This window comes from Enterobacter sp. Cy-643 (genome assembly GCF_011752815.1).
Lineage (GTDB): Bacteria > Pseudomonadota > Gammaproteobacteria > Enterobacterales > Enterobacteriaceae > Cedecea.
Genome location: NZ_VWWV01000001.1, coordinates 170,330 through 227,515, shown reverse-complemented (window position 1 = coordinate 227,515; position 57,186 = coordinate 170,330). Strand labels below are relative to the sequence as shown.

Here is a 57,186-nt window from a genome sequence, read left to right as displayed (position 1 = left end):
AGACGCTGGAAGTGAAAGGCGACGGCAGCAAAGTGACCGGCCTGCAGTATAAAGACCGCGTGACCGAAAGCGTGCATGACGTTGCCCTGGCCGGCATCTTCGTGCAAATCGGCCTGCTACCGAATACTACCTGGCTGGAAGGCAGCGTGGAACGCAACCGCATGGGTGAAATTATCATCGACGCGAAATGCGAAACCACCGTGAAAGGCGTATTCGCCGCGGGCGACTGCACCACCGTGCCTTACAAACAGATCATCATCGCCACCGGCGAAGGCGCGAAAGCCTCCCTGAGCGCGTTTGATTACCTGATTCGCACCTCAGCCCCGGAGTAAAGCACCTGCCAATCAGGCCGCGCCACAGCGGCCAGCCATAAAAAAAGCGGCCTGTCATAGGCCGCTTTTTCACGTTCTAAATCTTACTTACGACGCCAGGTCGTGCCACCCGCGCCGTCTTCCAGCACAATGCCCATCTCGTTCAGACGGTCACGCGCCTGGTCCGCCAGCGCCCAGTCTTTCGACTGACGCGCATCGTTACGCTGCTTGATCAGCGCTTCGATTTCCGCCACTTCGCCGTCGTCCGCCTGCGCACCGCCCTGCAGGAACTGCTCCGGATCCTGCTCCAGCAGGCCCAGAATCGCGGAGAGCTTACGCAGCGCCGCCGCCAGCCCGTTTGCCGCATCCAGATCTTCCGCTTTCAGGCGGTTCACTTCGCGAGCCATATCGAACAGCACAGAGTAGGCTTCCGGGGTGTTGAAGTCATCGTCCATCGCTTCGCGGAAGCGGGCTTCGAAGGCTTCGCCCCCGGCTGGTGCGATATTGCTGTCGGTGCCGCGCAGCGAGGTGTACAGGCGCTCCAGTGCCGAGCGAGCCTGTTTCAGGTTCTCTTCGCTGTAGTTGAGCTGGCTGCGGTAGTGGCCGGACATCAGGAAGTAACGCACGGTTTCCGCGTCGTAATACTTCAGCACGTCACGCACGGTAAAGAAGTTGCCCAGGGATTTGGACATCTTCTCGCGGTCAACCATCACCATTCCGGAGTGCATCCAAGTGTTGACGTACTCGCCGTCGTGGGCACAGGTAGACTGGGCGATTTCGTTCTCGTGGTGCGGGAACATCAGGTCAGAGCCGCCGCCGTGAATATCAAAGTGGTTGCCCAGCTCTTTGCAGTTCATCGCGGAACATTCGATGTGCCAGCCCGGGCGGCCTTCGCCCCACGGAGAAGTCCACGCGGGTTCACCCGGCTTGGACATTTTCCACAGCACGAAGTCCATCGGGTTGCGCTTCACGTCAACCACGTCCACGCGCGCACCGGCCTGAAGCTGCTCCAGATCCTGGCGAGACAGCAGGCCATAATTCGGGTCGGTCAGCACCGAGAACATCACATCGCCGTTTTCCGCCACATAGGCGTGATCGCGAGCCAGCAGCTGTTCAACAATTTCGATGATTTCCGGAATGTGTTTGGTCGCACGCGGCTCGCTGTTCGGGCGCAAAATGTTCAGCGCGTCGAAATCTTTGTGCATTTCGACGACCATGCGGTCGACAAGCGCCACAAAGTCTTCGCCATTTTCATGGGCGCGCTTAATGATTTTATCGTCGATGTCGGTGATGTTACGCACGTAGTTCAGCTCATAGCCCAGGGAACGCAGGTAGCGCGCCACCACGTCGAACGCAACAAAAGTACGGCCATGGCCAATGTGACAGAGATCGTAAACGGTGATACCACACACGTACATGCCTACCTTTCCGGCATGAATAGGTTTGAATTCCTCTTTTTGGCGAGTCAGTGTATTAAATATTTTTAACATCAGGGGATTCCATGTAAGCGTGTGGAAGAATACTCCCGGTTATCTTACCCGATTATTTTCCCCGACGGCAGTCTGCTTTGCATTACTGACTATGATGTAGCGTTATGCTATAACAGCGTGCTGGTACGACGGCACCGTTTGCCGCCGTACTCTCTGACACTCATAGGATGCAAGCATGGTTACTTTTCACACTAATCACGGCGATATCGTCATCAAAACTTTTGATGATAAAGCGCCTGTTACCGTTAAAAACTTCCTGGACTACTGCCGCGAAGGCTTCTACAACAACACCATTTTCCACCGTGTGATCAACGGCTTTATGATCCAGGGCGGCGGTTTCGAACCGGGTATGAAGCAGAAAGCGACCAAAGACACCATTCAGAACGAAGCGAATAACGGCCTGAAAAACACCCGCGGTACGCTGGCAATGGCTCGTACCCAGGCTCCGCACTCTGCCACCGCACAGTTCTTCATCAACGTGGCCGACAACGACTTCCTGAACTTCAGCGGCGAAAGCCTGCAGGGTTGGGGCTACTGCGTGTTCGCAGAAGTGGTTGAAGGGATGGACGTGGTTGAGAAAATCAAAGCCGTTTCCACCGGCCGCAGCGGTATGCACCAGGATGTACCGAAAGAAGACGTTATTATCGAAAGCGTGACCGTCAGCGAATAATGTCGACGCTGTTTATTGCAGATTTACACCTCTGCCCAGAAGAACCGGCGATCGCCGCCGGTTTTCTGCGTTTCTTAGCCGGTGAAGCCCGCCAGGCGGATGCGCTCTATATTCTTGGCGATCTGTTCGAAGCCTGGATTGGCGACGACGCGCCGGAGCCGCTCTACCAGCAAATCGCCGCGGCCATTAAAGCGGTGGTTGATACCGGCATTCCCTGCTATTTCATTCACGGCAACCGGGATTTTTTACTCGGCAAGCGCTACGCCAAAGCCAGCGGCATGACGCTGCTGCCGGAAGAAAAGCTCCTCGATGTTTATGGCCGAAAAATCCTGATCATGCACGGCGACACGCTGTGTACCGACGACGAAGGCTATCAGGCATTTCGCCGCAAGGTTCATCAGCCGTGGCTGCAGAAGTTCTATCTCGCCCTGCCGCTGTTTATCCGCCAGCGTATCGCCGACCGGATGCGCGCCGACAGCCAGGCGGCGAATAATATGAAGTCGCTGGAGATCATGGATGTGAACCCGCAGGCGGTGGTCGATACCCTCACCCGTCACAATGTCCAATGGCTGATTCACGGGCACACCCATCGCCCGGCTATTCACGAGCTTGAGGCTAACGGGAAGCCCGCTTTCCGCTGCGTGTTAGGCGCGTGGCATAAAGAAGGGTCGATGATCAAAGTCACGCCGGAAAACGTCGAGCTGATTCATTTTCCTTTCTGACCTGAAAGCCCGCTTTTTTGCCGATTCGTTAACCACGCAACCGTTTTCCTTGCCGGAAGTTCGTGCTATTCTCTGAGCCCTTCTGAACGGGCGCCCGTCGCCCGATGATGTCTGCACACCCACAGGAGTTTTGAGACGCATGTCTTCTGAGCACACCCCGGCGCGTATCGCCATTGTTATGGGTTCCAAAAGTGACTGGGCCACCATGCAGTTCGCCGCTGAAATCCTTACCGCCCTGAATGTCCCTCACCATGTCGAAGTCGTCTCCGCCCACCGCACGCCGGATAAGCTTTTCAGCTTTGCCGAGCAGGCCGAAGCCAATGGCTACCAGGTGATCATCGCCGGAGCCGGTGGCGCAGCGCACCTGCCGGGTATGCTGGCCGCGAAAACCCTGGTCCCGGTGCTGGGTGTGCCGGTTCAAAGCGCCGCTCTGAGCGGCGTGGACAGCCTGTATTCTATCGTCCAGATGCCGCGCGGCATTCCTGTCGGCACGCTGGCCATCGGTAAAGCTGGAGCCGCCAACGCCGCCCTGCTGGCCGCGCAGATCCTGGCCCTGCATGACGCAGGCCTGAGCCAGCGCCTGGCGACCTGGCGTCAAACCCAGACCGACGAAGTGCTGGATAATCCGGATCCACGGAGTGAAGCATGAAGCGCGTCTGTGTCTTAGGTAACGGCCAGCTGGGGCGCATGCTCCGCCAGGCCGGTGAGCCGCTGGGCATCGCCGTTTACCCTGTTGGCCTGGACGCCGAGCCGGAAGCCGTGCCGTTCGCCCAGAGCGTGATCACCGCCGAGATTGAGCGCTGGCCAGAAACCGCGCTCACCCGCGAACTGGCGCGCCATAGCGCCTTCGTTAACCGCGATATCTTCCCGATCATCGCCGACCGCCTGACGCAAAAGCAGCTGTTCGATAAGCTCGGGCTGGCCACCGCGCCGTGGCAGTTGCTCTCCGGCAGCCAGGAATGGCAGGACGTGTTCAGCCAGCTGGGCTCTGTGGCTATCGTGAAGCGCCGCGTGGGCGGCTACGATGGTCGCGGCCAGTGGCGCTTACGTGCCGATGAAACCGACCAGCTGCCGGAAGAGTGCTACGGCGAATGCATCGTCGAGCAGGGCATTAACTTCTCCGGCGAAGTTTCTCTGGTAGGCGCGCGCGGCCACGACGGCAGCACTGTGTTCTACCCGCTGACCCACAACCTGCACCAGGACGGCATTCTGCGCACCAGCGTTGCCTTCCCGCAGGCCAACGCCGAACAGCAGCGCCAGGCCGAAACCATGCTTACCGCCATTATGCACGAGCTGGGCTACGTCGGCGTGATGGCGATGGAGTGCTTCGTCACGCCAGCCGGCCTGCTGATCAACGAGCTGGCCCCGCGCGTGCACAACAGCGGGCACTGGACGCAAAACGGTGCTTCTATCAGCCAGTTCGAGCTGCACCTGCGCGCCATCGTGGATTTACCGCTGCCGCAGCCTGTCGTTAATGCCCCGTCGGTGATGGTGAACCTGATCGGCACCGACCTGAACTATGCCTGGCTGAAGCTGCCGCTGGTGCACCTGCACTGGTACGACAAAGACGTTCGTCCGGGCCGTAAAGTCGGGCACCTCAACCTGAACGACAGCGACACCGGCCGCCTGAGCGCCTCGCTGGAAGCCCTGGTTCCCCTGCTCCCGGCCGAATACGCCAGCGGCATTGCCTGGGCGCAGAGCAAGCTGGTGAAGTAAAACCGCACCTCGTCTGACCCTCTGTTTGACTTTAGAGGGTCAGACCATTTCCCCCTGCCCCTTTCCTTTGCCCGACCAGAAGCGCACAATCCCCCCGTTTCGCCGCTTCAGACTAAGGTTATGCCATGGAAAAACGCCCCAACACGCAGGACTACGACCGCCTGCTGCTCAACGACATCCCGCTGATAGACGTTCGCGCCCCGGTAGAGTTCGCCCAGGGTTCAATGCCCGCCGCGCATAATCTACCGCTGATGTTGGACGATGAACGCGCGCAGGTCGGGACGTGCTATAAGCAGCAGGGCCAGCAGGCCGCCGTCGAACTGGGGCACCGGCTGGTCAGCGGCGAGAGCAAAGCCAGCCGCATCGAACGCTGGCTGGAAAACTGCCGCCAGCAGCCGGAAGGCTATTTATGCTGTGCCAGAGGTGGAATGCGTAGCCACATCGTGCAGCAGTGGCTGCGGGAAAACGGCCTCGAGTACCCGCTGGTCACCGGCGGCTACAAAGCCCTGCGCCAGCATGCCATGCAGGTAATCGACACCCGTTCCCGGTGGCCGATGATCATCGTCAGCGGCAACACCGGCTGCGGCAAAACCATCCTGATCCGCTCCCTGCCAAGGGGCGTTGACCTTGAAGGGCTGGCGCACCATCGCGGCTCGTCGTTTGGCCGCACGATTGTCGCCCAACCTTCTCAGGCCAGCTTCGAAAATAACCTCGCCGTCACCCTGCTGAAAATCAGCCCGACCGAGCCCAAAACGCTGGTTGTGGAAGACGAAGGCCGGATGATTGGCTCCCGCCACATCCCCGAAGCCTTCAGGGAACAGATGCTGCGCTCGCCGATTGTGGCCATTGACGATCCGTTCGAGCTGCGGCTGGAGCGCCTCCAACACGAATACTTCCACCAGATGAGCGAGGCGTTTTTATCCGTCAGCGAGGAAGAAACCGCGTGGCGCGATTACGCCGAGTATCTGCACCACGGCCTGTTTGCCATCCGCCGTCGCCTGGGCATGGAACGCTTCCAGCAGTTCACCGCCAGGCTGGACGAGGCGCTGCTCATCCAGCGGAAAACCGGCTCCTGCGAAGGCCATCTGGCCTGGCTGTCGCCGCTGCTGAAAGAGTATTACGACCCGATGTATCGCTATCAGCTCAGCCAGAAGGCCGACCAGATCGTCTTCCGGGGAGATTACCAGCAGGTCGAAGCCTGGCTGCGCAGCGTTAACGAGTAGCCGATTTTTCCCCGGCGGCGAGCGTCAGCCCCAGTCCGGTCACCGCCAGCCCGACCAGCGGAATGCCCACCGCCCACGGCAAAGTAAACGCCAGCGCGAACAATGCCGTGCCGGTCGCTGGCCCCACCGAGCCCTGCAGATCGCTCACCACTGAAAGTGCCGCCATGTAGGTCGCGCGCAGCCGCGCCGGGGCTAACTTGTTCACCGCCGTCGGGATCAGCGGGCCGGTCATCATCTGGGACAGCGAATAGAGGCAGACCGCCATTATCAGCGTGACGACGTGTGGATGTGCCAATAGCAAAACAAAGGCAGCGATCAGCGCCAAACCCGCGCTAAGGGTGATAAACATCGGCGAGCGGCGGGCAAACAGCGTCGTTAAGGCCAGTTGGCCGACCGTGTTGATCCCTGCGCCGAACGCGAAAAGATAGCCGATGCTTGCGGCGCTCATTCCCATCTGATTGCTGGCATACAGCGGCATGACGGCCTCCACCCAGCTCCCGGCCACGCCCAGCAGCAACACCCAAATCAACAGCCCGGCCAGACGGCGGTCCCGGAACGCGGGCAGCAGCGCGCTGAGCCCCTCTTCATCTTCGGCCTCATCGTCCATTCCAGCTGCCAGTGGACGCGTTTCCGCCAGAGAGATCGCCAGCATCAGGCCACCTGCCACCATCACCGAACCTCCGGCCAGAAAGACGTAGCCCAGCCCCTCTTGCACCAGTACCGTGCCCAGCAGCGGCCCGGCAATGGCGCCCGCGCCGGAACACACGCGCATAACGCTGAACTGACGGCGGTGCTCCGAGGCTGGCGTGGCGTCCGCCACAACGGTGTAGATGGTCGGGTGCAGCACGGATTCAAACAGGCCAATAACGATCAGCACGGCGGCGGCGGCAAACACGCCGTGCGCAAAGAACAGCGCGATAAAGCCCGCCCCGACGCCGGTCGCCGAAATAATCAACACGGGTCTTCTGCCCACGCGATCGGCAATCCCGCCGATAAACGGCGCGGCCAGCAGCTCGCCCCCGGCATAGCAGCCGAACAGCAGGCCAATAAACTCCACCGGAATAGCGGCAGACTGCTGCGCCCACAGCGGGAAAAAGGGAACAATCGCGCCGTCGACCAGGCCAACGATGAAATAGAGGATAAAGCCCAGAACGTGGGGCTTGCGGTACGCAATAAAGGGAGATGTAAAAAGTGCCATGATGTTACCCAAGTACAATTACCCCGAATGCCGGGGAGAATATGTACGTTGGATAACGTTAACGTTTACGACTTGCGAGAAGCAGGAGCGATACTAGCCAATCGCAGGGGAAAGGGCAACTGTGAGTTTTGGGCAACTTGAATACAAGCTTTCAACAATGTCTCGCCCTCCCCCCACAATGTCACCAGGTCTCTGAATAACCAACTCTCCCCCTCACATCGAACCAACACCGTGGGCTCGGGATAAACATGGAATCTAAATTCCGCTAAAAGGTTGCAAAAAAATAAGCCCTACCTAATAAAGAAAAACAGGAAAGCCAATACTGTCATGACCACTGCTGCCCATCTCCATTTTTTCGATTGTTCAAAGTAAAAAAATAGCATTTGAGACATAAAAATTAAAAGCAGTATTAGTCCCCCAAAGACCGCACCATTATTGCTGTTGTGGCCTAATGAGTCCTGGGAAAGTGTCGGTTCCATATCATATATAACATCATATTTATCAACCATAGATAAATACATCGCTACCATACACAGTAGATAAAATAGAAAAAGTATAACTCTAATAAATATCCTCACCCCGCCTCCCTACTGCAAAACAAGTCTGTTAAAATGCTGCCAATGCTTGACAATAAAATCCCCATATCGCATATCTTTCTTTATATTTTCCAGGCTCGGATTCGTACCACGGTTATATCTCGCCCCAATAATTTTCACATCATTCATACTAAGCCGCGAGGGTAACCTGTCATAGTCGGCAAGTTGGCGTAAATGCATAGCAGCAAGATTGATATTATAGGTGTCTTTTTCAAGGCATTGGGACAGGGAGCGAAGCTCTGATGTGCTCATTGTGTCTGCATCCAGCCCCACAGTTTGGGCGGCAGTACGCAGTTGCATGCTGACAAATCCAAACGAGGTTTTCGCCGGAGGCGAGGTTATTGTGAAATGACGGTCGGTATACGCAGGTCCGCTCCAGTCTATGGCACGAACCTCAAAAGCCAAACGATCAATAATATTTGGGTCACCGCCGACCTCTATCCAACAGACACCTGCGAGCAATTCTGGCGGAAGTTTATAGCGTAATGCTGCGGCTCTGATAAGAGTACGATTTTTTTTGACCCACGCATCTTTAAAACCTCTGGCATAAGATCTGCCCCCACCGAATTTTTCAGGAAGTATTTTCCAGCGAAATACATCAAGAAAAGTCCATGATGGTGACTTTGTCATGCCTCTACATTGTCGGAAACTACGCATATCCATATAAAAATCTCCATTATTCGGGGGCGCTTCTTTTTCCGGCTTTGACCGGGTTTCTCTCTTGCTCATCCCTCCGATCATACTGGATGGCTGCACGGTGATATAGCTGAAAAATCAGGCAGAATGGCATACTTCGAGACGGCTCGCAGGAATGATGAAACGCTTTCGGGAATTGCAGTTTGGAGGCTGATAAGGAAGAAAACAGGCCGAACAAACGCCCGGCCAGGAAGAAGGTTAATGCCTGTCGCGCTTGTCCGCGCGTTTGGCGAGATAGTCGCCAAACATTTGCACGATTTGCACCAGCACAATCAGCGCCACAACCGTGACCACCATGACCTGGGTTTCATAGCGGTAATAGCCGAAGCGTATCGCGAGGTCGCCCACGCCGCCGCCGCCGACAATCCCCGCCATCGCCGAGTAACCGATCAGGCTGACCAGAGTTATGGTTAACCCGCGCAGCAAACCGGCGCTGGCTTCCGGCAGCAGCACGGTGCAGATGATGCGCATCGGGCTGGCGCCAAAGGCCTCCGCCGCTTCAATAATGCCTTTGTCCACTTCCCGCAGCGCGCCGTCCACCAGGCGGGCATAAAACGCGATCGCCGCCACCGATAACGGTACGGACGCCGCAATCGGCCCGATGGTGTTGCCGAGCAGGAACTGCGTCAGCGGCAACAGCAGCACCAGCAGAATGACGAACGGTACCGAACGCACGATGTTCACCAGCACCGAGCTGATGATGTTTAGCGCGCGGTTCTGCCAGAACAGGTTGCGGTCGGTCACGAAGATCAAAAAGCCCAGCGGCAGGCCGCCGATAATCGCCAGCAGCGTGGAAATACCCAGCATCTGGAAGGTTTCGCCAAAGGCAATCGTCAGGTCCGCGACTAAATCATCCATTCAGCACCTCCACACAGGCCGTATGTTTCCGAATATGGTCGATGGCATCCCCCACCGCCGCCGGGTTGCCGGGTGCGGTGATCGCCACCACCAGAATGCCCAGCGCGCGGTCGCTGATGTACTCAATTTTGCCGTGCAGAATGTTCACCGCCACGCCGTATTTCACCGCCGCGAAGGAGAGCACCGGCTGTTCGGCCGAGTCGCCAACGAACATGATTTTCAGCAGCGCGCCGCGCATGTTGTCGAGCAGGCGCACCGGCAGCGTCAGGTTCAGCGTGTGGGACACCAGCTGGCGGGTAAATTCATGCTGCGGATGCGCAAAAATGTCGAACACCTCGCCGGACTCCACCACTTCCCCGCCAGACATCACCGCCACGCGGTCGCAAATCGTTTTGATCACGTTCATCTCGTGGGTGATCAGTACGATGGTGATCCCAAGCTGCTGGTTGATCTTCTTCAGCAGCGCCAGAATGGTGGCCGACGTTTCCAGATCCAGCGCGGAGGTTGGTTCATCACAGAGCAAAACATCCGGGTGGTTAGCGATGGCGCGCGCAATACCCACGCGCTGTTTCTGCCCGCCGCTCAGCTGCACCGGGTAGCGGTTCGCTTTGTCGGCCAGGCTCACCAGCTCAAGAATTTCGGCCACGCGCGGGCCGATTTTACTGCGCTCCCAGCCTGCGGCTTTGAGGCTGAACGCCACGTTCTGCCTGACCGTCCGGGTGTGCATCAAATTGAAGTGCTGGAAAATCATGCCGATGCGCTGACGCGCTTTGCGCAGCTCGGCCCCCTGCAGCGCGGTTACCTCAGTCCCACCGATTTTTACGCGGCCTTCACTCGGGCGCTGGAGCGCGTTCAGGGTACGTAATAAGGTACTTTTCCCCGCTCCGCTGGTGCCGACAATGCCAAAAATCTCCCCCGCGCCAATGTGCAGCGAAACATCGTTCACCGCCCGGCTGGTCTGGCTCCGGCCCGTGGGGAAGTCCACGCAGACCTTTTCAATCTCAATCATGACAACCTCAAATCAGCGACAAAAGGCAGGCATCCCGCCTGCCCGCTTTGCTCTATTACTTTTTATCGGCGGCAACCATCCAGTCCGGTTTCTGGAAGGCGTTGAAAATATTCTGCGGATCGTCGATCGCTTTTTCGTAGGTCGGGGACTTCACGGTCTCCACGATGTCTTTGGCGAATGGTTTGTCCGCATCTTCGGCACGCACCGCGATGATGTTTTTGAGGTTCTCGTCCAGGTGTTCCTGTTTGAGCGCGGAAGAGAGTTTTAGCCCGGCCGCAATGGCAAAGTTACCGTTGACCAGCGCGGCGCTGGCGCTGTCCAGCGTGCGCGGCAGCTGTGCGGCTTCCAGCGATTTAAACACCAGGCCTTTCGGGTTGGTGGCGATGTCGCGCTCGGAGGCTTTGGTCGGGTCAATGTTCTCTTTGATGGTGATAAGCTCCATGGACTGCAGGAAACGCAGCCCACGGGCGAGGTTAGTCGGGTCGTTAGACAGGGTGACAATGTCGCCCTGCTTCAGCTCGTCCAGGCTTTTGACTTTGTGGGAATAAATGCCCATCCCGGCGGTCGGCACGGCGATCAGCTTCGCCAGCTTGAGGTTTTTGTCGGCGGTGAATTTGTCGAAGTACAGTGAGTGCTGGAACAGGTTGGCGTCGATGCTGCCGTTGGCCAGCGCCATGTTGGGCTGCACGTAGTCGCTGAACTCGCGCACCACGACTTTATAGCCTTTCTCTTTTAACGACGGGGCGATGGCCTGTTTGACCATATCGCCGTATGGCCCCGGCGCTACGCCGAAGACAATGGTGTGCGGGTCGCTGTTGGCCTGAGCAAACTGCAGGCCGCTGGCCAGAAGTAAAGCGCCGGTCGCCACGCGCCAGCCGAAACGATTTCCCATGGGTATTCTCCCTTACAGAATGATGTGTGGTGTCCTGAGGCGAGCCTCTTTCACGGGCCGCTTACTAAGTCGTTGATCCAACTGGACAGAATAAGATGGCACATTCCGTTAACAGGGTTAATTGAAAATATTTCATCTTGCTCGCGGGAGAAGGCGCGGCGGGCATGGGCTGAGCTTTTGCGAATAACGACAATGCAAAGCGGAAAACCCGCTTTGCATTGAGATGAGCTTAATCAGGGCAGGATGCCGCCCGTTTGCGCTTAACGTTTGTTTTGACATTGAACAGCAAATAACTCGCCAGCGACAAACAGCCCACGCCTACTGCGCCGTAGGTCAGCACGCCAGAAAAACCATTATTCAGCGCCTGAATAATCATGTCGCTGCTGAGCGTGGCTCTGGTGCCGCCGGCTATCTGTTCGGCCAGGGCATACCGTTCGCTCACGCTGTCGATATGGCTCTGTAAACTTTCGGCTATCCCCGCCACCAGCAGGCTCCCCATTAACGCAATATTGATGGCGAGGGTAATTAGGCGTGAACTGATATCAATCCCGGAAGCCATGCCCACGCGGCTAGCGGCCACGGCGCCCGTAGTAGTGTTGGTGACCGGGGTATTGATTAACCCCAGCGCCATGCCCGAGAGTATTGCGCCCGGCAGCAAACTGACGTGATAGATAACGCCCAATCTCATCAGCACAAATCCCAGGCCGATAGCAAGCAGACCCAGCGGGATGATGCGTGCGGCCCCAAAGCGCAGCACGAGCCTCTCACCGACCGGCGGCATTAATAGCGTGGGCAAGGTGTAGGCCAGCAGCGCCATGCCGGTCTCCATAATGCTGTAGCCCTTCCCAATCTGGTAATAAACCGGCAGATAAATCATCAGCGGCCAGAAGCTGAAATTCATCCCCACAGATCCCATTAGCGCGCCGGAGAACGGTCTGATCCGAAAAACGGAGAAATCAAACATAGGATGCGGGTGGCGGAGCTCAATAACGACGAACAACGCCAGGCTGATAAACGTGCCCAGCAAGATAAACTGGGCTTCCTGGCTGGCCCAGCCGATGCTCCCGCCCTGGGTGATGAGCCACGTCGCCCCCACCACGCCCACGCCCAACGTCATCAGGCCCGCAACATCCAGCGGCTTCGCGGTATTTTCCCGCGACTCGATAACATTTTTCAGCGTCAGGGCCAGAGTGAGCAAGGCAATCACGCCGTGGATCAGAAATACCCATTGCCAGCCAAACCACGCCTCCAGCACGCCGCCAATGACGGGGCCAAATCCCAGTCCAAAACCAAAGGTGATCCCCCAGGCGGAAAACGCCCGGCTGCGCGCTTTTCCTTCCGGAAACTGAACCGACAGGATGGCAATCAGGCTGGTTAACATCGCCCCGCCGCTCAGTCCCTGCAAAAAGCGCCCCACAATAAGCCATTCGGGCGTCCGGGACAGACCACAGAGGAGCGAGGTCAGGCCAAACCCAATAATGCTGATAATAAAAATACGCTTGCGGCCATATTTATCCGCCAGCGTCCCCGTGGCCATCAGCACCGCGGTGCAGGAGAGGGTGTAAGCATTCATGATCCATTGCAGTTCGCGGAAATTGGCCTGCATCTGCTTTTCCAGCACCGGCAGGATAACCGGGACGCTGGATATTTCCAGGCCCGACATCAACGCGGCTAAGCAAACCGCCATCAACGCTAAGAGATTTTTCATACTGATTTCCTGCCAAACGTTAAGAAGGTGCCAGCATGAAAGATTCGGGGTGGAGTAGAAATCGACGCTCAGGTCAGATATCGTCAAGATCGTGCCATTTTTAGAGACAGGACAACCATGCCAGGCATCTCTCCAGATCAAGACCGCGCTTTTAGACCGAAAAATCGACGGCTGGTTGTGCTGGCCTATCAGTGTCTCTGCACTTTTGAGTTCGGGATTGCCGTCGAAGCTTTTGGCCGCGTGGACGAAGTGCTCGGCCAGCCTCTCTATGATTTGCGCGTCGCGTCGTTAGAAAATGGCGTTTTTGACGCTCAGGGCGGCGTGCGTTTAGTGGTGGATGGCGGACTGGAACTGCTGGAAGACGCCGGAACCATTGTCATCCCCGGCTGGCGAAATGTTTTTGAACCGGCCCCGGCGCCGCTGATTGCCGCCTTACAGCGCGCCCACTACAACGGTTGCCGCATAGTGTCGATTTGCGCCGGCAGTTTTATTCTCTGCGAAACAGGATTACTGGACGGCAAGCGAGCCACCGCCCACTGGAACAGCACCGAGATCCTCGCGAGCAGGTTCCCTGCGGTGCAGGTAGAGCACAGCATGATCTACGTCGATGAGGGCAGCCTGATCACCTCCGCAGGCGGCGCCGCCGGGGTCGATCTCTGCCTGCATCTTATTCGTCGTGATTACGGGATTGAAATCGCCAACCGGACTGCGCAGCGCATGATTACGCCCCCGTTACGGGAAGGTAGCCAGGCACAGAGGGTTCAACAGCCCGTGCCTAAACGCCGCACCAAAAGTCTGGCGCCGTTGCTGGATGACTTGCGCCACCACCTCAATGCACCCCTGGTGATTGAGCAGTTAGCCAGGCAAGCGGGCATGAGCCGCCGCACCTTCATCCGCCGGTTCAAAGATGCCACCGGCACCACGCCGGGCGAGTGGATGCTCAGCCTCCGGTTGGAAAAGGCTTGTGCGCTGCTGGAAAGCGAGAAATTCAGCATTGACCAGGTGGCAGAGCAGTCTGGATTCGGCTCAGCGGAAACACTCCGGCATCACTTCAGGCTGCGTTTTAAAACCACGCCCACACAGTGGCGCAAAGCCTTCAGGGCCCGAACATGCTTACCCGTTTCTGAATAGATAAAAAATAAGGCAGGAAACGCTGGATGAGGCGGGCAGCAAGGCTGCCACCCGCCAGAGGCACGATTAGAAATCGTAGCGCAGACGAACCAGGTTCATGTCGCCCAGGTTGTCGGTGCTGGAGGTGAAGACGTGTTCGTAGTCCACCTGGAAGCCGTAATCCAGCTTGAAGCTCACGCCCACACCGTTATCGATGCGCTGGTAGCTGCGGCCGGTCACGTACTGCAGACGGTCACCCATGAAGTATGGCTGCACGGATTTCACCGCGTACTGGCCAACCGGGATGGTGTAACCCGCGAAGTACTCGATGCCCCACGCGTCGCCGGAGAAGTAGTTGTTCACGTCTTTCAGCTTGGTGGTCAGGAAGTTCTGGTACCAGCCGCCGCCGAAGCTGAACGTCCAGTTGTCCGGTTTCCAGCTCAGCGCCGTACCGTAGATATTCTGGTTGTAAGACTTGCTGTCGCCGTCGTTCGGGTTACGCATGTCGGCACGGGTGTAGTTCCATGCGGTACCCCAGGTCAGGTCTTTGGTGATGTGGTAATCCACGCCCAGAGAGCCGCCGCCTTTACGCTTGTAGCGCATGCCGTTGGTGGCACGGATGTCGTGATCTTCAAACAGGTAAGAAGCGTACACGTCCGCATCGCCGAAGGTGTTTTTGTACTTCAGCATGTTGCGGGAACGGTAAGAACCGTCGTAGTCGCCGTTCATGCCGTTACCTGGAGCCTGACCGATCATGTCGTAGTCCCAGATATCGGTTTTCGCGCCAACCACATCATAGTAGATGCTGTTTTGCTGGCCGTAGGTCAACTGACCCCAGGTTTTGCTTTTCAGGCCGGTGTACAGCATACGGCGAGTGGTATTGTTCGCGCCTTCTGCATAGTGGTTATCCCAATCAAATACCGCAGGAATATTCACGCCCAGCTCGTAATAGCTGATCCAGCTAATATCATCGAACAGATAATAATCAGCCGCGAAGCGGAAACGGGTGCCGCCGTCAAAGCCATTACGTTTGTAAGAGCCTTTATCACCGTCCCCGGACATCATATTAAACTGGGGACGAATACTGCCGCCCACGGTGAAGTTGAGGCGGCTGAGCGGGTTCCCGGCCTGCGGATCTTGCTTCAGAACGGTGATTTCTGCGTTAGCAGCGAAAGACGCCATACCTGCAAGCAGGCCGGCCCCAATCAGTAATGGTAAAGCGCGCAAATTTGATTTCATCTGTAATCCTTAGTAACCATCTTTATTATAAGCGGGGCATATTAACGCTTATTAAGTCCGGTTTTATGAAGGATTTTTATTAATTTGTGCGGTTATCACTCAGTCTTTTCTTAATAGATATTAAAAAAACATCAATAAATGCAGAAAATATGTTCTAACGCAATAAAATGCGAAATATAACAAAGTTTATAGCGATCGCCGGGCATCCCTGCCCGGCCTCCTCAGACGACAAACTGGCGGAACAGCGCCTTCCCTTTCAGCAAACGAACGCCCAGCCAGCCGCCGCAAAGCGACAGCAATACCGCCCCGGTCACCGGCAGCACGACCCACAGGCGCAAATCCGGCTCCCACGGGAAGTCGAACACGCGCGTTTGCAGTACGCCCAGCGCCGTTTCGGCGCCGATGGCCGCCACCAGGCCGGACACCAGCCCCAGCACGGCAAACTCGCACCACAGCGTGGTTCTGAGCAGCTTTTTGCCCGCGCCCAGCGTGCGGTAAACCACCAGCTCCTGATGACGCTGGCGCATACCTACCTGCACCTGAGCCAGCAACAGCAGCAGGCCGCAGGCGGTCACCAGCACCACCATCACCTCAAGCGCGCGGCTGACCTGCTCCAGCACCTGGCCGATTTGTTTCAGGATAGCCCCGATATCCAGCAGGCTGACGGTCGGAAACTCTCGGTTAAGCTGGGTCAGCAGGCCATTATTCCCCTCCCAGCGGAAGCTGGTCAGCCAGCTCTGCGGCTGCCCGTCCAGCGCGCCCGGCGGGAAGATAAAGTAGAAGTTTGGCCGCAGGCTTTCCCAGTCCACTTTGCGCAGGCTGGTGACCTTCGCGGTGAAGTCCTGGGTATCCCCCATAAAGGTCACGCTGTCGCCGACTTTAATGTTCAGGCGTTTCGCCACGCCGTCATCCATCGACACTTCCCCGGCCTTTGGCGGCCAGCTTCCCGCCAGGATCGGGTTATGATCGGGCTTCTGACTTTGCCAGGTCAGATTCAACTCGCGGTTCAGCGCCTCATCTGGATTGCCCTCGGTGGACTGGCTGTTAATCGCCGTCATGCGCGCCCGCACGATGGGGTAGAACGACTCCGGGATCACCTGATGGTCCGCAAGGAAGGTTTTCACCGGTTGAACCTGCTCCGGCGCAATGTTCACCAGGAAGTAGTTCGGGCTTTCCGGCGGCAGCTGCTGCTGCCATCTGTCCAGTAAATCCCCGCGCAGCACCAGCAGCAGCGCCAGCAGCATAAACGACAGCGAGAACGCCGCCAGCTGGCTGAGCGTCGCCCACGGCTGGCGCAGCAGACGGTTAACCGCCAGACGCAGGGCCAGGTTTTTCAGCGTCAGCTTTTTCAGCAGCTTCAGGACGCCCCAGCCGACGAGGCCGCACAGCGCCGCAAGCACCAGCGTGCCCGCCAGCACCGCCCAAAGCAGCGCACTGCCGCCCATTAACAACGCCAGCAATAGCACCACCACAACGCTGATGACCGGCAGATAAATTTTCAGCGGCCAGACGTTGGCCACGGCGTCACGACGCAGGACGCGCAATGGCTGAGTGGCCAGCAGCAGCCGATACGGACGCAGCCCCACCAGCACGGAGATTGTCACCATCGCGCCGATAGCCCACACCCACGGCCACAGGCTCGCAGGCGGCAGCGCGGCAGGCAGCACCGGCTTCAATAGTTGCATCAGCGCGGCCTCAAACATCAAGCCGACGGCACCTCCGGCAATGGCCGAGAGCACCAGCACCATCAGCCACTGCCCTATAATCAGCTTCCGTAGCGCCGTCCTGCCCGCCCCCAGCGTTTTCAGGATCGCCACCAGGTCATAGCGGCTGCGGCAGTAATGGCTCATCGCCACGGCAATCGCGGCCACGGCCAGCAGCAGCGTCAGCAGGGCGGAAAGCAGCAGGAACTGCTGCGAACGCTCCAGGGATTTACCCAGCGCACCTTCATCCTGCTCCATGCCGATCCAGCGCTGCTCCGGCTTCAGCTTTGGCAGCAGGTAGTTTTCATACTGCTGCAGCTGCTGCGGGGTACCACCAAACTTGTAGCGCCAGCTAATGCGGCTGCCGGGCTGCACCGCTCCGGTTTTCTCGACATCGGCCAGGTTCATCATCAGGCGCGGCGCAATCTGGAACGGGTTAAACCCGGCATCCGGCTCCTGAATTACCTGCCCGACAATACGCAGCGTGGCGTCGCCCACGTCAATGTTGTCGCCCACTTTCAGGTTAAGCAAAGCCAGCAGGCGCGGGGCAAGCAGTGCGGTGCCCGGCTCAGGCTTCAGGCCCGGCGGGCTGGTTTCCAGTTCCCCGTACATCGGATACACGCCGTCGACCGCTTTCACATCGGCCAGCTGCGGCGTGTCCCCGGCAAAGGTCATGGTGGCGAAGCTCAGCTGTTTGCCGACCTTTAAGCCATCGCTTTGGGCCTGAATCAGCCACTCGTCCGGTACGGCGCGGGCGCTGCGCAACGTCCGGTCGCCCGCCATGTATTCGCGGCTTTGCTGACTGAGCCCTTTTTCCATTCTGTCGCTGATGCTGCCCAGCGCCAGCACGCAGGCCACCGCCAGGCTAAGCGCCAGCCAGACAATCAGCAGCGAGGGAGAGCGCCACTCGCGCCAGAACCAGCGGGCTATCATGCTTCCTCCCACAGTTTGCCTTCGCGCAGCCGCAGGCGACGGTCGCAGCGTGCCGCCAGCTGTTCGTCGTGGGTAACGAGGATAAGCGTGGTGGAGAAATCACGGTTGAGGGAAAACAGCAGGTCGGCAATGCGGTCGCCGGTTTGCCTGTCGAGGTTCCCGGTGGGCTCATCGGCAAACAGCACGCCCGGCTTGCCGTTAAACGCGCGAGCCAGCGCCACGCGCTGCTGCTCCCCGCCAGATAGCTGAGCGGGCAGGTGATCGAGGCGTTTGCCTAAGCCCAGCTGTTCCAGCAGCGCTTTAGCCTGCGCCCGGCTGGCCGAACTGTTTTCGCCGCGCAGCAGCGAAGGAAGCTCCACGTTTTCCAGAGCATTAAGGGTGGGCACCAGCATAAAGGACTGAAACACAAAGCCGACGTTTTTGGCGCGCAGCGCCGCCCTGGCCTCTTCATCCATGCTGTGCAGCGGCTGCCCGCAAAGGTGAACTTCGCCGTCCGTGCCGTCATCAAGCCCGGCCAGAATCGCCAGCAGCGTGGACTTGCCCGATCCTGACTCACCAATCAGGGCGATGGTTTCGGCCGGTTTGACAACCAGCTCAACTCCGGTAAGGATGGAAAGCTCGTGTTCACCCTGACCCACGGACTTACTAAGATGATGAACTTCAACAATGTTTTCCGCTGGCATTTGCCCTTCCTGTTTCTGGCTTTGATGACTTTCCGCGCCGCGGCGGCGGACACGTTATTGATTTTAGGCGATAGCCTGAGCGCCGGTTACCGTATGGCGGCCACCAGCGCCTGGCCCGCCCTGCTGGATGCCAAATGGCAGCCGCAGGGTACAAAAGTCGTGAATGCGAGCATCAGCGGCGATACCGCGGCGCAGGGCCTGGCTCGCCTGCCGGCGCTGTTAAAACAGCACCAGCCCCGCTGGGTTTTAGTGGAGCTTGGCGGCAACGACGGCCTGCGTGGGTTCCAGCCTCAGGCGGTAGAAAAAACCCTCAACCAGGTTATCACCGACGTGAAGGCTGCCGGTGCGCAGCCGATGCTGATGCAAATTCGCCTGCCCGCCAACTACGGACGCCGCTATAATGAGGCGTTTAGCGCTATTTATCCGCAGCTTGCCAAAGCGTTTGATATTCCCCTGCTCCCGTTCTTTATGGAGGAGGTGTATCTGAAACCGCAATGGATGCAGGATGACGGCATTCACCCTAATCGGGATGCTCAGCCGTTTATCGCCGACTGGATGGCGACGCGGCTGACTCCGCTACTCTCTAAATAACCGGCACAGCCGCGTCGGATACAACGAGATAGTTAAACACGACTGATAAATAATCGGGGCGCCCTTCGGGTAAAGTTATGCAAAAATCCGTTTTAATAACAGGCTGCTCCAGCGGGATTGGCTTAGCCAGCGCGCAGGAGCTACAGAAGCTTGGCTATAACATTCTCGCCGCCTGCCGCAAACCAGCCGATGTAGAGCGCATGAATCAGCTTGGGTTTACCGGCATTGAGCTCGATCTTGACGATGCGGAAAGCGTCCAACGCGCCGCCGCCGAAGTGATTGCCATCACCGGCAACCGCCTGTACGGGCTGTTTAATAACGGTGGCTACGGTGTGTATGGCCCGCTGAACGCCATTTCCCGCGAACAGCTTGAGCAACAATTTTCCACCAACTTCTTCGGCACACACCAGCTCACCATGCTGCTGCTGCCGGCCATGCAGCCTCATCATGAAGGCCGCATCGTGATGACAAGCTCGGTGATGGGGCTGATTTCCACGCCGGGGCGCGGGGCCTACGCCGCCAGTAAATACGCGCTGGAAGCCTGGTCCGACGCGCTGCGTATGGAGCTTCGCCACAGCGGGATCAAAGTCAGCCTGATTGAGCCGGGGCCGATCCGCACCCGCTTTACCGATAATGTCAATCAAACCCAAAGCGACAAACCGGTAGAGAATCCGGGGATTGCAGCACGGTTTACCCTCGGCCCGGAGGCGGTGGTAGCGAAAGTACGCCATGCTTTTGAAAGCCCAAGGCCGAAGCTGCGCTACCCGGTCACCGTGGTGACCCACGTGATTACCGTGCTGCGCCGCCTGCTGCCAGCGTGCGCAATGGACAAAATTTTACGTCGCTGAGTTGAAGTCCTGGCCTCAGCCCCCATGTAAAAAAACAAATGCTTAACAGAGAATCGCCCATGTCCGCAGAAAACATTATCAATATTACCGAAGCGAACCTGCACCAGACGCTGGAACAGTCCATGGCTAAGCCCGTGCTGTTTTATTTCTGGTCTGCCCGCAGCCAGCATTGCGAGCAGCTCACGCCGGTCCTGGACAAACTCGCGGCCCAATACAGCGGCCAGTTTATTCTCGCCAAAGTTGACTGCGACGCCGAGCAAATGGTGGCTTCGCAGTTTGGCCTGCGCTCCATTCCTACCGTCTATCTGTTCCAGAACGGTCAGCCGGTGGACGGCTTCCAGGGCCCGCAGCCGGAAGAAGCGATTCGCGCCTTGCTCGACAAAGTGCTGCCGCGTGAAGAAGAGCTGAAAGCCCAGCAGGCCGTAGAATTAATGCAGGAAGGTAAACACGCTGAAGCCCTGCCGCTGCTGAAAGATGCGTGGCAGCTGTCTGGCCAGAACAGCGAAATTGGCCTGCTGCTGGCGGAAGTACAGATTGCCCTGAACCGCAGCGAAGACGCCGAAGCGGTGCTGAAAACCGTGCCTCTGCAGGACCAGGACACCCGCTATCAGGCGCTGGTTTCCCAGATTGAACTGCTGAAACAGGCCGCCGACACGCCGGAAATTCAGCAGCTGCAGCAGCAGGTTCAAAACGAGCCGGACAACGCCCAGCTCGCCAGCCAGCTCGCGCTGCAGCTGCATCAGGTCGGCCGGAACGAAGAAGCGCTGGAGCTGCTTTATACCCACCTTAAAAAAGACCTGGGCGCCGCTGACGGCCAGGCACGCAAAATGATGATGGAGATTCTGGCCGCGCTGGGCACCGGCGACGCGCTGGCATCCAAATATCGCCGTCAGATTTATGCGTTGATGTATTAATCAGTTAAAACGAAAAAAGGCCGGATATTCCGGCCTTTTGTTTATCGGTAAACGCGGATCCCGCCGTCCACCCCATTAGGGCTCAGCAATACCTGCCAAAGCTGAATATTCCTCGCGCGAAATGCGCCCGCACAGGCGTTCAAATAATAGCTAAACATCCTCTTGAAGCGCTCGTCATAATTACGCGAGATATTAGGCCAGCAGCGGAGGAAATTATCGTACCAGGCCATCAGCGTTCTGTCGTAATCGGCCCCGATATTGTGCCAGTCCTCCATAATAAAATGTTTTTCACTGGCGCTGGCAATGTGGCGCACCGAGGGCAAACAGCCGTTAGGGAAGATGTATTTGTTGATCCATGGATCGACGTTTAAATCCGTTTCATTCGAACCAATGGTATGCAGCAGGAACAGGCCATCAGGTTTTAAATTGCGGGCTGCAACTTCAAAATAGGTATTGTAGTTTTTTGGCCCGACGTGTTCGAACATGCCCACGGAAACAATGCGATCAAATTTGCTGTTGAGGTCGCGATAATCCTGCAGCAGGATCTCGACGTCCAAGCCCCGGCAGCGATCCTGGGCCATTTTTTGCTGTTCCGCCGAAATAGTTACGCCGACGACGGAGACGCCATATTCCTGCGCAGCATACTGCGCCAGTCCGCCCCAGCCGCAGCCGATATCCAGCAGCTTCATGCCCGCTTTGAGCTGCAGTTTTTCGCAGATCATCCGCAGCTTGTTACGCTGCGCCTCTGCCAGATTTTCCGCGTCTTTCCAGTAGCCGCAGGAATATTGCATATACGGATCGAGCATCGCGGCAAAAAGATCGTTGCCAATATCGTAATGTTCTTTGCCGACTATCCAGGCGCGTTTGCGAGACTGCAAATTAAAGACTCTGGCCCCGGCAATACGCAGCAGGTCGGAGAAATGCTTCGGCATTTTGCTGTCCAGACCGTGGCGCAAAATATGGGTAAATAAAATATCCAGCCGGTCGCAGTCCCACCAGCCATCCATATAACTTTCACCCAGGCCGAGAGAACCTTCCTGTAATATTCGCTTGAAGAAGTCTGGATTGTTCACCCGAATATCTGCCGGGCCGTTGCCGTCAATATCAATCGCCATGGGTGAAATTAATTCTTCCACAATTTTCTGCCAGCGGTTGTTATTCGCCTGATGCTGCTCAGCTATTATTGTTCCCATTGCTTCCTCACCGGGATAAGTATTCTTGCCAAATACCGCTCGCCCGATAGCGCGAGCTGCCGAAGCATTCGATACTACGCCTGCTAACACCATGCGTGAAATGAACTTACTCCATGAAAATCATTCCATTTAGGCATAATAAAAATAAAAACAGCAATTAATTCTTCTCGGGTACAGGGATGTTGCTGAATGTTTCAGGTTAAGCGGTTAGACTGAATGCAAAACAAACAGGAGGTTTTTTTAATGCTTATCGTGATCCCCGTATTAATTCTCGTGGCGCTGGTGATTGTGGCTGCCGGGGTAAAAATCGTGCCCCAGGGCTTCCAATGGACCGTTGAACGCTTTGGCCGCTACACCAAAACCCTGATGCCAGGCCTGAATCTTGTGGTGCCGTTTATGGATCGCGTGGGCCGCAAAATCAACATGATGGAACAGGTGCTCGACATCCCTTCTCAGGAAGTCATTTCCAAAGATAACGCCAACGTCGCCATTGACGCCGTGTGCTTTATTCAGGTGGTTGACGCCCCGCGCGCCGCCTATGAAGTCAGCAACCTTGAGCTGGCCATCATCAACCTGACGATGACCAACATCCGTACCGTGCTCGGCTCGATGGAGCTGGATGAAATGCTGTCCCAGCGCGACAACATCAACACCCGTCTGCTGCACATCGTCGACGAAGCCACCAACCCGTGGGGCATTAAAATCACCCGTATCGAAATCCGTGACGTGCGCCCACCGGCCGAGCTGATTGATGCGATGAACGCCCAGATGAAAGCTGAACGTACCAAGCGCGCCTATATTCTTGAGGCCGAAGGGATCCGCCAGGCGGAAATCGTCAAAGCCGAAGGTGAAAAGCAGTCGAAGATCCTGAAAGCTGAAGGTGAGCGTCAGTCTGCGTTCCTTGAGGCGGAAGCCCGCGAGCGTAGCGCTGAAGCAGAAGCCCGCGCCACGCAGATGGTGTCTGAAGCTATCGCCAAAGGGGATATTCAGGCGGTGAACTACTTCGTGGCCCAGAAATACACCGACGCGCTGCAGCAAATCGGGTCGGCCAATAACAGCAAAGTGGTGCTGATGCCGCTGGATGCCTCCAGCCTGATGGGCTCCATCGCCGGGATCAGTGAACTTATCGCCCAGAGCGGTACCGAGCGTAAAAAATGATCGACAGCATTCTCGCGCATCCGCACGTCTTCTGGCTTGCGCTTGGCGGACTGCTGCTGGCGGCGGAGATGCTCGGCGCCAGCGGCTATCTGCTGTGGAGCGGCGTCGCAGCGGTGATAACCGGCCTGCTGGTCTGGCTGCTGCCCCTTGGCTGGGAAACGCAGGGCGTCTGCTTTGCCCTGCTGACGCTGGTTGCCGCCTTTCTATGGTGGCGCTGGCTCTCAAGCCGCAGGCAGCAAATTCCGGGAGAAGTGCTGAATCAGCGCGGCCAACAGCTGGTAGGCCGTCGTTTCCGTCTCGAAACCGCGCTGGTGAACGGCCGGGGGCACGTTCGCGTGGCCGACAGCAGCTGGCCAGTCACCGCCGATGAGGATTTACCGGCGGGTTGCGAAGTTGTGGTGCTGGCCGTGGAAGGCATTACGCTCAAAATTAAAGCGGTTTAGTTTATCTCATGGCGGTGGCAGCAGCCGGAAAGATTGTCGATGATCGGGCAATCGGCGCTGTCATCGCCCGGGCAGGCTTCCGCCAGCGTCAGCAAATGCTGGCGCATATTCTGCAGTTCAACAATGTGCCGCTCGATATCCGCGACTTTTTGCAAGGTGCGGGCTTTTACGTCCGCGCTGTGCCGGGCCGGATCGTTAAACAGGCCCACCAGCTCTTTGCACTCTTCCAGATTAAATCCGACCTGACGGGCCTGGCGCAGCAGCGTCAGCTCATCCAGATGCTTTTGCGTATAGCTGCGGTAGCCGTTGTCGGCTCGAAACGGCGGCGTAACCAGCCCTTTCTCTTCGTAAAAACGAATCGCCTTGCTGGTTAGCCCGGTTTTTTTCGCCACATCGCTAATATTCATTTTTGCTCCTTGACCTTCCCCTTGATGGAAGGTTTAACCTCTTTCATAGTTAACCGAATCATCCTTTCGGTCAATATTTCACCTCACCATCATACAGGAGTCTCCTGATGTCACACATTGTGGATCTGAATCTGGATGGCCTGACCTGCGGCCATTGTGTTAAACGCGTCAAAGAGAGCCTCGAGCAGCGTGCAGACGTTGAGCAGGCTGAAGTCACCCAAACCCACGCCCGCGTTACCGGCAGCGCCACGCCGGAAGCCTTAGTGGAAACCGTCCAACAAGCGGGATACGGTGCAGAAGTCGCCAGCCACCCAAAGGCTGAACCGCTGGCAGAGTCATCAACTCCGTCGGAAGCACTGACAGCGGTCGCCCCTTCGCTTCCGGCAGCGTCTACCGACGATGACAGCCTGCAGTTGCTAATCAACGGTATGAGCTGCGCCAGCTGCGTCTCCCGGGTGCAAAATGCCTTACAAAATGTACCGGGCGTCAGCCAGGCACGGGTTAACCTTGCGGAGCGCAGCGCGCTGGTGATGGGCACCGCCTCCGCAGAATCGCTGGTCAAAGCCGTGGAAAGTGCCGGCTACGGTGCCGAAGCGATTGAAGACGATCGGAAACGCCGCGAGCGCCAGCAGGAAACGGCGAACGCCGCCATGAAACGCTTCCGCTGGCAGGCGATTGTCGCCCTCGTCGTCGGGATCCCGGTGATGATCTGGGGCATGATCGGCGACAACATGATGGTCACCGAGAGCAACCGCTCCCTGTGGCTGACCATCGGTATGATTACCCTTGCGGTGATGGTTTTTGCTGGCGGTCATTTTTATCGTAGCGCCTGGCGCAGCCTGATGAACCGCGCGGCCACCATGGACACGCTCGTCGCCCTCGGCACCGGCGCGGCCTGGCTCTATTCGATTACCGTGAATATCTGGCCGCAGCACTTCCCGATGGAAGCCCGCCACCTCTACTACGAGGCCAGCGCGATGATCATCGGCCTGATAAACCTCGGGCATATGCTTGAGCAGCGCGCGCGCCAGCGCTCTTCTAAAGCGCTTGAACGCCTGCTGGATTTAACGCCGCCAACCGCGCGAGTGGTGACGGAACAAGGCGAAAAAACTTTACCACTGGCGGAAGTTACCGCCGGAATGACGCTGCGCCTGACCACCGGCGACCGCGTGCCGGTTGACGGCGAAATCACCCAGGGCGAGGCCTGGTTCGACGAAGCAATGCTGACCGGCGAGCCGGTGCCGATGCAAAAATCGAACGGTGACGGGATTCACGCCGGTACCGTCGTGCAGGACGGCAGCGTGCTGTTCACCGCCACCGCAACCGGCAGCCACACAACGCTGTCGCGCATCATCCGCATGGTTCGCCAGGCACAAAGCAGCAAGCCGGAAATCGGCCAGCTTGCCGATAAAATTTCTGCCGTTTTTGTGCCGGTCGTTGTCGCTATCGCGCTGATTAGCGCCGCCATCTGGTACTTCGTCGGCCCTGCACCGCAAATCGTTTACACCCTGGTTATCGCCACCACGGTGCTGATTATCGCCTGCCCTTGCGCCCTGGGCCTGGCCACGCCGATGTCTATTATTTCAGGCGTAGGCCGTGCCGCAGAATTTGGCGTTCTGGTTCGTGATGCCGATGCGCTGCAGCGCGCCAGCACGCTTGATACCGTGGTCTTTGACAAAACGGGCACGCTGACAGAAGGCAAACCGCAGGTGGTTGCCGTGGAAACCCGCCCCGACGTGGATGAAATGCAGGCGATACGCCTTGCGGCCGCGCTTGAGCAGGGTTCAAGCCACCCGCTGGCCCGTGCCATTATTGAAAAAGCAGGCGGTTCAACGCTGCCCGAAGTCAGCTCGTTCCGCACTCTGCGCGGGCTGGGCGTCAGCGGTGACGTGGACGGGCACCAACTGCTGCTGGGCAACAAAGCGTTGCTCGACGAGCAGGGCGTGGACACTCAGCCGCTTGCCGACAGCATTGATGCTCAGGCTCGCCTGGGCGCAACCCCGGTGCTGCTTGCGGCAGACGGCCAGCTCATGGCGCTGCTGGCCATACGCGACCCGCTTCGCAGCGACAGCGTCAGTGCGCTCCAGCGCCTGCATCGCAACGGCTATCGCTTAGTGATGCTCACCGGCGATAACCCGGTAACCGCCAACGCTATCGCCAAAGAAGTCGGCATTGATGAGGTGATTGCGGGCGTACTGCCGGACGGCAAAGCGGACGCTATCAAACGGCTGCAACAGCAGGGTCGGCAGGTGGCGATGGTCGGCGACGGCATTAACGATGCCCCGGCGCTGGCTCAGGCCGAGGTGGGGATTGCGATGGGCGGCGGCAGCGACGTCGCCATTGAAACCGCCGCCATTACCCTGATGCGCCACAGCCTGGTGGGCGTTGCCGATGCGCTGGCTATTTCAAAAGCCACGCTGCGAAACATGAAGCAAAACCTGATGGGTGCCTTCGTGTACAACACGCTTGGCATTCCGATTGCCGCTGGCGTGCTGTACCCGCTGACCGGCACGTTGCTCAATCCGGTGGTTGCCGGTGCCGCAATGGCGCTGTCTTCCATCACCGTGGTCAGCAATGCCAACCGACTGCTGCGCTTTAAACCCAAAGAATAATCTCTTTGCGGCCTTCTTCTCCTTTTGAGCGGAAGGCCGACTTTTTACTTTCCCCTTCCAGCCCAGGGCGTTAGCATGGCTTTTTAGCCAGGGAATCGCGATATGGGTTTGTTCCAACGTCTTAGCGCACTGCTCTCCAGCCTGACAGCCTCCACTTATCCCTGGCCTGCCCTTGATATCACGCTCCCCGGCAAGCGCCATTTGCACCTCGTGGGCAGCATTCATATGGGCACCCGGGACATGGCTCCGCTCTCCGCTCGCCTGGTGGAAAAACTTCGCGCGGCAGATGCCCTGATTGTCGAGGCGGATATCCGCTCCGGCGATTCGCCGTTCAGCGAAATAGCGGAAGACATCGAACTGGAGGCGCGTCTGGCTCCGGGCGACTACCAGCATGTGCTGAGCCTGTGCAGTGAGTTAGGTATTTCGCTGAGTAGCATTGAGCACCAGCCCGCCTGGCAGGTGGCGTTGATTTTACAGGCGCATCAGGCCCAGCGGCTTGGTCTTCGCCCTGACTACGGCATTGACTATCAGCTGCTGGAAGCCGCGCAGCGCCACGGCGTGCCGGTCACCGAGCTTGAAGGCGCGCAAAGCCAGATAGATCTGCTGAAAGGGTTGCCTGAGGGTGGACTGCCGCTGCTGAACGACACGCTGGAGCACTGGCACACCAACGCCCGGCTGCTGCAGATCATGATTGGCTGGTGGCTGGAAACGCCACCGCAGCAGGGCAATATTGCGTTGCCGAACACTTTTGGCGATGCGCTGTATGACGTGTTGATGCATCAGCGAAATCGCCAGTGGCAGACGTTTCTGCAACAGCTGCCCGCCGGGCGCTATGTGGTTGCCGTCGGGGCATTGCATCTTTACGGCGAAGGTAACCTGCCAGAAATGCTGAAAAAAGGGTAAAAAAAATGGCCAATATTTCTATTGGCCCGTCAAAGAGGAATTTCATTTATTATTCTGTTTATCCCGGCTGCCGAAGCAACCGAAGCTGAATTGTCGCTCAATGTGATGGTTTACGCCATCACTATTGTGTAGCGCTATATTACTCGTCAAGTATATCACTATGATTACTATTTTGTGCGTTTTCACAACAACGAATAAAGAAGGAAACCATGACTCCCGCGGTAAAACTCCTCGAAAAAAATAAAATCAGCTTTCAAATTCATGCCTATGAGCACGATCCGCTGGAAACCAACTTTGGTGACGAAGTGGTGCGCAAACTGGGGCTGAATGCCGACCAGGTCTATAAAACGCTGCTGGTGGCGATGAATGGCGACATGAAACATCTCGCCGTGGCGGTAACGCCGGTTGCCGGGCAGCTTGACCTGAAAAAGGTCGCTAAGGCGCTGGGCGTGAAAAAAGTTGAAATGGCGGACCCAATGGTCGCGCAGCGGATCACCGGTTATCTGGTAGGCGGCATAAGTCCGCTGGGGCAGAAAAAGCGCCTGCCAACGGTGATTGATGCTCCAGCGCAGGAATTTGCCAGCATCTACATTTCAGGCGGCAAGCGCGGGCTGGATATCGAACTCGCGGCAAGCGATCTGGCGAAACTGCTGGAGGCCAGCTTCGCCGATATCGCCCGCCGCGATTAACGCTTAGTTCCAGCTGACCTCACCCTTAGGTTGGTAAGTATTTACGTCCAGCGGGGAGTTCTGTTCGATGTACTGTTTCAGGACTTCCGCGTCGACAAAACCGGTATTGACGTACCCCGGCTTTTTATCGATTTCCGGGTAACCGTCGCCGCCGGTGCCGTTGAAGCTCAGCGTGGCCATGCGGTAGGTTTTGGCCGGATCAATCGGCTGGTCTTTGATTTTCAGGTTGCTCAGCTTGCCGCCGGTTGAGGTGAAGCTGACGTTAGAGAACTGCGGGTAAGCGCCTGAGTCCGGCGTTTTCTGCGCCACCGCCGTCAGGTATTCCTCTACATCTTTACCGTTCATATCGATATAAACCACGGTGTTGCCGAACGGCTGCACTTTGAGCACATCTTTATAGGTAATGTTCCCTGCCTCGATAGAATCACGCACGCCGCCGCCGCTCATCACCGCAAAGTCCGCGCTGGTTCGCGCCATTTGTGCCGCCAGCAATACGCGCGCCAGGTTAGTCTGCACAAAGCGCACTTTGCTACGATCCCCTTCCAGATGCCCGTTCACGCTGCCCACTTTCACCTTCAGCGCGGCCTGGCCTTTGTTCTGGAACGGCGTCAGCAGGGAGAGCATCTGCTGATTTTCGGCGATTTCAGGCGTGTAAAGTACGCGCTCACTTTGCCCGTTGTCGTAGGTAATTTTCTTTTTCAGGTTGATGGGGATCAGCTGATAGTGCACCAGTTTCATCTCGCCGTTGCGGAACTCAAAATCTGCCCGCCCGACGTATTTGCCCCACTCATGCGCCTGCACAATCCAGGTGCCATTTTGCCTGTCCGGCGCGCAAGGCGTGCCCGGCACATAATCTTTCTGCTTCTGGTTTTCCTGCGCCATGCAGACCGGATCCTGTGAGTGACCACCCACAATCATCGTCAGCGCGCCTTCCGGCAGGCTTCTTGCCATTTCGACATCGCCTGGCGCATTCGAGCCGTGGTTGCCGTTATCGTAGTGGCCCATATGGGTTGCGGCGATGATCACGTCAGGCTTTTCGGTGCCCTGCAACTCCTGAATCACCAGTTTGGCTTCCTCCGCAGGCTTGCGGAATTCAATGTCGGTGAAATATTCCGGATTACCGATTTTGGCCGTGTCATCAGTGGTCAGGCCAATAACCGCCACTTTAATGCCCTGGGGTTTAAAAATCGCGTAGGGCTTAAACAGGCGCTCGCCGGTGCTTTTCTGATAAATGTTGGCGGACAGCAGCGGGAACTTCGCCCATTTTTCCTGCTGGCGCAGCACGGACAGCGGATTGTCGAATTCGTGGTTGCCGACGGCCATGGCGTCATAGCCGATCAGGCTCATGCCGCGAAAGTCCGGTTCAGCATCCTGCAGGTCAGATTCCGGCACACCGGTGTTAATGTCGCCGCCGGACAACAACAGCACGCTGCCCCCCTCTGCCGCGACTTCCTTACGCACGCTGTCTACCAGCGTTTTTTGTGCCGCCAGGCCGTACTCAGAGTATTCATTGCGCCAGAAATGGCCGTGATGATCGTTGGTGTGAAGGATCGTAATTTTATAGGTCTTGTCTTTTTCCCAGGCCAGCGCTGAAGCGCTGGTTAAACCCAATGCCACCAGCAGCGCCGTGGTTATTGTTTTAGCAGCAAACCGCATTGCAAATCTCCATGTCAAAATGTAACTGCGCAGAAATAACAGATAGCCATCAGGATAGACAGCTATCTTTTCCGAAATGCGACTTTCTTCAAATCCGCTGCGCGAGTATGTTAGCAGGGTAAGAATTTCTTCCGGGCGATTTCCTGCGTCGCCCGCTCTAAAAACAATAACCGTTCGTACAGGTAATTATGGCAAGCTCTCAAACCCTCACGCAGCCGGGTACGCCCCCGGAGCAAAAAAAAGCGCGCACCGCATTTGGGATCCTCGGCGCTATAAGCCTCTCCCACTTGCTCAACGACATGATCCAGTCGCTAATTCTGGCTATCTATCCGCTACTACAGGCTGAGTTTTCCCTGAGCTTTATGCAAATCGGGATGATAACCCTGACCTTCCAGCTCTCTTCATCGCTGCTGCAGCCGCTGGTGGGTTACTACACCGATAAATACCCGATGCCGTGGTCGCTGCCGATCGGCATGTGCTTTACCCTTTGCGGGCTGGTGCTGCTGGCGCTGGCGGGCAGTTTCCCTGCCGTTCTGGTCGCGGCGGCGCTGGTGGGCACGGGTTCGTCCGTCTTCCACCCTGAGTCCTCGCGCGTGGCGCGTATGGCATCCGGTGGCCGTCACGGGCTGGCGCAGTCGCTGTTCCAGGTGGGCGGTAACTTCGGCAGCTCTCTGGGGCCATTGCTGGCAGCTATTATTATCGCGCCTTACGGCAAGGGGAACGTGGCGTGGTTTGTGCTCGCTGCTCTGCTGGCTATCGTGGTTCTGCTGCAAATCAGCCGCTGGTACGCCGCTCAGCATAAAATCGCCAAAAGCCGCCCTGCGGTGCCGGTGGTCAACCCGCTGCCGCGCAACAAGGTTATTCTGGCAGTCTCGATTCTGTTGCTGCTGATCTTCTCTAAGTACTTTTATATGGCGAGCATCAGCAGCTACTTCACCTTCTACCTGATGCAAAAATTCGGATTATCCGTACAAAACGCCCAGATTCACCTGTTCGCTTTCCTGTTTGCCGTCGCGGCAGGCACGGTGATCGGTGGCCCCGTAGGGGATAAAATTGGCAGAAAATACGTGATTTGGGGCTCAATCCTCGGCGTGGCGCCATTTACCCTTGTTTTACCCTACGCATCACTTTACTGGACGGGCGTCCTGACGGTGATCATTGGCTTTATTTTGGCCTCCGCTTTTTCCGCCATCCTGGTGTATGCCCAGGAGCTACTTCCTGGCCGTATAGGCATGGTTTCCGGGCTGTTTTTCGGTTTTGCCTTTGGAATGGGCGGCCTGGGCGCAGCCGTGCTCGGGTTAATTGCTGACCATACCAGCATTGAGTTGGTCTATAAAATATGTGCCTTCTTACCGCTACTTGGCATTATGACAATATTCCTGCCCGATAACCGCCACAAAGCCTAGATTTTAGCGGCCAAAGTATTGCTTTGGCCGCATCCTGTCTCCATACCCTTCTGGCAGTCGCCCCAGATAACTGAGTTAAATGCTACTCAGAGCCTATTTTTTATCGAAATGCGCTTTTTATTCAAAATTCAACAATTATTCATAAACGCCGATAAAGAATTTGTCATAAACTGTGTAACAGAACGTTTTGGAACATCGGCCAACCAAAGGAGACGGAATGCATCACGCCACACCGCTTATCACCACCATTGTTGGTGGTCTCGTGCTCGCTTTTTTACTGGGTATGCTGGCTAACAAGCTGCGCATATCTCCGCTGGTGGGCTATTTATTAGCTGGCGTGCTGGCGGGGCCTTTTACTCCCGGTTTTGTTGCTGATACCAAACTTGCCCCTGAGCTGGCGGAATTAGGCGTGATTCTGCTGATGTTCGGCGTCGGGCTGCATTTTTCATTGAAGGATTTGATGGCGGTAAAGGCCATCGCCATCCCCGGCGCCGTCGCGCAAATTGGCGTCGCGACGCTGCTGGGCATGGCGCTTTCATGGCTGATGGGCTGGTCGATAATGACCGGTATCGTCTTTGGTCTCTGTTTGTCGACGGCAAGCACCGTCGTGCTGCTCCGCGCGCTTGAAGAAAGGCAGCTGATTGATACTCAGCGAGGGCAAATTGCCATCGGCTGGCTGATTGTCGAAGATTTGGTGATGGTGCTGACTCTGGTGCTGCTGCCAGCCGTCGCCGGTATGCTGGAAAAAGGCAACGTTGGGCTGGTTTCTCTGAGCCTGGATATGGCTATCACCATTGGGAAGGTCGCGGCGTTTATCGCCCTGATGATGCTGGTAGGCCGCCGCCTTGTGCCGTGGATTCTGGCTCGCAGCGCGGCGACGGGCTCCCGGGAGCTGTTTACCCTGTCCGTACTGGCGCTGGCGCTGGGCATCGCGTTCGGCGCGGTTGAGCTGTTTGATGTCTCCTTTGCGCTGGGTGCCTTCTTTGCCGGTATGGTGCTGAATGAGTCAGAGCTAAGCCACCGCGCGGCACACGACACCCTGCCGCTACGCGATGCGTTTGCGGTGCTGTTCTTTGTGTCCGTCGGCATGCTGTTTGACCCGCTGATTTTGATTCAGGAACCTCTGGCGGTGCTGGGCACGCTGGCCATCATTATCTTCGGTAAATCCCTGGCGGCATTTCTGCTGGTACGCATGTTCGGCCATTCCCAGCGTACCGCACTGACCATCGCCACCAGCCTCGCGCAGATCGGCGAATTTGCCTTTATTCTGGCCGGCCTCGGCATGGCGCTAAACCTGCTGCCGCAAACGGGGCAGAATTTGGTACTGGCAGGCGCCATTCTGTCGATTATGCTGAACCCAATTCTATTTGCCGTACTTGAGCGCTACCTCGAGAAAACCGAAACCCTGGACGAGCAAACCCTCGAAGAGGCTATCGAGGAAGAAAAACAAATCCCGGTGGATATCTGCAACCACGCGCTGCTGGTAGGCTATGGCCGCGTGGGTAGCTTGCTTGGCGAGAAACTTATTGCCGAAGGTGTGCCATTGGTGGTGATCGAAACCTCCCGCAGCCGGGTTGATGAACTGCGCGAGCGCGGGATCCGCGCCGTGCTGGGCAATGCTGCTAACGAAGAGATCATGAATCTGGCCCATCTGGACTGCGCCCGCTGGCTGCTGTTGACCATTCCTAACGGCTACGAGGCGGGAGAAATCGTCGCCACGGCCAGAGAAAAATGCCCGGACATCGAAATCATCGCCCGCGCGCACTACGACGACGAAGTGGATTACATCACCGAGCGTGGTGCTAATCAGGTTGTGATGGGAGAAAGGGAGATTGCCAACACCATGCTTGGGCTGCTGGTGCCGCCGGTGGCGCAGGAAGCGGTAACGGGTTAATTCTCTTTTAGGGCAGGTCTGGCACCTGCCCGTGTTAAAACAGCTGAGCCTGCAGGCTCAGCTTTTCAGCTTAGCGTTCCCAGTAAGATTCTTCGAGGCTGTCTTCCCGCTCCGGCAGGCCGCGCGTCAGGCGTGGAGAATGCTGATTCAGAACCTGATAGCTCACTCGGTTGGCATATTTGCACACCTGGGCAAGCGAGGAATAAGTCAGCCAGGTCAGCTTATGCTTGCTGGAGTTAGGCACGTTACTGCGGTGGTAGTTGTTCGCAGTGATATCGTGGAGCAGTGCCGCCAGCGCTCCGTCTCCCGCGCCATTGGTGTTCATGATCTTCTCCGGACCGCCCATGTATGGCGCGATGTGGGAGTAAATTCGCAGCGGTTCAGCGCAGTCTTTCAGGCGCATCGCGCGGCTAAACTCAAACTGGTTAAATTCGGCAATCGCGCCAGGCAGAAGTGGATGCTGGGTTTTACGCTTCGCGGTTTCTTCGGTATAGCCAGCCATATAAAGCCCCACAGGCCCGGCGGTGCAAAGTACCAAATCCACCCAGTCCAGCGCCTTGTCGGCGGCCAGCAGCGGATCGCTTTCACCGGTTAGCGCTTCGCCTTCCTCTTCGTTCATCGCGAGGATCGAAACGTGCTCGCTCAGGAAGGCCTGCCACCAGGCCGGGTTCTCGGCAATCACGTATTTGGTGCCCAGGGTCAGCACCACCGGCACGTTGTGTTTCTTCGCCCAGGCAATCGCCTGCATGGTGGCGTCGGGCATCGGCTCACCCGGCTTGCAGCGCACCAGATAAGAGGTCAGCACCAGCGCGGACGCCCCGGCAATCACCTCTTCAGGAATGCTTTCCGCACGCAGCTGGTTCATGTGGCCCGGGCTGATGGCAAAAGTACGCTCGCCCTGGTCACCAATCAGCGTGAAGCAGCGGCCAATCGGGCCGTCAACGCCCTGTAAGTAGTTAAGATCGGTCCGGCTGGAGGTATTGCAGAGGTAGCGGTAGGCGTAGCTACCGATCTCGACATTGCGGCACATGACGCCGAGCAGCACCGAGCGGTCATCGGCCAGCACCGAGTAATTGTGCATGGTATTGCCGATGGTGCCTCCGGCAAACTGATGGGTAATCAGGTTGTTGTCGACCAGCTCTTTGTAGAGCGCGTCGGCCACGTCATCCTCAATCACCAGAGAGTGGCCAAAACTCAGCCCGTAGCGCTGTACAAACTCATCGTCCACTTTGGCTTCGATATCGACCAGCGTCTGGTCGATGCCGACCACCCAGGAAGAGCCGCTTTCTGCTTCAGGCTGAGTTTGCTGTAAGAGCGGGTCGCGGGCACTGACGGGGAAGTAGTGTTTGGATTTGCGTTTACCGGGAAATTTCATGGTGTCGTTACGGGGCTGGATAATAAGGCGGTGAATAGTAGCATTCCCCGCCTCAGGTTTCTATTTGCGATACCGCTCCACCAGATTCATCATCATCGCGATATGGGCCGGATCGTCATTCAGCGCCGGAATGTACTCGTATTTCGTCCCGCCCGCCTCGATAAACACTTCCCGGTTCTGGACCGCCATCTCTTCCAGGGTTTCCAGGCAGTCAGCAGAGAAGCCCGGGCACATCACCTGAATATGCTTCACGCCCTTTTCGGCCAGCATTTTCAACGTTTCGTCAGTGTACGGCATCAGCCAGGGTTCGCGGCCAAAGCGGGACTGGTAGGTCATCATCACCTTTTCCGGCGGTAGCTCAAGGGCGCTCAGCAGCTCACGCGTGGTGTCGCGGCAGCGCTGCGGGTAATCATCGCCTTCGTTCGCGTAGCGCTGCGGAATGCCGTGATAAGAGAGCAGCAGCACGTCCGGCTCGCCGTGTTCGGCAAAAGAGCGTTTGACCGAGGCCGCCAGGGCGTTGATGTACGCCGGCTCTGTGGCATAGTCGCGAATCAGGGAAATAGAAGGCAGACTGCGGTAATCGGCAAAGATTCGCCCCAGCTCGTCCCATACCGCCGCCACGGTTGAACAGGAAAACTGCGGATAAAGCGGCAGCACCACAATGTGCGTCACGTTCTGCGCCAGGAGGTCGTCCACGGCGCTTTTGAGCGACGGTTCGCCGTAGCTCATCCCCAGCGCAACCGGCGTATCCGGCAGCTGCTGTGCCAGCGCTTTTTCCTGCCGACGGCTGTATACCATCAAGGGCGAGCCCTCCTCCATCCAGATGGACTGATAGAGTTTGGCGACGCGCGGTGAACGGATCGGCAAAATGACGCCACGCAGCAGCGGCCACCACAATAGCCGAGGCGTATCTACCACGCGCTTATCGCTCAGGAACTGACGAAGATAGCGGTTGACCGCCGCCGGCGTCGGGGCGCTCGGCGTACCAAGGTTAGCCAGTAAGATGCCAATTTTTTCCTGATTCATTCCCACCCCTTATCTATAAATTGCCGTCAATTGTAACGTAAAAGAGCGAAACGAGAACCGATTACAGTGAAAGGGGAAAATAGGGGCAAAAAAATACCAGGGCATGCCCTGGTATTCATTGTCGCGGTGAGAAATTATCCGAGGATCTTTTCCAGTTCAGCGCGCACGTCAGCCACGGCCTGGGTGCCGTCAACTTTAGCGTATTGAGTGTTGCCCGCCTGCGCTTCTTTAGAGTAGTAGCCGATCAGCGGCGCGGTCATCTGATGGTATTCCACCAGGCGTTTACGCACGGTTTCTTCCTGGTCGTCTTTACGGGTGGTCAGCTCTTCGCCGGTCACGTCGTCTTTGCCTTCAACCTTAGGCGGGTTGAATTTAATGTGGTAAACGCGGCCGGAAGCAGCGTGCACGCGACGGCCTACGATGCGGTCAACGATCAGCTCGTCAGGTACGTCGAACTCCAGCACAAAGTCAACCTTGATGCCCGCTTCTTTCATGGCGTCTGCCTGCGGGATAGTGCGTGGGAAACCGTCCAGCAGGAAGCCGTTACGGCAGTCTTCCTGCGCAATGCGCTCTTTAACCAGGGCGATAACCAGCTCATCGGTCACCAGTTTGCCAGCATCCATGATGTCTTTGGCCTGTTTACCCAGTTCTGAACCAGATTTAACCGCAGCACGCAGCATATCACCGGTGGAGATTTGCGGAATGCCGTATTTCTCCATGATGAACTGAGCCTGAGTCCCTTTACCTGCGCCCGGCGCGCCGAGCAGAATGATACGCATTGCGTAATTCCCCATACATTTAATTATTCAATCGAATTTGAGGCGAAAACCATACCACTAAAGGCGGTATCATCACAAGGAAGGGAGGCGCTCAGGCTGAAGCCCCGAGCCTCGATTCCGCCTGAATCCCGACCACTTTTCGCCCCTGACTGAAGCCAGAATCGGTTCAGCCAGGGCGCATTTTTATTTTTACAGCAGCTGACTCATCCCTTGTATCACCAGGGAATAATAAGGTCTTCGTCGGGTAATTTATGAGCCGCCAGGCTGGATGAAAAAGGCCCGCTATATAGATTAGGTTTATGTACAGCAATTATAATGACGGCCAACACAGCCTGCCGACGCAGTTTGGCGTCAGGCTGTTAGCCAGGAGATCTATTTTGCTAAGAGGAAGAGCGCCCGCCATGAATAAGCCCTTAATTGCCATTATCTGTTGTTTGCTGCTAAGCGGGTGCACATCTCAGTGGGTAAAAACCCGCAGTAACGCGCAGGAGTACACCAGCGCACGTGGCGCCTGTGAAACCCAGTCCCAGCAGGCTTTTCCAGTGAGGAACGAGGTTGCACAGCGCACTAAGTACACCACTTACTACGAAGCCTGTACTAAAAAAGATGAGTGTGATGGCGAGAAAACCCGGGCGGTAAAAAAGCCAGAAATTGAAAGCTATGTGATGGACGTGAATAGCGAAAGCCGGGACCGGTTATTTAATCAGTGCATGGAACTGAAAGGTTGGGAAAGCAAAATAAAGTGGCTGTAATACCTGAAATTCAACATCCATAGCCCATATTCCGACAGAAAAATAACCTTACTTTTTAAAGCATGAAATTTTCTGCAGTTACTGTGCCTGAATAGTTAAGTGAAAAAAAACCACCTGTCGATACAGGTGGTTTTTGTCAGATAATCAATCCGACTTAAGAAACCAGCAGCTGGTTCATGCGGCGGATGAACTGGTTAGGATCTTCCAGCTGACCGCGCTCGGCTAACAGCGCCTGGTCAAGCAGCAGCTCAACCCACTCGCCGAACTGCGCATCATCCTGCGTATCCGCAGCGCGTTTTACCAGCGCATGCTCCGGGTTAAGCTCGAAGATGTACTTCACTTCCGGCACTTCCTGGCCCGCAGCGGCAAACAGTTTCGCCATCTGGGTGCTCATGTCGTTGCTGTCGGTGGTGACGATCGCCGGGGTATCGGTCAGACGGTGAGTCAGACGAACTTCTTTGACGCGCTCGCCCAGCAGGGTTTTCACGCGATCCACGAACGGCTCCAGCGCCTTCTCGGCTTCTTTCGCTTCTTCGGTTTCTTCGTCCGTCAGCTTATCCAGTGATTCATCCGTCTTGCTGACTGACTGGAATGCTTTCCCGTCGAATTCGGTCAGGTAGCTCATCATCCACTCATCGATGCGATCGGAAAGCAGCAGAACCTCGATGCCTTTCTTACGCAGCAGTTCCAGATGCGGGCTGCTCTTCGCCGCCGCGTAGCTGTCTGCGGTGATGTAGTAGATCTTCTCCTGACCTTCTTTCATGCGGGAGACATACTCTTCCAGCGACACGGTCTGTGCCGAGGAGTCGTTGTGCGTGGTCGCGAAGCGCAGCAGTTTAGCGATAGCTTCCTGGTTCGCGTTATCTTCCGCCGGGCCTTCTTTCAGCACGAGGCCAAAGTTTTTCCAGAAGGTCTGGTATTTCTCAGCATCGTCTTTCGCCAGCTTGTCCAGCATCTGCAGCACACGTTTGGTCAGCGCGCTACGCAGGTTCTGGGTCACGCGGCTGTCCTGCAGGATTTCGCGGGAAACGTTCAGCGGCAGATCGTTAGAATCTATCAGGCCACGCACGAAGCGCAGGTAGTTCGGCATGAACTGCTCGGCATCGTCCATGATAAACACGCGCTGCACGTAGAGTTTCAGCCCGTGTTTATGGTCGCGGTTCCACATATCCCACGGTGCCTGGGAAGGGATGTACAGCAGGCTGGTGTACTCCTGCTTACCTTCTACGCGGTTGTGGCTCCAGGCAATAGGATCGGTAAAGTCGTGGGCGATGTGCTTGTAGAACTCTTTGTATTCGTCGTCGCTAACGTCGGACTTGCTGCGGGTCCACAGCGCCTGAGCTTTGTTGATTTTTTCCCAGCTGATAACGGTTTCGCCGTCTTTCTCTTCACGCTGTTCAATCTCAACCGGCAGAGCGATGTGGTCAGAATATTTACTGATGATGGAGCGCACGCGCCAGTCATCCAGGAACTCATCTTCGCCTTCGCGCAGGTGCAGCGTAATTTCTGTGCCGCGATCGGCTTTCTCAATATCGGCTACGGTGTATTCGCCCGCGCCTTCAGACTCCCAGAACACGCCCTGCTCCGCGCTGGCACCGGCGGCACGAGTGCGAACGGTGACTTTGTCCGCCACGATAAACGCGGAGTAGAAGCCCACGCCGAACTGGCCGATAAGCTGGCTGTCTTTCGCCTGGTCGGAGCCCATGGACTCGAGGAAAGCTTTGGTGCCGGATTTAGCGATGGTGCCCAGATGGTCGATGACTTCATCACGGGTCATGCCGATGCCGTTATCGGCGATGGTCAGAGTGCGGTTGTCTTTGTCAAAAGAGACACGAACGCGCAGTTCACCGTCGCCTTCGTAAAGGCTGGCGTTAGACAGGGCGCGGAAGCGCAGCTTGTCTGCCGCATCGGAGGCGTTGGAGATCAGCTCACGCAGGAAGATTTCTTTGTTTGAATAGAGAGAGTGGATCATCAGGTGCAGAAGCTGTTTTACCTCTGACTGAAAACCGCGAGTCTCTTGTCCTTTCATGGTCATTGATACCTCAACAAAATCATACGGGATGAAGAAAGCGTTGAGGGGGATATGGTAGCGATTTGTGCCTTTTCAAGCAGGAGGAGGCAAAAACCTCCCCCGACCGATTAAAAATTAATCTTATGGCGACCCAGCAGCGAGTGCGAAAGCGTGGTGCCATCCACCATTTCCAGCTCGCCGCCCACCGGCACACCGTGCGCGATACGGCTGGCCTCAACGCCGTACTGCCCGCACAGCTCGGCAATGTAGTTCGCCGTGGCTTCGCCTTCTACCGTCGGGTTGGTGGCAAGAATCACTTCTTTCATGGATTCGCTGGCAAGACGCTGTTCAAGGCGATCCAGTCCGATGTCGTTCGGGCCAATGCCGTCCAGCGGCGAGAGATGCCCCATTAAGACAAAATAGCGCCCCGAGAACTGGCCGGTTTGCTCGATGGCGTGAATATCCGCCGGGCTTTCCACCACGCAAATCTGGCCGTTTTCCTGGCGGCGTGGGTTGGAGCAAATGGAGCACACTTCCTGCTCCGTAAAGGTACGGCAATCCGCACAGTGGCCGATTTCGGACATCGCGCGGGTCAGCGCCTGAGCCAGACGCATCCCACCGCTGCGGTCGCGCTGCAGCAGGGCAAACGCCATACGCTGGGCAGATTTCGGGCCAACGCCGGGCAGGCAGCGCAGGGATTCCATAAGGGCTGAGAGTAAAGGACTGGTTTGCATCGCTCGGGCTTGTGAGAAAAAAGTGGGCTATAGCCTAACATTAGCCCCGCGGATGGGTATAGGAAAAGATATCCCCCGCGCGAAGGCTCGCCGGGGGATAAAGTTTACGCGATGTCTTTGCCGAAACGACCCTGGTTAAAATCATCGATAGCCTGATGAATTTCCTCTTTGGTGTTCATCACGAACGGGCCGTGGCCAACCACAGGCTCATTCAATGGCTCACCGCTGAGCAGCAGTACCACCGCGTCATTATTGGCTTCGAGGGTCACGCTTTCGCCTTTGGCATCCAGCACTACCAGCTGTGCTTCACGCGCCACCTCTTCACCGTTGACCAGTACCGTGCCTTTCAACACCACCAGCGCCGTGTTCCAGCCGTCTTTCACCGCCAGTTGAGTGACGCCCTGCTGGTTAAGGCGCAAATCCCAGATGCTGATGGGCGAGAAAGTCCTGGCCGGGCCTTTGGTCCCGTCAAACTCACCGGCAATCACCCGAACTTTACCGGCGTTGTCCGGCAAATCGACCACCGGAATATCGCCGTCGGTAATCGGCTGATAGCCAGGCGCGGTCATTTTGTCTTTGGCAGGCAGGTTAACCCACAGCTGCACCATTTCCAGACTGCCGCCCGCTTCGCTAAACGCCGGAGAATGATATTCCTCGTGCAGGATCCCACTCCCCGCAGTCATCCACTGCACGTCACCCGGGCCAATCACGCCGCCGTTGCCGGCGTTATCGCGGTGCGCCACTTCGCCTTTATAGACGATGGTCACGGTTTCAAAGCCGCGATGCGGGTGCTGATCCACCCCGCGCTGGCCTTTATTGCTCGGCTTAAATTCCGCCGGGCCCGCGTAGTCCAGCAGCAGGAATGGGCTAAGCTGCTCGGCAAATTTTGAGTACGAAAACAGCGACCGAACCGGGAATCCATCCCCCACCCAATGAGAAGCCGGTGCGGTATAAACGCCAAGAATTGATTTCATGATTCTCTCCACAAGGGTTGTTTCTGATGGGATAAAGCTTACCCGTCAGACGCTCAGCTCGGTAGAGTGCTAAAATGGACTCAGTGTTCCAATAACAGGACAATAGAAATGCAAGACTTAAACGACCTGAGGTACTTCGTGCAGGTGGTGGACAATGGCGGTTTTTCACCCGCCAGCCGGGCGATCGGCATTCCTAAATCCCGACTGAGCCGCCGCATTGCGCTGCTGGAAGAACGGCTTGAAACCCGCCTGCTGCAGCGCTCCACGCGCAGCTTCACGGTCACCGAAGCCGGGCAGATCTTCTACCGCCACTGCAAAGCGATGATGATCGAAGCTGAAGCGGCGCAGGAAGCCATCGACACGCTAAAGTCAGAGCCGCGAGGGCTGATCCGACTCACCTGCCCGATAGCGCTGCTGCATGTCCATGTCGGCGATATGCTGGCGCGCTTTATGCGTCTTTATCCGCAAATTGTTATTCAGCTTGAGGAAACCAACCGCCGCGTGGACGTGCTGAACGAAAACGTTGATTTAGCCATTCGCGTGAGGCCTCTACCGCTGGAAGACAGTGACCTGGTGATGCGCAAACTGGCCATCCGCAGCATGTGCCTGGTGGCCAGCCCGGATTTAGTCGCCCGACAGGGTATGCCGGCGGCACCCACGGATCTCGCCCGCTGGCCAAGCCTGGCGCTGGACAGGCCGCAGCAAACTTATCGCTGGTGCCTGTTTGGCCCGGAGCAGCAGGAGGTGATTGTGCACCATAAGCCCCGCTTTGTGACGACTGATATGATCGCGCTGCGTACCGCGGCGCTAAACGGCATTGGCGTCGTGCAGCTCCCGAAGCTGATGCTTAACGACGCGCTGGTGCAGGGCAAGCTGGTTCACGTGTTACCCGAATGGCGCGCAAGAATGGAGGTCGTGCATGCGGTCTTCCCTTCACGACGAGGACAGTTACCGGCGGTGCGGGCGCTAATTGATTTTCTGGCGGAGAGTTATCAGGCACTGGACGAGGAGTGATAAAACGGCCTTCTCCCGGGCGGGAGAAGGCTGGAAAACATCAGAATGGCATTTTGAAGCCCGGTGGCAATTGCATGCCGTTGGACACCCCAGCCATTTTTTCTTTCTGCGCTTCGCCAATACGGCGAGCGGCATCGTTGAAGGCTGCGGCAACCAGGTCTTCAACCATCTCTTTGTCATCTTCCATCAGGCTTGGGTCGATTTCGACACGGCGGCAGTTGTGTGCCCCGTTGATGGTCACTTTCACCAGGCCCGCGCCGGACTCGCCGGTGACTTCCATGTTGGCGATTTCTTCCTGAGCCTGGGCCATTTTTTCCTGCATCTGCTGGGCCTGCTTCATCAGGTTACCCAGACCGCCTTTTCCAAACATAATCTTCTCTCTTTCATCGGGCCAGCCCTCGCAGAATGCGAGAGTGGCTATCAGGGTTACACACTATGCCGCGCCAGGCGAGGCATATCAAACAGGGCGAATACTATCTTCATCCAGCTCCGCATCAAAGAACCTTTGCAGAGTCTGAATATTGCTGTCGTTGCTCATCGCCTCGCGCGCCTGCGCCAGCTTCTCTTCGTAGATAGCCTGACGCCACTCCAGCGGCGTGCGGCGCGCCAGATTATCATCTTCAATAATAGTCAGTTCTATCGCTTCACCATGGTGCGAACTCAGGGCATCTGACAGCGTTTTTTGCGCCGAGGGCGAATTCAGGTGACGCTGGCCTGGGCGCAAATGAAGGCAAACCCGGTTGCCGTCCACCTCTTTCCAGGCGTTAAGCGCCAGCTGTTGCACCAGCTTGGGCAGCACCAGCTGATTGATTTCCGCCGCCCATTCGTCGCGTTCGGTAGCCTCTTCGGCCAGCTTCTGCGCCAGCTCCGGCGTTTTCTCATGCTCAAGCGCTTTTTTCAGCGCCTTGGGCGTAGCGACCGGCTCGGGGGCCTCTTCAACCGGATTTTGAGCCTTCCAGCGATAGGCTTCTGGCTTCGCTGGTTTTTCCAGCGCCGTCGGCGCAGGGCGCGCCTGAACGCGTTCGGTCACCGAGGCCAAACGTTCCAGCGCGGAGCTTTTTGCCGGCCGCGCTAGTCGTTGCGCTGCCGGCTCATTCTTTTTTGCTTTATCAGCCTCCTGCTGGCGCATCAGCTGGCTGCGCGCCTGGAGGATTTGACTGGTGGCATCCGGCAGCGGAGGGGCTTCCCTGTCCGGCGGCAGTGCCGCCTGCTGCTGCCTTGTGGCTGGCTGGTGCGAGACCGGGTTGACCACCGGAATGCTTGCCGCCTGGCGGGGAACTTCCGGCTCAGGCAGCGGCTTGCGCGGGTGGAAAGCCAGCGCGCGCAGCAGCGTCATTTCTACGCCCATGCGGCGATCGGGCGCCCACGGTAACTCTTTGCGGCCAATCAGCAATGTCTGGTAGTAAAGCTGCACGTCGGCCGGGGGAACAACGCGGGCAAGCTCGCGCATGCGCTGTTCGATGGTCGCCATATCGCTGCCAAGGGCAGACGGAGAAAGCTGAACCATCGCCACGCGATGCAGCAGCGCGGACATTTCTACCAACAGCGCTTCCCACTCCACGCCGCGCGCGGCCGCGTCGTTCAGCAAGGCCATGACTCGCTGGCCGTCGGCCTGGACGACAGCTTCAATCAGCGACAGCGCCTGGTCATCATCCAGCGTGCCGAGCATAGCGCTGACGGCGGCGGTAGTGACCTGCCCGTCTCCGCTGGCAATCGCCTGGTCGGTGAGGCTCAGCGCATCGCGCAGGCTGCCGTCCGCCGCGCGGGCTAACAGCTGCAGCGCCCGGGGTTCGCTTACGACTTTCTCTTCACCAAGAATGTGCTCCAACTGATGGCGGATCTGTTCGACATCCAGCGCTTTCAGGTGGAATTGCAGGCAGCGAGAAAGAATGGTCACCGGCAGCTTTTGCGGATCGGTGGTGGCCAGCAGGAATTTTACGTGCGGAGGCGGCTCTTCCAGCGTCTTAAGCAGCGCGTTGAAGCTGTGGCGCGAGAGCATGTGCACTTCGTCAATAAGGTAGACTTTAAAGCGGCCGCGGGCGGGAGCGTACTGCACGTTGTCCAGCAGATCGCGGGTGTCTTCTACCTTAGTGCGCGAGGCGGCGTCTATCTCAATCAGGTCGACAAAGCGGCCCTGTTCTATTTCACGGCAGTTATCGCAGACGCCACACGGGGTTGCAGTAATGCCGGTTTCACAATTCAGCCCTTTCGCCAGCAAACGGGCGATTGAGGTTTTCCCCACCCCACGCGTGCCGGAAAAAAGATACGCATGGTGAATGCGGCCCAGCGACAAACCATTAGCCAGCGCGGTCAGTACGTGTTGCTGGCCGACAACATCAGCAAAAGTTTGGGGGCGCCATTTGCGGGCTAAGACCTGGTAGCTCATCTGGAGTTAGGCTCTGGTTCGCGGGAAAGGTGAATCGAGGGGGTAATGCTAACATAAGCCCCGCCCGCTGGGCGAGGCTTGTGATATCTGACCAGATACTGGCGCTTTAAAAGCATTCTCTTCGCCTCAAAAAAGCAAAGGATATGTACTTTTGACTTGCCCAAACGCCTAAAAACCACGTTTTTTGGGCGTTTGTCTCAAAACTAAAGCCCCGCCGCTGGGCGAGGCCTGTAGATCGAAGAAGCTTAGTGGCCCGGGAAAGGCACCAGGCAGAAGCTTTTCACGCCCATTTTTTCCAGGCGCTGCTCGCCGCCGAGGTCAAACAGGTTGATAACGAAAGCGGCATCGGTCACTTCCCCGCCAAGGCGACGAATCAGTTTCACCGTTGCTTCAATGGTGCCGCCGGTTGCCAGCAGATCGTCCACGACCAGCACTTTATCGCCCGGTTTGATGGCATCCACGTGGATTTCAAGGCTGTCTGTGCCGTATTCCAGCTCGTAGCTTTCGGCGATGGTTTCACGCGGCAGCTTACGAGGTTTGCGCACGGGAATGAACCCCACGTCCAGCTCCAGCGCAACCGGGGCGCCAAACAGGAAGCCACGCGCTTCAGTACCTACCACTTTGGTGATACCGGCGTCTTTGAAACGAGAAACTAACAGCGCAATGCTGGTGGCATATGCTTTCGGATCTTCCAGCAAGCTGGTCACGTCACGGAACAGAATTCCTGGTTTTGGGTAATCAGGAACGCTTTTAATGCTGTTTTTGAGATATTCAAGCTGCTGCGCAGTCGCGGTCATCGGTTTATGCCTGCTAAAAACATGATACTAAACAGAGTACCTGTGGGTTCAAATGTGAACCACTGGTTAACGGTTAACCAGCTGTACCCGTGCTCGAAAACGCTCGAATTTACTGGCTGGACGCGACAATTGCAACAGCTTCTGCTGCGGTTTATCGCTTTTGTTGTGCTTCATCAAGCACCGGGATGCGCCACATAAAAACAAGCAGCGCACAAAGTATCACCAACAGCAAAATTCTAACCCACACTATCTTCACCAGCCATAGCGAAAGCGCGAAGGTGACGAGAATAAACAGGATAGCTTTTGGCTTTGCGCCCCGGGGCATGGCGCGGTGCGTTTGCCAGTGCCGCAGATAGCTGCCAAACCATGAGCGGTACAGCAGCCAGTGGTGAAAACGCGGCGACGAGCGGGCAAAACACCACGCGGCCAGCAGCAAAAAAGGCGTGGTCGGCAACAGCGGTAATATCACGCCCAGCGTCGCAAGCACTACCGCCAGCCAGCCGATGATGAGTAGAATAAGACGCTTCATGCTGTAACCTCTGACAATCCCTGGAGAGCCATTCTGTGAAAACCGCTTCGCTGTTACAAGCCCTGGAAACTCGGGTCGCCGAGCTGGCCGCCGCCGTGGAGCCGGTCGCCCTTCTCCGGGCAAGCCAGGCGCGCTTCGACCGAAAACTCTTTCATACCCACAGCACGCAGCTGAAAGACTATCTCCAGGAAGCTCAGGCTAATCTCACCCAGCTTCAGCTTAGCGTCAGCCACGGCAAAACGGACCAGGTGGCGTTTATCGCCGAAAAACTGGTGGCGCAGATTGCCGCGCTACAGCGGGAATTGGCCACCGCGCATTTACGCCAAAGCGAGCCGCAGCAAAAGGTGCAGGAAAACCTGTACGAAAAACTGGCTACCCATCAGGATTACGAACGCAGGCTGCTGGCGATGGTGAGCGATAGAGAAAGCCAGCTTTCCCTGCAAACCACGCTTGCTGGCCAGCAAAAGCTTCAGCGAGAACTGGCCGCGCTGGAAGGCCGCCTGCAGCGCTGTCGTCAGGCGCTGACCCGCATAGAAAAAGCCATTGAAAGACGCGAGCGCGGGCTGAGTTAACCCCCAACTAAGGAGCAAGAATGTCGCTGGATAACGCCCCGGACGAGATCAAACTGGCCGTCGATTTAATCATGCTGCTGGAGCAGCATCAGATCCCAACGGACACCGCCCTCGCGGCGCTGGACATTGTCCGTCAGGATTTTCTGCGTAAGCAGCGGGAAGCACAAACGCCTCCCGCCGGCGATTAAGGCTGGCCGGTCGGCGGCAACAGGCCACCGTTTTTGCCTAAATCACGCTTAACTTCCGTCAGCTCATCGCCTTTTTCATTGTGCAGATGCACTTCAAGCTGGTTGAAGGCAATATTGATATTGTTTTCACGGCACAGTCTGTCAATGGCGCGGTTCAGCTCATCCACGGTAATGCTGCGGTCGCGCAGTTCACGAACGTACAAGCGCAGTTCGTGGTCAAGCGTACTGGCCCCAAACGTCGTGAAGTACACCGCCGGTTCCGGGTCATGCATCACCCGCGGATGTTCCATCGCCGCCTTCAGCAGGATCTCTTTCACTTTATCGAGATCGGATCCATACGCCACGCCGAGCTTGATCACCACGCGGGTGATCGTGTCGGTCAGCGACCAGTTGATCAGTCGTTCGGTCACAAACGCCTTGTTCGGAATGATCACTTCTTTACGGTCAAAGTCGGTGATTGTCGTTGCACGGATGCGGATCTTACTGACGCTGCCTGAGAATGTCCCGATGGTGACGGTATCGCCGATGCGTACCGGGCGTTCAAACAGGATGATCAGGCCGGAAACGAAGTTACCGAAGATCTCCTGCAAACCAAAGCCCAGGCCCACCGACAGCGCCGCCGCCAGCCATTGCAGTTTGTCCCACGACACGCCCAGCGAGCCAAACACCGTCATCGCGCCAATCACGATAATGGCGTAGTTGAGGATGGTCGTAATGGCGTAAGAGGCGCCCTGGCGCATTTTCAGGCGCGACAGAACCAGCACTTCCAGCAGGCCCGGCAAGTTTCGAATCAGCGCCCAGGCGACCATCGTCGCCACTATCGCGAACAAGATGCTGCCCATCGTAACGTTTTTCATCACCGTGGCACCGGCTTCGCTGCCGGTGTAATGCCACAGTACGATGCTGTCGAGATAGGCAAAGACGGTAATTAAATCCGACCAGATGGCGTAGAACACCACGCCGAACAGGGCGAACATCAGCAGCATGGTCAAACGCATGGTTTGCTGGTTGATCTGATCCAGCGCCAGCGGCGGCTCTTCTACCGGCTCTGCGCCCTCTGCGCCCTCTTTAACCATGTTCTGCCGGCGAGCCAGCGCGCGGCGGTAGGCAATACGGCGTGCCGCAACGCTCAGGCCGCGGATCACCGTCTGGTGAATCAGGTTCCAGATAATCACCAGGTAAACCGTGTCTATCCAGCGGTTAGCCAGGCGCAGCGTGGTATAGAAATAGCCGGTTGCGGTCAGCACCAGCAGCGCGACCGGCACAATGGAGAGCACCGTGATGGTCAGCAGCCGCATCGGATGAGACTCTTTATCCCGCCAGTTGTCGCGGCACATCGGGATAACCAGGGCGGTGATCAGCAGCAGGTTAAGGAAGATCATAAACTGCCCGAGCACATCGTCCATCAGGTTCAGCGGCGACAATTCACCGACAACCGACCAGAATAACAGCGGCAGCAAAGCAAAGCTGATGCGCACGATCTGACGACGATAATGGCGGGTCAGGTGCTCCGGCATGTTAAACCAGATCACGGCCAGACCTCGGCTGCTCAGAATGCGCCAGGCCATGCCAAACACCAGCCAGAATAGCGCCAGCTCTTTGGCAAACGCCCACAGCAGCTCGCTGATATTGAGCTGCATAAACAGCAATACCAGCCCCACCGAGAGAATGGCCATCGTCAGCGGCAGCACTTTCAGGAAGTTGAGCAGAATCGCTTTAGGCGTGTTGAGCTGGGTATCCGTACGCAACTGCCCGACTTCCGAGGCCAGCTTAGCCAGCTGCCTGTCGATCCACTTATAGCGCCAGCGCAGCAGCCCGGCCAGCAGCATTAACGGCAGCGCGGTGAACAGCGACATAAACAGCCCGTCCAGCACTTTGTGCCAGCTGATATCCAGCTTCATGCCTTTGATTTGGTCGTGCAGCGCCCCCGGGAAGGATTTGATCCACTCCCAGTTCATTGGCTTGTTACTGTTCACCCAGAAGATTTGCTGGGTCAGCATTTTCTGCAGGCTGGTGCTGACGCTCATCAGCTGCTGTTGGTTAATTTGCAGGTTAATCGCCATCATCAGCTGGTTGCCCAGCTGCTTGTTGAGCTGATCCAACAGCTCGCGGCGCATATCTATCACCTGCATCAGCGCATCGTGAACTTCGTCGTTAACCTCGTTTTTATGCCCTTCGACAATCTTGTCGACGTAGCTGTCGCTTTGGAACAGGGCATCGCGCTGCTGGTTGATATCAAACTGCTCGAGGCGCAGATCGGCAATGCGGTTGGTGAGGTCTTCAAGGTCGTCGGCAGACGGCAGCGTTTGCTGCTGCTGATAAAGAATGCGCGACAGCAAGAGGCTGCCCTTCAATACCGAGATTTGTTCTTTCAGGTTACGTTCGGACTGCAGCGCACGATCGAGCCAGTTTTTGACGCGGATATTCCGCTGAACCAGCTCATTTCCGCTTTGGGTGGCGTTAATCAGCCGCTGACTGAGCTGGTGGTTAACGTCCAGCTCCTGACGCACCAGCGGGTTATTCTGCACCGCGCTGGCATCGGCGTCGTCCGGCGTGACGGCTTCCTGAGCCGTTTTTTCCGTCAGCGTTAAGCGCTTGCTGTTAACCGCTTCCTGCAGCAGTTGAAGCGTGTGCTCAAGCTGCCCGATATTGGCGTTAGTGTAATCGCGCTGTTTTTGCAGCGCATCCTGCAAGACGGTGTTGCCTTCCAGGCTTTTCCGCTGCTGTTCAATTTGGGTGTTCAGCAGCGCCTGCTGGACCAGCAGCAAGTTTTGCTGGCTTGGGCGTAGCGTGGCTTCCCCCGGCGTAGTGCCGTTCAGCCTGTTACGCACCTGCAGAAGCTGCTGGGAGGCGCTGTACATGGCATTCTGCACGCGCTCGGGCTGAGTTTGCAGCGACACCAGCTGACTGTTCAGCGTGGATAAGTCGTTATTGGCCGACTGCAGCTGATCCAGCACGCTGGTCAACCGGGCCTCCAGCTGGCGCAGGGAAAGCGAGCCCAGCGTTTTACGCGTGGCTTCGTCATCGGCTGGCGTACTCAGCGAGTTCAGCGCGTCGGTGGCCTGTTTGAGCTTGTCCGGCGCCTGGGCAACCGTGGTTTTAAGCTGTGCCGTCTCTTGCTTCACGCGGTCGAGCTTGTCCAGCATCTCAAGCGTTTCCGTGAGATCTTTTTGGGTAAGCTTATCGTCCGGCGTCAGCGTTTTTTGCTTATTCAGCGAGTCCAGCTGCGACTGCACCTCTGCCTTTGTAGGCAAATCGCCATTGCCTGCCGCTGCCTGAGCCACAGAAAAAGGCAACAGGACGGAAACACACAAAAACAGGAAAAGAATCAATGCGGAACGGGAAGTCCGCGACAGAGCGTTGGGCTGGGTAGTCATGGTTGAGTCATTACGGTGCTGCGCATGATAAGTGCCAGCTAAAAGTAAAAGGCCACGGAAGACGCGCAGAATAACACGGCTTCAGGGCGCAGAATAGCAATCGCCCTCGGAGGAATCTCAAATGATTTATCGGGTGAATGGCAGCCGAAAGTTACGCCGGTTTGTTCAGCGTGGGGCTAAGCTGGAACATCTCCAGCAGGACGGCGACAAAGTCTGGTGCTTTAGCATGTAAATCAAAGGTTTCCGGAGCCACCAGCCAGTTCTCAATCAGCCCGGTAATGTAGCTGCGCATCAGCGTGACAGCGAGGGAAAGGCGCAGGCCTGCAGGGAGTTTCCCGGCGTCGATACAGCGCTGTAAAGCGGCTTCGATACGCTCATTTCCTTCCATATAAAGCGTGCGTCTGGCCTGCTGCAAAACCTCAAGTTCGCCCACAAACTCACACTTGTGGAAAATGATTTCTGTCATCAGGCGCCGGCGCTCTTCTGTCACCGTTGCCTGTAGGATATAAATGAGTAACTCTCTTATCACTGAGAGTGGATCGTCTGGATATTTTGCCCGATACTCAATCTCTAAGTCACCAATACTGGATTCGGTTAGCTCCCAGATCTCACTAAACAATTCCGACTTATTTTTGAAATGCCAGTAAATTGCACCACGTGTTACTCCGGCAGCCTGCGCAATATCCGCCAGCGAAGTCGCGGAGACGCCCTGTTGTGAAAACAGGCGAATCGCAACGTCGAGGATGTGCTGGCGGGTTTCAAGCGCCTGAGCTTTAGTTTTTCGTGCCATAAGTGAGTGAATTTACTTTAGTCAGATTTACATACATTTGTGAACGTATGTACCATAGCACGACGATAATATAAACACAGCAATGGGTTTGTGGACATTTGATCCATTGAACAACTTTGAAATCGGACACTCGAGGTTTACATATGAACAAAAACAGAGGGTTTACGCCTCTGGCGGCCGTTCTGATGCTCTCAGGCAGCTTAGCGCTTACAGGATGTAACGAGAAAGAGACTCAGCAGAGTGCGCCGCACGCCCCGGAAGTGGGTGTAGTGACTCTGAAAAGCGCGCCATTGCAGATTACTACTGAGCTTCCAGGACGCACCAACGCCTTCCGCATCGCAGAAGTTCGTCCTCAGGTTAGCGGCATTATTCTGAAGCGTAACTTCACTGAAGGTAGCGATATTCAGGCCGGTGTTTCGCTGTATCAGATCGATCCTGCCACCTATCAGGCTGCCTACGACAGCGCGAAAGGCGACCTGGCGAAAGCCCAGTCCAGCGCGAATCTCGCACAGCTGACCGTCAAACGTTACCAGAAACTGCTGGGCACCAAATACATCAGCCAGTCTGACTACGATACGGCTGCGGCAACCGCACAGCAGGCAAACGCTGACGTCGTCGCAGCAAAAGCCGCGGTTGAAACTGCTCGTATCAACCTGGCCTACACCAAAGTCACTTCGCCTATCAGCGGCCGCATCGGGAAATCCGCGGTCACCGAAGGTGCGCTGGTTACCAGCGGGCAAACCACCGCCCTCGCCACCGTCCAGCAGCTTGACCCGATTTATGTGGATGTAACCCAGTCCAGCGATGACTTCCTGCGCCTGAAGCAGGAGCTGGCCGACGGCAAACTGAAACAGGAAAACGGTAAAGCGAAAGTCCAGCTAACGATGAACAACGGCGTTACCTACCCTCAGGAAGGCTCGCTGGAATTCTCTGAAGTGACCGTTGACCAGACCACCGGGTCTATCACCCTGCGCGCTATCTTCCCTAACCCGGACAAAACCCTGCTGCCAGGGATGTTTGTTCGCGCCAAACTGGAAGAAGGCGTTAATCCGAACGCCATCCTGGTTCCGCAGCAGGGGGTTACTCGTACTCCACGCGGCGATGCTTCCGCGATGGTCGTTGGGAAGGATGACAAAGTTGAAGTTCGCCAGCTGCAAACCAGCCAGGCGATCGGCGACAAATGGCTGGTTACCGATGGGTTACAAACAGGCGATCGCGTGATTGTTACCGGCCTACAGAAAGTAAAACCGGGTGTTCAGGTAAAAGCGCAGGAAGTTGCGGAAGACAATAAAGGCCAACAGCAACCCGCCGCAGGCGCGCAGTCAGAACAACCGAAGTCTTAACTCAAACAGGAGCCGTTAAGACATGTCTAAGTTTTTTATCGATCGCCCCATCTTTGCCTGGGTAATCGCCATCATTATTATGTTGGCGGGTGCGCTTGCGATCATGAAATTGCCTATCGCGCAGTATCCCACGATCGCGCCACCGGCAATTCAGATCTCGGCTAACTACCCGGGTGCAGATGCGAAAACGGTACAGGATTCAGTAACCCAGGTTATCGAACAGAATATGAACGGTATCGATGGCCTGTTATACATGTCCTCTACCAGTGATTCCTCTGGTACCGTTCAAATCACCATTACCTTCGATTCCGGCACCGATGCCGATATCGCACAGGTTCAGGTTCAGAACAAACTGCAATTGGCTATGCCGCTGCTGCCGCAGGAAGTACAGCAGCAAGGGGTTAGCGTTGAGAAGTCCTCAAGTAGCTTCCTGATGGTACTGGGTATGATCAGCACCGACGGTTCTATGAACCAGCAGGATATTGCTGACTACGTTGGCGCAACCATTAAAGACCCGGTCAGCCGTACCCACGGTGTTGGTGACGTTCAGCTGTTTGGTGCTCAGTACGCGATGCGTATCTGGATGGATCCGAACAAACTGAACAACTACCAACTGACGCCGGTGGATGTGATCAACGCTATCAAGGCACAAAACGCCCAGGTAGCAGCAGGCCAGCTCGGCGGAACGCCGCCGGTTAAAGGTCAGCAGCTGAACGCCTCTATCATTGCGCAAACCCGTCTGAAATCTGCAGAAGAGTTCAGCAAAATCCTGATGAAAGTGAATCAGGATGGGTCTCGCGTACTGCTGAAAGACGTGGCAAAAGTTGAGCTGGGTGGCGAAAGCTATGACGTTATCGCCCGCTATAACGGCCAGCCTGCAGCCGGTCTGGGTGTAAAACTGGCGACAGGTGCTAACGCCCTGGATACCGCCGAAGCGGTACGCGCCACGGTAGAAAAACTTCAGCCTTACTTCCCGGCAGGCCTGAAGGTTGTGTACCCGTACGACACCACACCGTTCGTTAAAATCTCCATTAACGAAGTAGTAAAAACGCTGGTCGAAGCTATCGTGCTGGTGTTCCTGGTTATGTATCTGTTCCTGCAGAACTTCCGGGCAACGCTGATTCCAACCATTGCGGTACCGGTGGTACTGCTGGGCACGTTCGCTATCCTTGCCGCCTTTGGCTACTCGATAAACACCCTGACGATGTTCGGCATGGTGCTGGCGATAGGCCTGTTGGTGGATGACGCCATCGTTGTGGTTGAAAACGTTGAGCGCGTGATGGTGGAAGATGGACTGCCACCGAAGGAAGCCACGCGTAAATCCATGGGCCAGATTCAGGGCGCACTGGTCGGTATCGCGATGGTACTGTCCGCGGTCTTTATTCCGATGGCGTTCTTCGGCGGTTCTACCGGTGCAATCTACCGTCAGTTCTCGATTACCATTGTTTCGGCGATGGTGCTCTCGGTGCTTGTCGCGATGGTTCTGACTCCTGCACTCTGTGCAACCATGCTTAAGCCAATCCCGAAAGGTCATCACGATGACAAGAAAGGGTTCTTCGGCTGGTTCAACAGAATGTTCGAGAAGAGCACGCATCACTACACCGACAGCGTCGGTAACATTCTGCGCAGCACCGGCCGCTATCTGGTGGTGTATTTGCTGATTGTTGTCGGCATGGCGTTTCTGTTTGTTCGTCTGCCAAGCTCGTTCTTGCCGGATGAAGACCAGGGCGTGCTGTTAGCCATGGCGCAGCTGCCTGCGGGGGCAACCCAGGAACGTACGCAGAAAGTGCTGGATGAAGTCACGGATTACTTCCTGACGAAAGAGAAAGCCAACGTTAACTCAGTGTTTACCGTTAACGGCTTCGGCTTCTCTGGTCGTGGTCAGAACACCGGTCTGGCGTTCGTTTCGCTTAAAGACTGGAGTGAGCGTTCAGGGGAAGAGAACAAAGTTCCGGCTATTGCAGGCCGTGCGATGGGCACCTTCTCGCAGATTAAAGATGCAATGGTCTTTGCCTTTAACCTGCCGGCGATTGTCGAGCTGGGTACCGCAACCGGCTTTGACTTCCAGCTGATTGACCAGGCAAACCTTGGCCACGAGCAGCTCACTCAGGCTCGTAACCAACTGTTCGGCATGATTGCCCAACACCCTGACCTGCTGGTTGGCGTGCGTCCGAACGGTCTGGAAGATACACCGCAGTTCAAAATCGATATCGATCAGGAAAAAGCCCAGGCGCTGGGAGTATCCATTAGCGATATCAATACCACGCTGGGTGCAGCCTGGGGCGGCAGCTACGTCAATGACTTCATCGACCGTGGCCGCGTGAAGAAAGTGTATGTTATGGCCGAAGCGCCATACCGTATGCTGCCAGGCGACATCGGTAACTGGTACGTGCGTGGCTCTTCCGGCCAGATGGTTCCGTTCTCCGCGTTCTCTACCTCACGCTGGGAATACGGTTCGCCACGTCTGGAACGTTACAATGGCTTGCCTTCCATGGAAATCCTGGGCCAGGCAGCACCGGGTAAAAGTACCGGTGAAGCTATGGACATGATGGAGCAGCTGGCGGCGAAACTGCCAACCGGCATTGGCTTTGACTGGACAGGCATGTCCTACCAGGAACGCCTGTCCGGCAACCAGGCCCCTGCCCTGTACGCCATCTCGCTGATTGTGGTGTTCCTGTGTCTGGCGGCGCTGTATGAGAGCTGGTCAATTCCGTTCTCCGTCATGCTCGTGGTTCCGCTTGGCGTATTCGGTGCCCTGCTGGCCGCAACGATGCGTGGCCTCACCAACGACGTTTACTTCCAGGTTGGCCTGCTAACAACCATTGGCCTGTCGGCGAAGAACGCGATACTTATCGTTGAATTCGCCAAAGATCTGATGGAGAAAGAAGGCAAAGGTCTGATTGAAGCGACGCTTGAAGCCGTGCGTATGCGTCTGCGTCCGATTCTGATGACTTCCCTGGCATTTATCCTCGGGGTAATGCCGCTGGTTATCAGTACAGGTGCAGGCAGTGGCGCGCAGAATGCCGTAGGTACCGGTGTAATGGGCGGCATGGTGACCGCAACCGTGCTGGCTATCTTCTTCGTACCGGTGTTCTTCGTGGTGGTACGCCGCCGCTTCAGCCGCAAGAGTGAAGATATTGAACATGCGCATCCGGTAGAACACCACCAGTAAGCCGTTCAATCACATAACAAAAGGCCGCGTAATGCGGCCTTTTTTATGAATACAGAAACCGGTTTCTGCACTGTTATTTCAGATTTATAATTTCCACATTCACTTCTCTCTTCCACATTATCTTCAACATAAATGCCTTCTCATTTCGGAGAAAATAACGCTTAAATGCTCGTTAATCCATGATTAACGAAACAACAAAAACCGAAGTGTTACATTTATTTGGGAACATTCTTACAAATTAACGCCTGGTTTTTAGCCGGATACAGAATAGTCTTATAGATTGATTAACCAGCTGAAAGTTATAAATATTACCCATTGCGGGTTAATGAATGTCTGAGAATTTAAGTTAAAATTCATACGAAAGTTTTAATTCACATTTAGTAACGTATTCTGATTTTTTAACTTAATTGTAATTTTTCGTTAGAGCCGCATGAAATCCAGGCAATATTGATTTATAGTTACAGCACATGTAATAATCGTGGCAACAGTTCTTCACCTCATCAGGTGTGTCCACCCCAACCCGTTGTGTTTATCATTTGGTTTACCGATAAAAGGGGCAGCACTATGGACGAATACTCACCAAAGCGGCACGACATTGCGCAGCTTAAGTTCCTTTGTGAGAGTCTGTATCACGATTGTCTGACCAATCTTGGTGAGAGCAATCATGGATGGGTTAATGATCCTACGTCGGCCATTAATCTTCAGTTGAATGAATTGATTGAACACATTGCTGCATCGGCGCTTAATTATAAGATTAAGTATCCAGATGAGAGCAAATTGATTGAACAAATTGATGAATACCTGGACGATACTTTTATGTTATTTAGCAATTACGGCATCAACGCACAGGACTTGCAGCGGTGGCGTAAATCAGGGAATCGCTTGTTCAGATGTTTCATCAGTGAGAGTCGCGCTAACCCAGTAAGCCACTCGTTCTAAAAATATTAAAATACTTAAGGCGAATTTATGACTACCAAGCTCACTAAGACCGATTATTTGATGCGCCTGCGGCGTTGTCAGACAATTGATACGCTGGAACGCGTAATAGAAAAAAATAAATATGAATTATCAGATAATGAACTGGCGGTATTTTATTCAGCAGCCGACCACCGTCTTGCAGAACTGACGATGAATAAACTGTATGACAAAATCCCACCTTCAGTGTGGAAATTTATTCGCTAATATAAAATTTTATTAAATAATATTTTAAATCACATTTCATCTTCGTTATTGTCTGGTTTGTCTCAGTCGATGTTGCACAGGTTTGGATTAACGCCCGTTAACCCGCCAGCGAAATACCGCAAGCACTCCTCAACGCTAACTTTGCCGCGCCGCAGTCTGCGACGTGAGATTCATCACGCTCAGGGAACGATACCCACTCTTTTCTCTCTAAATTCAGGTAGCCTTGCAGGCCACTGAAGAGGGAACCCGTGATGAGTGAAGAAAAGCGTAAAATGATTGCCGGTGAACTATACCGGCCTGGAGACGAAACCCTGCAGCTGGAGAGCCACAAAGCACGGCAGCTGCTGCATCGCTACAACCAAAGCTCTCCGGACGAACAGGCATACCGCGATGAGATCCTGGCCGAGCTGCTTGGCCAGAGCGAAGGGGCGTACATCGAACCCACTTTCCGCTGCGACTATGGCTATAACATCTACCTGGGTAAAAACTTCTACGCCAATTTCGAATGCGTCATGCTGGACCCTTGTCCTATTCGCATTGGCGACAACTGTATGCTGGCGCCCGGCGTGCATATTTATACCGCAACACACCCTCTGGATGCTGAAGCACGAAATAGCGGCGTTGAATTTGGCAAGCCGGTGACGATTGGCAATAACGTCTGGATTGGCGGGCGCGCTGTGATTAATCCCGGCGTGAATATTGGCGATAATGTCG

At 56.3% G+C, this 57,186-nt stretch carries 51 protein-coding genes and 1 other annotated feature (2 of these 52 only partly in view); of the genes, 26 read left to right on the top strand and 25 right to left on the bottom strand.

The annotated features are described in order from the left end of the window. A protein-coding gene (ahpF, locus tag F3J29_RS01065; RefSeq protein ID WP_008460203.1) for an alkyl hydroperoxide reductase subunit F crosses the window boundary here: on the top strand, positions 1–332 show its end. Its footprint begins 1,237 nt before the window's first position; 332 of the gene's 1,569 nt are visible here — the last part of the coding sequence; its start codon lies beyond the left edge, outside the window; it ends in the stop codon at positions 330–332. A gap of 83 nt (positions 333–415) precedes the next feature. Here ahpF and cysS read toward each other — a convergent pair whose 3' ends face one another. Continuing rightward, positions 416–1,801, bottom strand: coding sequence for a cysteine--tRNA ligase (cysS, locus tag F3J29_RS01060; RefSeq protein WP_166862334.1), 1,386 nt, complete (start codon positions 1,799–1,801; stop codon positions 416–418). Between the two features lie 175 nt (positions 1,802–1,976). Here cysS and ppiB point away from each other — a divergent pair, with 175 nt between their 5' ends. The 5 genes from ppiB to mnmH all read left to right on the top strand — a co-directional run bounded on the left by ppiB (position 1,977) and on the right by mnmH (position 6,132). After that, complete coding sequence (ppiB, locus tag F3J29_RS01055) at positions 1,977–2,471, top strand: peptidylprolyl isomerase B (protein ID WP_008460206.1); 495 nt, start codon at positions 1,977–1,979, stop codon at positions 2,469–2,471. Next, positions 2,471–3,193, top strand: coding sequence for a UDP-2,3-diacylglucosamine diphosphatase (gene lpxH / locus F3J29_RS01050; protein ID WP_166862332.1), 723 nt, complete (start codon positions 2,471–2,473; stop codon positions 3,191–3,193). Before ppiB ends, lpxH begins: the two co-directional genes overlap by 1 nt. 139 nt (positions 3,194–3,332) lie before the next feature. Further along, a complete protein-coding gene (gene purE, locus F3J29_RS01045; protein WP_166862330.1) occupies positions 3,333–3,842 on the top strand; it encodes a 5-(carboxyamino)imidazole ribonucleotide mutase in 510 nt (169 codons plus the stop codon). After that, positions 3,839–4,909: a 5-(carboxyamino)imidazole ribonucleotide synthase gene (purK, locus tag F3J29_RS01040; protein ID WP_166862328.1), complete on the top strand. Its 1,071-nt coding sequence runs from the start codon at positions 3,839–3,841 to the stop codon at positions 4,907–4,909. The genes purE and purK overlap by 4 nt, the downstream gene beginning before the upstream one ends. A 125-nt stretch (positions 4,910–5,034) precedes the next feature. Next, a complete protein-coding gene (mnmH, locus tag F3J29_RS01035; protein ID WP_166862326.1) occupies positions 5,035–6,132 on the top strand; it encodes a tRNA 2-selenouridine(34) synthase MnmH in 1,098 nt (365 codons plus the stop codon). Here the strand turns inward: mnmH and F3J29_RS01030 are convergent. The 6 genes from F3J29_RS01030 to F3J29_RS01005 all read right to left on the bottom strand — a co-directional run bounded on the left by F3J29_RS01030 (position 6,122) and on the right by F3J29_RS01005 (position 13,089). Beyond that, on the bottom strand, positions 6,122–7,330 hold the full coding sequence (locus tag F3J29_RS01030) for an MFS transporter (protein WP_166862325.1): 1,209 nt from the start codon (positions 7,328–7,330) through the stop codon (positions 6,122–6,124). The genes mnmH and F3J29_RS01030 overlap by 11 nt on opposite strands. 587 nt (positions 7,331–7,917) lie before the next feature. Beyond that, positions 7,918–8,589, bottom strand: a complete 672-nt coding sequence (locus F3J29_RS01025; protein WP_166864846.1) for a hypothetical protein — start codon at positions 8,587–8,589, stop codon at positions 7,918–7,920. Positions 8,590–8,820: 231 nt separating this feature from the next. Further along, positions 8,821–9,480, bottom strand: coding sequence for a methionine ABC transporter permease (locus tag F3J29_RS01020; RefSeq protein WP_008460218.1), 660 nt, complete (start codon positions 9,478–9,480; stop codon positions 8,821–8,823). Beyond that, on the bottom strand, positions 9,473–10,489 hold the full coding sequence (gene sfbB, locus F3J29_RS01015; protein ID WP_166862323.1) for a virulence-associated ABC transporter ATP-binding protein SfbB: 1,017 nt from the start codon (positions 10,487–10,489) through the stop codon (positions 9,473–9,475). The genes F3J29_RS01020 and sfbB overlap by 8 nt, the downstream gene beginning before the upstream one ends. A 55-nt stretch (positions 10,490–10,544) precedes the next feature. Further along, on the bottom strand, positions 10,545–11,381 hold the full coding sequence (locus tag F3J29_RS01010; protein WP_166862321.1) for a MetQ/NlpA family ABC transporter substrate-binding protein: 837 nt from the start codon (positions 11,379–11,381) through the stop codon (positions 10,545–10,547). A 229-nt stretch (positions 11,382–11,610) separates the two neighbouring features. Then, positions 11,611–13,089 (bottom strand): MFS transporter, encoded by a 1,479-nt coding sequence (locus F3J29_RS01005; RefSeq protein WP_166862319.1) that lies wholly within the window; start codon positions 13,087–13,089, stop codon positions 11,611–11,613. Positions 13,090–13,206: 117 nt separating this feature from the next. Between F3J29_RS01005 and F3J29_RS01000 the strand changes: the two genes are divergently transcribed. Next, positions 13,207–14,220, top strand: a complete 1,014-nt coding sequence (locus F3J29_RS01000) for a helix-turn-helix domain-containing protein (protein ID WP_166862317.1) — start codon at positions 13,207–13,209, stop codon at positions 14,218–14,220. Positions 14,221–14,286: 66 nt separating this feature from the next. On the opposite strand, the gene F3J29_RS00995 is transcribed toward F3J29_RS01000, so the two are convergent. The 3 genes from F3J29_RS00995 to ybbA form a co-directional block, all read right to left on the bottom strand. Next, complete coding sequence (locus F3J29_RS00995) at positions 14,287–15,438, bottom strand: porin (protein WP_166862315.1); 1,152 nt, start codon at positions 15,436–15,438, stop codon at positions 14,287–14,289. A gap of 221 nt (positions 15,439–15,659) precedes the next feature. Beyond that, positions 15,660–18,074: a putative ABC transporter permease subunit YbbP gene (ybbP, locus tag F3J29_RS00990; RefSeq protein WP_166862313.1), complete on the bottom strand. Its 2,415-nt coding sequence runs from the start codon at positions 18,072–18,074 to the stop codon at positions 15,660–15,662. Beyond that, entirely contained in the window at positions 18,071–18,757 is a 687-nt protein-coding gene (ybbA, locus tag F3J29_RS00985; RefSeq protein ID WP_126355349.1) for a putative ABC transporter ATP-binding protein YbbA, read from the bottom strand. The genes ybbP and ybbA overlap by 4 nt, the downstream gene beginning before the upstream one ends. Here ybbA and tesA point away from each other — a divergent pair. The 3 genes from tesA (at position 18,728) to F3J29_RS00970 (ending at position 21,110) form a co-directional block, all read left to right on the top strand. Continuing rightward, a complete protein-coding gene (gene tesA / locus F3J29_RS00980; protein ID WP_166864843.1) occupies positions 18,728–19,348 on the top strand; it encodes a multifunctional acyl-CoA thioesterase I/protease I/lysophospholipase L1 in 621 nt (206 codons plus the stop codon). The two genes, ybbA and tesA, sit on opposite strands and share 30 nt — an antisense overlap. A 77-nt stretch (positions 19,349–19,425) precedes the next feature. Next, on the top strand, positions 19,426–20,196 hold the full coding sequence (locus tag F3J29_RS00975; protein ID WP_166862311.1) for an SDR family oxidoreductase: 771 nt from the start codon (positions 19,426–19,428) through the stop codon (positions 20,194–20,196). A 59-nt stretch (positions 20,197–20,255) separates the two neighbouring features. Beyond that, positions 20,256–21,110 (top strand): co-chaperone YbbN, encoded by an 855-nt coding sequence (locus F3J29_RS00970; protein ID WP_039305479.1) that lies wholly within the window; start codon positions 20,256–20,258, stop codon positions 21,108–21,110. 41 nt (positions 21,111–21,151) lie between these two features. Here F3J29_RS00970 and cfa read toward each other — a convergent pair whose 3' ends face one another. Then, complete coding sequence (cfa, locus tag F3J29_RS00965; RefSeq protein WP_166862309.1) at positions 21,152–22,303, bottom strand: cyclopropane fatty acyl phospholipid synthase; 1,152 nt, start codon at positions 22,301–22,303, stop codon at positions 21,152–21,154. A 243-nt stretch (positions 22,304–22,546) separates the two neighbouring features. On the opposite strand from cfa, the gene F3J29_RS00960 reads away from it, so the two are divergent. Both F3J29_RS00960 and F3J29_RS00955 read left to right on the top strand, forming a co-directional pair. Continuing rightward, positions 22,547–23,461, top strand: a complete 915-nt coding sequence (locus F3J29_RS00960) for an SPFH domain-containing protein (RefSeq protein WP_008460237.1) — start codon at positions 22,547–22,549, stop codon at positions 23,459–23,461. Then, positions 23,458–23,904, top strand: coding sequence for an NfeD family protein (locus F3J29_RS00955; protein WP_166862307.1), 447 nt, complete (start codon positions 23,458–23,460; stop codon positions 23,902–23,904). The genes F3J29_RS00960 and F3J29_RS00955 overlap by 4 nt, the downstream gene beginning before the upstream one ends. On the opposite strand, the gene cueR is transcribed toward F3J29_RS00955, so the two are convergent. Further along, positions 23,901–24,311, bottom strand: coding sequence for a Cu(I)-responsive transcriptional regulator (gene cueR / locus F3J29_RS00950; RefSeq protein ID WP_166862305.1), 411 nt, complete (start codon positions 24,309–24,311; stop codon positions 23,901–23,903). The genes F3J29_RS00955 and cueR overlap by 4 nt on opposite strands. A 107-nt stretch (positions 24,312–24,418) precedes the next feature. On the opposite strand from cueR, the gene copA reads away from it, so the two are divergent. The 3 genes from copA to ybaK all read left to right on the top strand — a co-directional run bounded on the left by copA (position 24,419) and on the right by ybaK (position 28,515). After that, positions 24,419–26,923: a copper-exporting P-type ATPase CopA gene (copA, locus tag F3J29_RS00945; RefSeq protein ID WP_166862303.1), complete on the top strand. Its 2,505-nt coding sequence runs from the start codon at positions 24,419–24,421 to the stop codon at positions 26,921–26,923. A 102-nt stretch (positions 26,924–27,025) separates the two neighbouring features. Then, on the top strand, positions 27,026–27,826 hold the full coding sequence (locus F3J29_RS00940) for a TraB/GumN family protein (protein WP_166862301.1): 801 nt from the start codon (positions 27,026–27,028) through the stop codon (positions 27,824–27,826). A 209-nt stretch (positions 27,827–28,035) separates the two neighbouring features. Next, positions 28,036–28,515 carry a Cys-tRNA(Pro)/Cys-tRNA(Cys) deacylase YbaK gene (gene ybaK / locus F3J29_RS00935; RefSeq protein ID WP_166862299.1) on the top strand — a complete coding sequence of 160 codons (480 nt, stop codon included), beginning with the start codon at positions 28,036–28,038 and terminating at the stop codon, positions 28,513–28,515. A gap of 3 nt (positions 28,516–28,518) precedes the next feature. On the opposite strand, the gene ushA is transcribed toward ybaK, so the two are convergent. Then, on the bottom strand, positions 28,519–30,171 hold the full coding sequence (gene ushA / locus F3J29_RS00930; protein ID WP_166862297.1) for a bifunctional UDP-sugar hydrolase/5'-nucleotidase UshA: 1,653 nt from the start codon (positions 30,169–30,171) through the stop codon (positions 28,519–28,521). A 188-nt stretch (positions 30,172–30,359) separates the two neighbouring features. On the opposite strand from ushA, the gene F3J29_RS00925 reads away from it, so the two are divergent. Together F3J29_RS00925 and ybaL are read left to right on the top strand one after the other, a co-directional pair. Further along, a complete protein-coding gene (locus F3J29_RS00925) occupies positions 30,360–31,577 on the top strand; it encodes an MFS transporter (RefSeq protein WP_008460246.1) in 1,218 nt (405 codons plus the stop codon). 217 nt (positions 31,578–31,794) lie between these two features. Next, on the top strand, positions 31,795–33,471 hold the full coding sequence (gene ybaL, locus F3J29_RS00920; protein WP_166862295.1) for a YbaL family putative K(+) efflux transporter: 1,677 nt from the start codon (positions 31,795–31,797) through the stop codon (positions 33,469–33,471). A 70-nt stretch (positions 33,472–33,541) separates the two neighbouring features. On the opposite strand, the gene F3J29_RS00915 is transcribed toward ybaL, so the two are convergent. From F3J29_RS00915 to adk, 3 genes are all read right to left on the bottom strand, one after another. After that, positions 33,542–34,846, bottom strand: a complete 1,305-nt coding sequence (locus F3J29_RS00915; RefSeq protein ID WP_166862293.1) for an inosine/guanosine kinase — start codon at positions 34,844–34,846, stop codon at positions 33,542–33,544. Between the two features lie 60 nt (positions 34,847–34,906). Further along, positions 34,907–35,872 carry a ferrochelatase gene (hemH, locus tag F3J29_RS00910; RefSeq protein ID WP_008460250.1) on the bottom strand — a complete coding sequence of 322 codons (966 nt, stop codon included), beginning with the start codon at positions 35,870–35,872 and terminating at the stop codon, positions 34,907–34,909. A 134-nt stretch (positions 35,873–36,006) separates the two neighbouring features. Continuing rightward, positions 36,007–36,651, bottom strand: a complete 645-nt coding sequence (gene adk / locus F3J29_RS00905; RefSeq protein ID WP_008460251.1) for an adenylate kinase — start codon at positions 36,649–36,651, stop codon at positions 36,007–36,009. 401 nt (positions 36,652–37,052) lie between these two features. Between adk and F3J29_RS00900 the strand changes: the two genes are divergently transcribed. Then, positions 37,053–37,403: a hypothetical protein gene (locus F3J29_RS00900; protein ID WP_166862291.1), complete on the top strand. Its 351-nt coding sequence runs from the start codon at positions 37,053–37,055 to the stop codon at positions 37,401–37,403. Between the two features lie 154 nt (positions 37,404–37,557). Here F3J29_RS00900 and htpG read toward each other — a convergent pair whose 3' ends face one another. The 3 genes from htpG to F3J29_RS00885 all read right to left on the bottom strand — a co-directional run bounded on the left by htpG (position 37,558) and on the right by F3J29_RS00885 (position 41,122). Further along, positions 37,558–39,432: a molecular chaperone HtpG gene (gene htpG, locus F3J29_RS00895; protein WP_166862289.1), complete on the bottom strand. Its 1,875-nt coding sequence runs from the start codon at positions 39,430–39,432 to the stop codon at positions 37,558–37,560. Positions 39,433–39,542: 110 nt separating this feature from the next. Next, complete coding sequence (gene recR, locus F3J29_RS00890; RefSeq protein ID WP_166862287.1) at positions 39,543–40,148, bottom strand: recombination mediator RecR; 606 nt, start codon at positions 40,146–40,148, stop codon at positions 39,543–39,545. A 104-nt stretch (positions 40,149–40,252) separates the two neighbouring features. Then, on the bottom strand, positions 40,253–41,122 hold the full coding sequence (locus F3J29_RS00885) for a pirin family protein (RefSeq protein ID WP_166862285.1): 870 nt from the start codon (positions 41,120–41,122) through the stop codon (positions 40,253–40,255). Positions 41,123–41,230: 108 nt separating this feature from the next. Between F3J29_RS00885 and F3J29_RS00880 the strand changes: the two genes are divergently transcribed. Beyond that, a complete protein-coding gene (locus F3J29_RS00880; RefSeq protein WP_166862283.1) occupies positions 41,231–42,136 on the top strand; it encodes a LysR family transcriptional regulator in 906 nt (301 codons plus the stop codon). 40 nt (positions 42,137–42,176) lie between these two features. Here F3J29_RS00880 and F3J29_RS00875 read toward each other — a convergent pair whose 3' ends face one another. The 4 genes from F3J29_RS00875 to F3J29_RS00860 form a co-directional block, all read right to left on the bottom strand. Beyond that, complete coding sequence (locus F3J29_RS00875; RefSeq protein WP_008460260.1) at positions 42,177–42,506, bottom strand: YbaB/EbfC family nucleoid-associated protein; 330 nt, start codon at positions 42,504–42,506, stop codon at positions 42,177–42,179. Between the two features lie 87 nt (positions 42,507–42,593). Continuing rightward, on the bottom strand, positions 42,594–44,522 hold the full coding sequence (dnaX, locus tag F3J29_RS00870) for a DNA polymerase III subunit gamma/tau (protein WP_166862281.1): 1,929 nt from the start codon (positions 44,520–44,522) through the stop codon (positions 42,594–42,596). Continuing rightward, positions 43,194–43,258: a sequence feature (DnaX frameshifting element), on the bottom strand. (Overlaps the previous gene by 65 nt.) A gap of 245 nt (positions 44,523–44,767) precedes the next feature. Beyond that, the gene (apt, locus tag F3J29_RS00865) at positions 44,768–45,319 is read right to left on the bottom strand and encodes an adenine phosphoribosyltransferase (protein WP_166862279.1); all 552 of its coding nucleotides are present in this window, start codon (positions 45,317–45,319) and stop codon (positions 44,768–44,770) included. A gap of 151 nt (positions 45,320–45,470) precedes the next feature. Next, complete coding sequence (locus tag F3J29_RS00860; protein WP_166862277.1) at positions 45,471–45,848, bottom strand: DUF454 family protein; 378 nt, start codon at positions 45,846–45,848, stop codon at positions 45,471–45,473. A 35-nt stretch (positions 45,849–45,883) separates the two neighbouring features. Here F3J29_RS00860 and priC point away from each other — a divergent pair, with 35 nt between their 5' ends. Both priC and rsmS read left to right on the top strand, forming a co-directional pair. Continuing rightward, complete coding sequence (gene priC / locus F3J29_RS00855; protein WP_166862276.1) at positions 45,884–46,420, top strand: primosomal replication protein PriC; 537 nt, start codon at positions 45,884–45,886, stop codon at positions 46,418–46,420. A gap of 20 nt (positions 46,421–46,440) precedes the next feature. Next, entirely contained in the window at positions 46,441–46,608 is a 168-nt protein-coding gene (gene rsmS, locus F3J29_RS00850; protein WP_166862274.1) for a pleiotropic regulatory protein RsmS, read from the top strand. Here rsmS and mscK read toward each other — a convergent pair. Continuing rightward, on the bottom strand, positions 46,605–49,985 hold the full coding sequence (mscK, locus tag F3J29_RS00845) for a mechanosensitive channel MscK (protein ID WP_166862272.1): 3,381 nt from the start codon (positions 49,983–49,985) through the stop codon (positions 46,605–46,607). The genes rsmS and mscK overlap by 4 nt on opposite strands. A 151-nt stretch (positions 49,986–50,136) precedes the next feature. Beyond that, positions 50,137–50,775 (bottom strand): multidrug efflux transporter transcriptional repressor AcrR, encoded by a 639-nt coding sequence (gene acrR / locus F3J29_RS00840; protein WP_008460292.1) that lies wholly within the window; start codon positions 50,773–50,775, stop codon positions 50,137–50,139. A gap of 143 nt (positions 50,776–50,918) precedes the next feature. On the opposite strand from acrR, the gene F3J29_RS00835 reads away from it, so the two are divergent. The 5 genes from F3J29_RS00835 to maa form a co-directional block, all read left to right on the top strand. Continuing rightward, entirely contained in the window at positions 50,919–52,118 is a 1,200-nt protein-coding gene (locus F3J29_RS00835; protein ID WP_166862270.1) for an efflux RND transporter periplasmic adaptor subunit, read from the top strand. Positions 52,119–52,140: 22 nt separating this feature from the next. Beyond that, positions 52,141–55,290, top strand: a complete 3,150-nt coding sequence (gene acrB, locus F3J29_RS00830) for a multidrug efflux RND transporter permease subunit AcrB (RefSeq protein WP_166862268.1) — start codon at positions 52,141–52,143, stop codon at positions 55,288–55,290. A gap of 564 nt (positions 55,291–55,854) precedes the next feature. After that, the gene (gene tomB, locus F3J29_RS00825; protein WP_008460297.1) at positions 55,855–56,229 is read left to right on the top strand and encodes an Hha toxicity modulator TomB; all 375 of its coding nucleotides are present in this window, start codon (positions 55,855–55,857) and stop codon (positions 56,227–56,229) included. 27 nt (positions 56,230–56,256) lie between these two features. Beyond that, positions 56,257–56,472, top strand: coding sequence for a hemolysin expression-modulating protein Hha (hha, locus tag F3J29_RS00820; protein ID WP_008460299.1), 216 nt, complete (start codon positions 56,257–56,259; stop codon positions 56,470–56,472). A 251-nt stretch (positions 56,473–56,723) separates the two neighbouring features. Beyond that, on the top strand, positions 56,724–57,186 hold the 5' portion of the coding sequence (gene maa, locus F3J29_RS00815) for a maltose O-acetyltransferase (protein ID WP_166862266.1). 89 nt of this gene lie beyond the right edge of the window; 463 of the gene's 552 nt are visible here — the first part of the coding sequence; it begins with the start codon at positions 56,724–56,726; its stop codon lies off the right edge, out of view.

Excerpts from the sequence above, each read along its gene's own strand:
- cysS (WP_166862334.1), bottom strand. The coding sequence starts at position 1,801 with ATGTTAAAAATATTTAATACACTGACTCGCCAAAAAGAGGAATTCAAA.
- ppiB (WP_008460206.1), top strand. The coding sequence starts at position 1,977 with ATGGTTACTTTTCACACTAATCACGGCGATATCGTCATCAAAACTTTT.
- lpxH (WP_166862332.1), top strand. The coding sequence starts at position 2,471 with ATGTCGACGCTGTTTATTGCAGATTTACACCTCTGCCCAGAAGAACCG.
- purE (WP_166862330.1), top strand. The coding sequence starts at position 3,333 with ATGTCTTCTGAGCACACCCCGGCGCGTATCGCCATTGTTATGGGTTCC.
- purK (WP_166862328.1), top strand. The coding sequence starts at position 3,839 with ATGAAGCGCGTCTGTGTCTTAGGTAACGGCCAGCTGGGGCGCATGCTC.
- mnmH (WP_166862326.1), top strand. The coding sequence starts at position 5,035 with ATGGAAAAACGCCCCAACACGCAGGACTACGACCGCCTGCTGCTCAAC.
- F3J29_RS01030 (WP_166862325.1), bottom strand. The coding sequence starts at position 7,330 with ATGGCACTTTTTACATCTCCCTTTATTGCGTACCGCAAGCCCCACGTT.
- F3J29_RS01025 (WP_166864846.1), bottom strand. The coding sequence starts at position 8,589 with ATGGATATGCGTAGTTTCCGACAATGTAGAGGCATGACAAAGTCACCA.
- F3J29_RS01020 (WP_008460218.1), bottom strand. The coding sequence starts at position 9,480 with ATGGATGATTTAGTCGCGGACCTGACGATTGCCTTTGGCGAAACCTTC.
- sfbB (WP_166862323.1), bottom strand. The coding sequence starts at position 10,489 with ATGATTGAGATTGAAAAGGTCTGCGTGGACTTCCCCACGGGCCGGAGC.
- F3J29_RS01010 (WP_166862321.1), bottom strand. The coding sequence starts at position 11,381 with ATGGGAAATCGTTTCGGCTGGCGCGTGGCGACCGGCGCTTTACTTCTG.
- F3J29_RS01005 (WP_166862319.1), bottom strand. The coding sequence starts at position 13,089 with ATGAAAAATCTCTTAGCGTTGATGGCGGTTTGCTTAGCCGCGTTGATG.
- F3J29_RS01000 (WP_166862317.1), top strand. The coding sequence starts at position 13,207 with ATGCCAGGCATCTCTCCAGATCAAGACCGCGCTTTTAGACCGAAAAAT.
- F3J29_RS00995 (WP_166862315.1), bottom strand. The coding sequence starts at position 15,438 with ATGAAATCAAATTTGCGCGCTTTACCATTACTGATTGGGGCCGGCCTG.
- ybbP (WP_166862313.1), bottom strand. The coding sequence starts at position 18,074 with ATGATAGCCCGCTGGTTCTGGCGCGAGTGGCGCTCTCCCTCGCTGCTG.
- tesA (WP_166864843.1), top strand. The coding sequence starts at position 18,728 with ATGAACTTCAACAATGTTTTCCGCTGGCATTTGCCCTTCCTGTTTCTG.
- ybbA (WP_126355349.1), bottom strand. The coding sequence starts at position 18,757 with ATGCCAGCGGAAAACATTGTTGAAGTTCATCATCTTAGTAAGTCCGTG.
- F3J29_RS00975 (WP_166862311.1), top strand. The coding sequence starts at position 19,426 with ATGCAAAAATCCGTTTTAATAACAGGCTGCTCCAGCGGGATTGGCTTA.
- F3J29_RS00970 (WP_039305479.1), top strand. The coding sequence starts at position 20,256 with ATGTCCGCAGAAAACATTATCAATATTACCGAAGCGAACCTGCACCAG.
- cfa (WP_166862309.1), bottom strand. The coding sequence starts at position 22,303 with ATGGGAACAATAATAGCTGAGCAGCATCAGGCGAATAACAACCGCTGG.
- F3J29_RS00960 (WP_008460237.1), top strand. The coding sequence starts at position 22,547 with ATGCTTATCGTGATCCCCGTATTAATTCTCGTGGCGCTGGTGATTGTG.
- F3J29_RS00955 (WP_166862307.1), top strand. The coding sequence starts at position 23,458 with ATGATCGACAGCATTCTCGCGCATCCGCACGTCTTCTGGCTTGCGCTT.
- cueR (WP_166862305.1), bottom strand. The coding sequence starts at position 24,311 with ATGAATATTAGCGATGTGGCGAAAAAAACCGGGCTAACCAGCAAGGCG.
- copA (WP_166862303.1), top strand. The coding sequence starts at position 24,419 with ATGTCACACATTGTGGATCTGAATCTGGATGGCCTGACCTGCGGCCAT.
- F3J29_RS00940 (WP_166862301.1), top strand. The coding sequence starts at position 27,026 with ATGGGTTTGTTCCAACGTCTTAGCGCACTGCTCTCCAGCCTGACAGCC.
- ybaK (WP_166862299.1), top strand. The coding sequence starts at position 28,036 with ATGACTCCCGCGGTAAAACTCCTCGAAAAAAATAAAATCAGCTTTCAA.
- ushA (WP_166862297.1), bottom strand. The coding sequence starts at position 30,171 with ATGCGGTTTGCTGCTAAAACAATAACCACGGCGCTGCTGGTGGCATTG.
- F3J29_RS00925 (WP_008460246.1), top strand. The coding sequence starts at position 30,360 with ATGGCAAGCTCTCAAACCCTCACGCAGCCGGGTACGCCCCCGGAGCAA.
- ybaL (WP_166862295.1), top strand. The coding sequence starts at position 31,795 with ATGCATCACGCCACACCGCTTATCACCACCATTGTTGGTGGTCTCGTG.
- F3J29_RS00915 (WP_166862293.1), bottom strand. The coding sequence starts at position 34,846 with ATGAAATTTCCCGGTAAACGCAAATCCAAACACTACTTCCCCGTCAGT.
- hemH (WP_008460250.1), bottom strand. The coding sequence starts at position 35,872 with ATGAATCAGGAAAAAATTGGCATCTTACTGGCTAACCTTGGTACGCCG.
- adk (WP_008460251.1), bottom strand. The coding sequence starts at position 36,651 with ATGCGTATCATTCTGCTCGGCGCGCCGGGCGCAGGTAAAGGGACTCAG.
- F3J29_RS00900 (WP_166862291.1), top strand. The coding sequence starts at position 37,053 with ATGAATAAGCCCTTAATTGCCATTATCTGTTGTTTGCTGCTAAGCGGG.
- htpG (WP_166862289.1), bottom strand. The coding sequence starts at position 39,432 with ATGAAAGGACAAGAGACTCGCGGTTTTCAGTCAGAGGTAAAACAGCTT.
- recR (WP_166862287.1), bottom strand. The coding sequence starts at position 40,148 with ATGCAAACCAGTCCTTTACTCTCAGCCCTTATGGAATCCCTGCGCTGC.
- F3J29_RS00885 (WP_166862285.1), bottom strand. The coding sequence starts at position 41,122 with ATGAAATCAATTCTTGGCGTTTATACCGCACCGGCTTCTCATTGGGTG.
- F3J29_RS00880 (WP_166862283.1), top strand. The coding sequence starts at position 41,231 with ATGCAAGACTTAAACGACCTGAGGTACTTCGTGCAGGTGGTGGACAAT.
- F3J29_RS00875 (WP_008460260.1), bottom strand. The coding sequence starts at position 42,506 with ATGTTTGGAAAAGGCGGTCTGGGTAACCTGATGAAGCAGGCCCAGCAG.
- dnaX (WP_166862281.1), bottom strand. The coding sequence starts at position 44,522 with ATGAGCTACCAGGTCTTAGCCCGCAAATGGCGCCCCCAAACTTTTGCT.
- apt (WP_166862279.1), bottom strand. The coding sequence starts at position 45,319 with ATGACCGCGACTGCGCAGCAGCTTGAATATCTCAAAAACAGCATTAAA.
- F3J29_RS00860 (WP_166862277.1), bottom strand. The coding sequence starts at position 45,848 with ATGAAGCGTCTTATTCTACTCATCATCGGCTGGCTGGCGGTAGTGCTT.
- rsmS (WP_166862274.1), top strand. The coding sequence starts at position 46,441 with ATGTCGCTGGATAACGCCCCGGACGAGATCAAACTGGCCGTCGATTTA.
- mscK (WP_166862272.1), bottom strand. The coding sequence starts at position 49,985 with ATGACTACCCAGCCCAACGCTCTGTCGCGGACTTCCCGTTCCGCATTG.
- acrR (WP_008460292.1), bottom strand. The coding sequence starts at position 50,775 with ATGGCACGAAAAACTAAAGCTCAGGCGCTTGAAACCCGCCAGCACATC.
- F3J29_RS00835 (WP_166862270.1), top strand. The coding sequence starts at position 50,919 with ATGAACAAAAACAGAGGGTTTACGCCTCTGGCGGCCGTTCTGATGCTC.
- acrB (WP_166862268.1), top strand. The coding sequence starts at position 52,141 with ATGTCTAAGTTTTTTATCGATCGCCCCATCTTTGCCTGGGTAATCGCC.
- tomB (WP_008460297.1), top strand. The coding sequence starts at position 55,855 with ATGGACGAATACTCACCAAAGCGGCACGACATTGCGCAGCTTAAGTTC.
- hha (WP_008460299.1), top strand. The coding sequence starts at position 56,257 with ATGACTACCAAGCTCACTAAGACCGATTATTTGATGCGCCTGCGGCGT.